42 protein-coding genes (2 of these 42 running past the window's edge) are annotated in these 57,671 nt (G+C 44.4%); 8 read left to right on the plus strand and 34 right to left on the minus strand.

Translation table 11 applies throughout. The features are described 5' to 3' along the window. The 14 genes from GC097_RS02265 to GC097_RS02330 form a co-directional block, all read right to left on the minus strand. On the minus strand, window positions 1-2,653 hold the 5' portion of the coding sequence (locus GC097_RS02265) for an alpha-L-arabinofuranosidase family protein (protein ID WP_171681713.1). Its footprint begins 1,940 nt before the window's first position; 2,653 of the gene's 4,593 nt are visible here — the first part of the coding sequence; the start codon lies at window positions 2,651-2,653; its stop codon lies off the left edge, out of view. A 99-nt stretch (window positions 2,654-2,752) separates the two neighbouring features. Beyond that, the gene (locus GC097_RS02270; protein ID WP_171681714.1) at window positions 2,753-8,743 is read right to left on the minus strand and encodes an Ig-like domain-containing protein; all 5,991 of its coding nucleotides are present in this window, start codon (window positions 8,741-8,743) and stop codon (window positions 2,753-2,755) included. 181 nt (window positions 8,744-8,924) lie between these two features. Continuing rightward, window positions 8,925-9,758, minus strand: a complete 834-nt coding sequence (locus tag GC097_RS02275) for a carbohydrate ABC transporter permease (protein WP_171681715.1) — start codon at window positions 9,756-9,758, stop codon at window positions 8,925-8,927. Continuing rightward, the gene (locus GC097_RS02280; protein ID WP_312875596.1) at window positions 9,755-10,726 is read right to left on the minus strand and encodes a carbohydrate ABC transporter permease; all 972 of its coding nucleotides are present in this window, start codon (window positions 10,724-10,726) and stop codon (window positions 9,755-9,757) included. The genes GC097_RS02275 and GC097_RS02280 overlap by 4 nt, the downstream gene beginning before the upstream one ends. Window positions 10,727-10,800: 74 nt before the next feature. Beyond that, window positions 10,801-12,243 (minus strand): ABC transporter substrate-binding protein, encoded by a 1,443-nt coding sequence (locus tag GC097_RS02285; protein ID WP_246293883.1) that lies wholly within the window; start codon window positions 12,241-12,243, stop codon window positions 10,801-10,803. A 144-nt stretch (window positions 12,244-12,387) separates the two neighbouring features. After that, window positions 12,388-14,190: a cache domain-containing sensor histidine kinase gene (locus tag GC097_RS02290; protein WP_171681716.1), complete on the minus strand. Its 1,803-nt coding sequence runs from the start codon at window positions 14,188-14,190 to the stop codon at window positions 12,388-12,390. Window positions 14,191-14,239: 49 nt separating this feature from the next. Continuing rightward, entirely contained in the window at window positions 14,240-15,856 is a 1,617-nt protein-coding gene (locus tag GC097_RS02295) for a response regulator (protein WP_171681717.1), read from the minus strand. 265 nt (window positions 15,857-16,121) lie between these two features. Continuing rightward, the gene (locus GC097_RS02300) at window positions 16,122-16,436 is read right to left on the minus strand and encodes a DMT family transporter (protein ID WP_281364224.1); all 315 of its coding nucleotides are present in this window, start codon (window positions 16,434-16,436) and stop codon (window positions 16,122-16,124) included. Further along, the gene (locus GC097_RS02305; protein ID WP_171681718.1) at window positions 16,436-16,777 is read right to left on the minus strand and encodes a DMT family transporter; all 342 of its coding nucleotides are present in this window, start codon (window positions 16,775-16,777) and stop codon (window positions 16,436-16,438) included. Before GC097_RS02305 ends, GC097_RS02300 begins: the two co-directional genes overlap by 1 nt. A gap of 21 nt (window positions 16,778-16,798) precedes the next feature. After that, complete coding sequence (locus tag GC097_RS02310) at window positions 16,799-17,377, minus strand: TetR/AcrR family transcriptional regulator (RefSeq protein ID WP_171681719.1); 579 nt, start codon at window positions 17,375-17,377, stop codon at window positions 16,799-16,801. A 142-nt stretch (window positions 17,378-17,519) separates the two neighbouring features. Next, on the minus strand, window positions 17,520-18,116 hold the full coding sequence (locus GC097_RS02315; protein ID WP_171681720.1) for a manganese efflux pump: 597 nt from the start codon (window positions 18,114-18,116) through the stop codon (window positions 17,520-17,522). Between the two features lie 75 nt (window positions 18,117-18,191). Further along, a complete protein-coding gene (locus GC097_RS02320) occupies window positions 18,192-18,911 on the minus strand; it encodes an MOSC domain-containing protein (protein WP_171681721.1) in 720 nt (239 codons plus the stop codon). Window positions 18,912-19,045: 134 nt separating this feature from the next. Next, window positions 19,046-22,075, minus strand: a complete 3,030-nt coding sequence (locus GC097_RS02325) for a sialidase domain-containing protein (protein ID WP_171681722.1) — start codon at window positions 22,073-22,075, stop codon at window positions 19,046-19,048. 285 nt (window positions 22,076-22,360) lie between these two features. Further along, complete coding sequence (locus GC097_RS02330; protein WP_171681723.1) at window positions 22,361-23,812, minus strand: putative glycoside hydrolase; 1,452 nt, start codon at window positions 23,810-23,812, stop codon at window positions 22,361-22,363. 157 nt (window positions 23,813-23,969) lie between these two features. On the opposite strand from GC097_RS02330, the gene GC097_RS02335 reads away from it, so the two are divergent. Further along, window positions 23,970-24,500 carry a hypothetical protein gene (locus GC097_RS02335; RefSeq protein WP_171681724.1) on the plus strand — a complete coding sequence of 177 codons (531 nt, stop codon included), beginning with the start codon at window positions 23,970-23,972 and terminating at the stop codon, window positions 24,498-24,500. Window positions 24,501-24,568: 68 nt separating this feature from the next. Here GC097_RS02335 and GC097_RS02340 read toward each other — a convergent pair whose 3' ends face one another. From GC097_RS02340 to GC097_RS02380, 9 genes are all read right to left on the minus strand, one after another. Continuing rightward, window positions 24,569-25,204 carry an FMN-dependent NADH-azoreductase gene (locus GC097_RS02340; RefSeq protein ID WP_171681725.1) on the minus strand — a complete coding sequence of 212 codons (636 nt, stop codon included), beginning with the start codon at window positions 25,202-25,204 and terminating at the stop codon, window positions 24,569-24,571. A gap of 182 nt (window positions 25,205-25,386) precedes the next feature. Beyond that, window positions 25,387-29,307, minus strand: coding sequence for a PA14 domain-containing protein (locus GC097_RS02345; protein ID WP_171681726.1), 3,921 nt, complete (start codon window positions 29,305-29,307; stop codon window positions 25,387-25,389). A 281-nt stretch (window positions 29,308-29,588) separates the two neighbouring features. Next, window positions 29,589-30,236 (minus strand): MBL fold metallo-hydrolase, encoded by a 648-nt coding sequence (locus tag GC097_RS02350; RefSeq protein WP_171681727.1) that lies wholly within the window; start codon window positions 30,234-30,236, stop codon window positions 29,589-29,591. Window positions 30,237-30,360: 124 nt separating this feature from the next. Continuing rightward, window positions 30,361-31,173, minus strand: a complete 813-nt coding sequence (locus GC097_RS02355; protein ID WP_171681728.1) for a phosphotransferase family protein — start codon at window positions 31,171-31,173, stop codon at window positions 30,361-30,363. A gap of 49 nt (window positions 31,174-31,222) precedes the next feature. Further along, window positions 31,223-31,723: an LURP-one-related/scramblase family protein gene (locus GC097_RS02360; RefSeq protein WP_171681729.1), complete on the minus strand. Its 501-nt coding sequence runs from the start codon at window positions 31,721-31,723 to the stop codon at window positions 31,223-31,225. Between the two features lie 2 nt (window positions 31,724-31,725). After that, complete coding sequence (locus GC097_RS02365; protein WP_171681730.1) at window positions 31,726-32,706, minus strand: NAD(P)-dependent alcohol dehydrogenase; 981 nt, start codon at window positions 32,704-32,706, stop codon at window positions 31,726-31,728. 12 nt (window positions 32,707-32,718) lie between these two features. Beyond that, complete coding sequence (locus tag GC097_RS02370) at window positions 32,719-33,393, minus strand: DUF4386 domain-containing protein (protein WP_171681731.1); 675 nt, start codon at window positions 33,391-33,393, stop codon at window positions 32,719-32,721. A 50-nt stretch (window positions 33,394-33,443) separates the two neighbouring features. Next, on the minus strand, window positions 33,444-34,349 hold the full coding sequence (locus GC097_RS02375; protein WP_171681732.1) for an NUDIX hydrolase: 906 nt from the start codon (window positions 34,347-34,349) through the stop codon (window positions 33,444-33,446). Between the two features lie 143 nt (window positions 34,350-34,492). Then, a complete protein-coding gene (locus GC097_RS02380; protein ID WP_171681733.1) occupies window positions 34,493-34,855 on the minus strand; it encodes a cupin domain-containing protein in 363 nt (120 codons plus the stop codon). A gap of 443 nt (window positions 34,856-35,298) precedes the next feature. On the opposite strand from GC097_RS02380, the gene GC097_RS02385 reads away from it, so the two are divergent. From GC097_RS02385 to GC097_RS02395, 3 genes are all read left to right on the plus strand, one after another. Further along, window positions 35,299-35,520, plus strand: coding sequence for a PspC domain-containing protein (locus GC097_RS02385; RefSeq protein WP_171681734.1), 222 nt, complete (start codon window positions 35,299-35,301; stop codon window positions 35,518-35,520). A gap of 167 nt (window positions 35,521-35,687) precedes the next feature. Then, complete coding sequence (gene shc / locus GC097_RS02390; RefSeq protein ID WP_171681735.1) at window positions 35,688-37,616, plus strand: squalene--hopene cyclase; 1,929 nt, start codon at window positions 35,688-35,690, stop codon at window positions 37,614-37,616. Window positions 37,617-37,681: 65 nt separating this feature from the next. Beyond that, on the plus strand, window positions 37,682-38,164 hold the full coding sequence (locus GC097_RS02395; protein WP_171681736.1) for a hypothetical protein: 483 nt from the start codon (window positions 37,682-37,684) through the stop codon (window positions 38,162-38,164). Between the two features lie 52 nt (window positions 38,165-38,216). On the opposite strand, the gene GC097_RS02400 is transcribed toward GC097_RS02395, so the two are convergent. The 6 genes from GC097_RS02400 to GC097_RS02425 all read right to left on the minus strand — a co-directional run bounded on the left by GC097_RS02400 (window position 38,217) and on the right by GC097_RS02425 (window position 46,222). Further along, window positions 38,217-39,497, minus strand: a complete 1,281-nt coding sequence (locus GC097_RS02400) for an L-cysteine desulfidase family protein (RefSeq protein WP_171681737.1) — start codon at window positions 39,495-39,497, stop codon at window positions 38,217-38,219. A 78-nt stretch (window positions 39,498-39,575) separates the two neighbouring features. Next, window positions 39,576-40,799, minus strand: a complete 1,224-nt coding sequence (locus tag GC097_RS02405; RefSeq protein ID WP_171681738.1) for an MFS transporter — start codon at window positions 40,797-40,799, stop codon at window positions 39,576-39,578. A gap of 121 nt (window positions 40,800-40,920) precedes the next feature. Beyond that, the gene (locus GC097_RS02410; RefSeq protein ID WP_171681739.1) at window positions 40,921-41,508 is read right to left on the minus strand and encodes a GNAT family N-acetyltransferase; all 588 of its coding nucleotides are present in this window, start codon (window positions 41,506-41,508) and stop codon (window positions 40,921-40,923) included. Between the two features lie 157 nt (window positions 41,509-41,665). Beyond that, window positions 41,666-44,698, minus strand: a complete 3,033-nt coding sequence (locus GC097_RS02415; protein WP_171681740.1) for a family 43 glycosylhydrolase — start codon at window positions 44,696-44,698, stop codon at window positions 41,666-41,668. 264 nt (window positions 44,699-44,962) lie between these two features. After that, on the minus strand, window positions 44,963-45,445 hold the full coding sequence (locus tag GC097_RS02420; RefSeq protein ID WP_171681741.1) for a CcdC protein domain-containing protein: 483 nt from the start codon (window positions 45,443-45,445) through the stop codon (window positions 44,963-44,965). A gap of 123 nt (window positions 45,446-45,568) precedes the next feature. Beyond that, complete coding sequence (locus tag GC097_RS02425) at window positions 45,569-46,222, minus strand: M48 family metallopeptidase (protein ID WP_171681742.1); 654 nt, start codon at window positions 46,220-46,222, stop codon at window positions 45,569-45,571. Window positions 46,223-46,380: 158 nt separating this feature from the next. Between GC097_RS02425 and GC097_RS02430 the strand changes: the two genes are divergently transcribed. Next, complete coding sequence (locus GC097_RS02430) at window positions 46,381-47,031, plus strand: DUF1796 family putative cysteine peptidase (RefSeq protein WP_171681743.1); 651 nt, start codon at window positions 46,381-46,383, stop codon at window positions 47,029-47,031. 102 nt (window positions 47,032-47,133) lie between these two features. Here GC097_RS02430 and GC097_RS02435 read toward each other — a convergent pair whose 3' ends face one another. From GC097_RS02435 to GC097_RS02450, 4 genes are all read right to left on the minus strand, one after another. After that, window positions 47,134-48,171 (minus strand): asparaginase, encoded by a 1,038-nt coding sequence (locus GC097_RS02435; protein ID WP_246293884.1) that lies wholly within the window; start codon window positions 48,169-48,171, stop codon window positions 47,134-47,136. A 4-nt stretch (window positions 48,172-48,175) separates the two neighbouring features. Continuing rightward, window positions 48,176-49,882 (minus strand): ABC transporter substrate-binding protein, encoded by a 1,707-nt coding sequence (locus GC097_RS02440; protein WP_171681744.1) that lies wholly within the window; start codon window positions 49,880-49,882, stop codon window positions 48,176-48,178. A gap of 100 nt (window positions 49,883-49,982) precedes the next feature. Beyond that, the gene (locus GC097_RS02445; protein WP_171681745.1) at window positions 49,983-50,918 is read right to left on the minus strand and encodes a carbohydrate ABC transporter permease; all 936 of its coding nucleotides are present in this window, start codon (window positions 50,916-50,918) and stop codon (window positions 49,983-49,985) included. A gap of 12 nt (window positions 50,919-50,930) precedes the next feature. Continuing rightward, window positions 50,931-51,836 carry an ABC transporter permease gene (locus tag GC097_RS02450; protein WP_171681746.1) on the minus strand — a complete coding sequence of 302 codons (906 nt, stop codon included), beginning with the start codon at window positions 51,834-51,836 and terminating at the stop codon, window positions 50,931-50,933. 167 nt (window positions 51,837-52,003) lie between these two features. Here GC097_RS02450 and GC097_RS02455 point away from each other — a divergent pair, with 167 nt between their 5' ends. Next, window positions 52,004-53,749, plus strand: coding sequence for a sensor histidine kinase (locus tag GC097_RS02455; RefSeq protein ID WP_171681747.1), 1,746 nt, complete (start codon window positions 52,004-52,006; stop codon window positions 53,747-53,749). Then, window positions 53,746-55,209, plus strand: coding sequence for a response regulator (locus tag GC097_RS02460; protein ID WP_171681748.1), 1,464 nt, complete (start codon window positions 53,746-53,748; stop codon window positions 55,207-55,209). The genes GC097_RS02455 and GC097_RS02460 overlap by 4 nt, the downstream gene beginning before the upstream one ends. Before the next feature lie 376 nt (window positions 55,210-55,585). Here the strand turns inward: GC097_RS02460 and GC097_RS02465 are convergent, their stop codons facing one another. Beyond that, complete coding sequence (locus GC097_RS02465; protein WP_171681749.1) at window positions 55,586-56,149, minus strand: TetR/AcrR family transcriptional regulator; 564 nt, start codon at window positions 56,147-56,149, stop codon at window positions 55,586-55,588. A 236-nt stretch (window positions 56,150-56,385) separates the two neighbouring features. Between GC097_RS02465 and GC097_RS02470 the strand changes: the two genes are divergently transcribed. Further along, window positions 56,386-57,671, plus strand: partial view of an MFS transporter gene (locus GC097_RS02470; RefSeq protein ID WP_171681750.1) — the 5' portion only. It continues 205 nt past the right edge of the window; only the first 1,286 of its 1,491 coding nucleotides appear in the window; its start codon is at window positions 56,386-56,388; the stop codon falls past the right edge of the window.

Raw genomic sequence — 57,671 nt, forward strand, 5'->3', positions numbered from 1 at the left:
AAGAATCCGCTACCGTAGTACCGCTGCCTTCGTTAAATTTGTACCAGAGCATCAAGTCAGTCCCTGGTGCAGGTCCCGGAGTGACGGTTACATTGGCTTTTGCTTTTATGGTTGTGCCCGCAACGGTACCATCCACCGTGAATGTCCCCGCTTGCGCATACTTCGCTGCTTCTGGCACGTCCCATGTCACTTGTAGATAATCAGTGCTCTTATCCGAAAAATTAGTCTTCACAATACTTGGAAGGAACGGCGCTACCGTTGCTCTAGTTGTGACATTAACGGGGTCAATACTTGTTATGGTCGGAGTATCAATAACCGTTACAATAGCCATTGCTTTTTCAGATGTACTTGGAACTACACCATTTACAATAAACACATTCCCTATCGTTGAGAATTTGCTTTTATCAATAGGATCCCAAGTAACAGCTACTTTCGTTGTACTGCCATTCTTCAGAATCGCGGTCACGGAAGTCGGCAGTTTTGGTGATTTATTGACTACAGCATCCAGTGTGATACATGGAATACTTAGAATATCCAACGGGTTATCGCCTGTTGTGTGCAGCCGCAATACTGTCACCGAATATTTGGACAAACTATAATCGAACTGCGTTGCAACATTGGAGATCGTCTTCGTTTTTGGCGATACTTTGGTTGGATTAGCTAACGAGTTCTCATCGGTTAGAGCGTTTGCTGCAAGTTCTGTGGCCGTCCCTTCCGATGCCAAGTTGGCAGCATTGATTCCACTCAAATTAATGCGTGTATTCAAAGCTGAATTGGAGTTATTGACCAGTTTCACAACAATGTCCCCATTAATAAGGTCTTTGCTTACAACAGAGTATACGCCTTGCTGCGCACCTGAATTTGTTTTCGTTAATGTACTCGGCAAAATGTAAGAACTTTTGCTTGTATTGCTGCTGAACAGCTTCTGTACCTGGTAAGACGTCGTACCATACACCTGTGAGTTATTAAAGAAGATGAGATCAGGCCACCATTGTGTGTACGTATTCCCTCCAGCACTTCCTAGCTTAGCAAAAGTTGGCGCATAAGAGGCGAATTTAACAACATCTCCGTTACGCTCTAATCCCGTCATGTAAGCTGCTTCGGCAAGTGCTCCCTTCATCGAGTTGCCTGTGTTGCCATCTCCATTGTTAGCCGATCCCGCATCGTTCTTAACGGCATATTCGCCAACAAACACCTGTTTGGAATTGCGATCATAACTATCGTACCGATTTGTATTGTTTAACATAAAGGAGGCATTCGTGTAATAATGCTCATCCATGACTTCAGCTCTGCCCTTCCCTTTGCCTGGATCATTAATCCAATTCCAGCCTGCGGCAACGTCAGCACTTCCACCTGTTGAAAAAATGAGGTTCATATACGGATATTTCGCTTTGATTGCATCATAGAACAATGGATATCGGTCGTAATAGTCCTGCCCCCAATGTTCGTTGCCGAGACTCATATACTTCAGATTGAACGGTGCAGGGTGACCGGCAGCAGCACGCTTAGCCCCCCATTCTGTCGTTATATCTCCATTGGCATATTCGATTAAATCAAGAGCATCCTGAATAAACGGTTGAATTTGATTTAAAGGAGTGTTCGGACCGCCCACCAAAAACTGCTCCACCATGCCGACATTGACTACCGGCAGCGGCTCCGAGCCCAGATCTTCTGCCATCAAGAAATATTCATAGAAGCCTAGACCGCCCGATTGATTTTGGGTAGGCGCAGCTCCTTTCTCGCCACGGTTGGCCGTCGACCAGAAATTGATGTTATTCGGTCTCTCCGCTACATCGCCAATCGTGTTTTTCCAATTGTACGCATTGGCCATATTTTTACCGCCAACGATCGCGCCGCCTGGAAATCTTAAAAACTTAGGATTCATGTCGGCAAGCATCTGAACAAGATCTGCCCTAAGACCGCCGGGACGATTTTTCCATGTTTTTTGAGGGAAAAGCGACACCATGTCAAAATCAATTTTGCCGACATTTTTCGTCTTAATGAACAGCTTTGCATTCACCGCTGAATCGCTGGCCTGTATAGTTGCCGTCAGTTTTTTCCATGTGCCCGTAATTTCCGAACCCGCGATTTCAACCTGGCCGTAGGATTGAGTCCCATTCGGATCCATGACGCTTACCGTCAATGGCTCAGTTAACTTATCGCTGCTTCGCACATAGACGGAAAAATCGTAACTGTCTCCTTTCTTTATAGCCATACCATCGTATCCGTCATTTGAGAATCCAACGCCGTTGCCAGGTGCAGTCACATTTAATTGCAGATAGGTTGGGTTTTTCGCATTTAGAGGATTTGTTTTCAGCGCCGTTATAGTACCTGTTCCTGTGCCGGTTTGTACTAATTTCCAAGCAAACAGCGGGGCGGCAGTTGAGTTGGCCGTGCTACCGGTAGCAGACAAGAATTCGAAAGAACGGTTCTCAACAAGCTCGGCATACAGGCCCCCATCCCCGGCGTAGTTAATATCCTCCAAAAATATCCCATTTAAGTTTGGACTGATTGTAGCTCCCCGCTGCGCCGCATTAACATCCAGCTGGTAATCGACAGGATCGGCTGCCAAAGCTGTTCCTGAAGAGGCGATAAAGGGAACCGCAATCACGACGGACATGAAAGCCGAACATACTTTCGAAAAAAGTTTCACTATACATCACCTTTCTGTTTTCGTTCGAATCGCCATACTTCCTATACCAAAGAAAAGGGGAAGACGGCTGACAGTCCACCGTCTCCCACTATCAAGCAATTAGTTTTCCAACATCCAATCGTCGATAATCATTCTGGCAACATATGCCAAGACTTGAATATCAATTGTGCCTGTGTTGTAAATATCCGCTTTTTCAATTTGATTCCAGTTTGCGTCTGTTGATTTCGTACCGTAGTACTTGGCAATGATGGACAGGTCTTTAATGGAGATTTTCGTCTCGCCAGGAACCAGTGTAATGAATTGTGTCGCGAATGTTTGCAGGGCCGCCTGCAACGCATCTTTCGCTGCATCCACTTGTGGTTGTCTGGAAGATGATTTGTCCAGTACGTCTTTAGCGCTTGTAATAGCAGCTAGCAATGTCGCTTTGGAACCAAGCTCGTACTTGCCGAGTTTGTCGCCTTCAATCGCTGCATCATACTTGCTTTGCGCACTGGCAACGGTTTCGGCTAGTTCCGTTTTGTTCACTGTACCAGGCTCTGGATCCGTTTCGATAATAACGGAGTTGCTGAATGTTGTTACGGCTGCATTCAGAGCGCTTAATGCGTTTGCTACTTCCGTTTGTGTCGATGCAGCATTATTGCTTACTGCGATTGCGTTGTTAATCGCTGTTAACAAGGTTGCTTTCGATCCGGCCGGATATTGTCCGACTTGCGTACCTTCGCTCGCATTGTCATGCTTCGTTTGTGCAGCAGCAATTGCAGCATTCAACTCTGCTTTATTGACAACGTTAATTTGAATGTTGAGCGATACGCCAGGTACTTGCGTTGCTGAACCTTCGTTAGAGACATTGAAGTCAATTAACGATACGGTTGTGATCCCTGGCTCAGCACCGGCTTTCGTTTTGGCATGCAGCGTTAACAAGTCACCCGGTTTACTTATCGCATTGTTCGCACCAATACTGGACAAGATGATGCGAATTTCGCCTTTTTGAGCCTTAACAGCTGTACCCAAGACGCTGAAATTGTCTCTCAGGGTGCTAAGCGCACTGTTCGCTAATGAGACGACATTACCATTCGAAACCGTATCGAATTCCAGCTTGGTAGGGTCGTATTTCACAATGACATCCATTGTTGTGAAGCTGGATTGCAGGTTGCTCACACCCATAGTCAAATCAAACGGTTGTGCTTGATTCACAGCTTCAGGACCAATTAATGTCGATGTAGTTACAATCGGATTGCTTACGGTTACATTGGCAACTGCCTTGATCGTTGTGCCCGCAACCGTACCATTCACACTAAACGTACCGGCCGCAGCATACTGCGCAGGGGCAATTGCATCCCAAATTACATCTAGTGATGCTGTAGTCGAATCGTTATAATTCACGGTTACAACAGCTGGCATTTGTGGCGCTGTTCCAGCGGTAGTTGATACATCAACAGGATTAATGCTTGTTATAACGGCTTGTGCCGCTACGACGGTTACGTTGGCTACTGGTTTAATCGTAGTGCCCGCAACTGTACCATTCACACTAAACGTACCGACTGCAGCATACTTCACTGGATCAATCGCAGCCCATGTTACATTGACAGGAGACGTTGTCGTATCGTTATATGTCGCATTTACGGTATTCGGCAATACTGGCGCTACTCCAGGATTCGTCGTTACATTTACTGGAGCAAAACTAGTAATTGCTTTAGCGGTTACCGTTAATGTCAGTTTTGCTACAATATTTGTCCCAGTAACAGTACCATTAAGGGTAACTGTGCCTGCGGCAGCATATTGCTCCGGAGCTATGCTCCATACGACACTGACAGGTCCGGATGTACCGTTATCGTATTGCGCTGTTACCGTTTGCGGTAATACCGGCGCTACACCAGCGACTGTGGAACTGGTTGAATTTGCAATGGATGTAATCGTTCTTGGATAGACAGTCACATTTACTTTGGCCAATACGGAAGTGCCCGCCACATGACCCAGTATGGTGAATGTTCCCGGTGAGTTCAATAAATTCGGATCATAAGCATCCCATGTTACTTTAATGTTGATATTATCCATGGAACCATCGTTATAATAAGCTTCGATGATCGATGGCAGCACTAGCGGTTTGCCGGCTGTGATCGAAATATTCTCATCCTGAATGCTGTTAATCGTTACATCGTTTGTTACCCGTACAAAGACAGTAGCTTCAGCCTCAATATTGGTTCCGTCCACTGTACCTTTTACTGTAAAACTTCCGGGAGTTGCCACTTGACTTGGCGTTACGGCATCCCAGATTACACTTCCAGCGGCCGTCGAGCCATCTTCGAAAACTTTGGTCACGGTTGGCGGCAGGACAGGCAGCACATCATGCAGTGTGCTTACTTTTACAGGTTTAACACTTGATGTTGGCGTTGTGTAAACCTTCCATTCCAAAATCCCCGTCCACTGCGTTCCTCTTGTGATCGTCATGCGCAATTTTGTTGTCGTGATTGGCGAGAAGGTTGTTGTATTGTACTTATTGAGCGCAACGCCATTGCCAACTGCGTTCGGAACATCTACGTAATCTGTGCCGTTCCAATATTGCAGCTTACTATCAGTAGGTGCCAGAATACCGCCGTTATCTGTCCACCAATACACATCGGATTTCGAGATGTTCACCGGTGTTCCCCACGTGTATTCCACCCACTGTGTTTTAGGGCTGCTGTTCCAGTTTCCGTAAGCACCGCCTGTTTTATCGGTTGAGCTAGTCGGATCATAACCGTCATTGATCGCATTCAGATTTTCCCAAGTCGAAACAAAGGAAGTTGACGGCGTAGCCGTTAAGGCCACATTCACCGCATTCGGAAGAGGATCAACCGTAACTGCGATATCTACAATTGTAGACAATTCACCATCTGTAGCTGTGAGTGTTAACACATAGTTCCCTGGTCTGTTAAACGTAGCAATCGTATTGCCGGCTGCATCTTTGGTGAAGACCGCTTGGCCGCCTTGGACTCCGCTTTTCAGGGACCAACTGGTATCCAGCGTACCGAATGGCAGTCCGTCGTCCGACATATTTACCAGCAATTTCGCTTTTAAAGGAATTTTCGCTGTCGTATCCTGTTGAACAGTCACCACCGGTGGCGTATTGACAGCATCCGGAGCTTTCACGCCTGTATTGAATACTTGGAGTTCCTTCACGCCAACATTGGACCCAGGCTTAGGAGTCATCATAACTCTTATCTTCTGCGCAGTAATCGCAGGGAACTGGACATGATTATAGTTTGCCAGTGTTGGAGATTTGTATTGTTTAGGAACCGCTTTCCAAGACGAAGTTGATTCATCGTAGTATTGAACCGTATACATAGATGGTTCTCTGTAGAAAGTTTGCGGTTTATCATTGTAATAGTAGATCTTGATATCATCGAATGTTTTCGGTGATCCAAAGTCAGCTTGCAGCCAATCTTGCGCGTTTGTCGACCCTCTTGAACCCCAAATTGGCGGGTTCGCGGTGAAAGAACCGGAAGTAAAGAAGTTGCCACTTATTGTAAATCCTGTTTTAGCATTGGATGGTGATGTTTGAGGATGCGTATAAGAAGCTGTCATTGTTGAATTCAAAGCCAAGTTTGCAGCATTGCCAGTTTCCGGCGTTAAATCCACACCAGCCTTCTGGAACAAATCAGCAGCCCTGTTATACGTATTCAAATCAACTTCCATAGCACTTTTCATTTGCGTATTGCTGTTCTGTACGGCTACAGTTGCCCCGCTGCCGTCTAAGACCTTTACGACACCTGAAGCCGAATTCCATTCCAAATGAGCCAGCTTATCCGTTCTAAGAACTAGCGAACCATTCACATACATCGAATATCCTTCTTGAACATTCGGATAATACGTTTTCCCATCTCCTGGTTTATCCCAGACGATCGTGATGTCATTGCCATGATAACGGAGGTTGTTCACCGTAAAGTGATCCCAACCGATGTCAATCGGCCATAATTCAACCGTTGAATCTGTACGAGGCACAAGTCCGATAATATCCTCGATAACGGAATAATTGTAATTGCCAAGGATATTGTGGTGAATCCCGGATCTTCCGCCAATTTGCTTCGTCGTTGGGTTCCAGTTGTACCAATACTCATTGTTGTCCAAATAGTTAATATTGCCTTGATAAGCGGTTGACCATCCAAGCCAGTACATCAACTTCTTGTACATATCCGCTGTTATGTAAGGCTGGTTCGGATATTTCCTGAGCACTTCCGTAAAGAGTCTAATATTTCCTGAAGCATTCAAATTGGCAAAGTTATTGGAACCGCCAACCCCTGCCGCTACGGAAAGAGCTTTATCCTTCTGATTTGCCGTATAGAATGGGAATACAGGGAATTCATCTTTATCTGCCCAATAGCGGAGTGACTCCAAATACTTAGGATCGTCTTTAGGTACAAGTCCGTCCATTTGGAAGGCGTAGTAATTGTTAGCTTCCTTCCAAGGAATAAATGTATTTGTTAATAAGTCCTTCTGTAAAAACATTTTTGATGATTCGTCCCACATAATGGATAAGAAGTCCGTCTTCAGCTTATTTGCAAAAGCGAACATTTCATTGGCCTTCGCTGTATTGCCGACTAACTGGTAGGCTTTTGCGGAAGCCATGGCATTCCCATAAACGAAAGCGCTTTCAGTTCGGTTTTGATTGATGTTCCCTCTTTTTTCATAATAGTGAAAAGCATTGCCATCCGCATCGTTCCCTGTCAGGGAGCCCCAATCATAATTAATGACGCCGTCTTTGTTCGTATCAAACCGATCTAGTTGACCTTTCGCATCTTTCTCAGCATACCGCGCTAAGTTATTCAAAATTTTCGGCTGACCGCCATGGACTTCATACGTTTGGAAAGCGGAATCCCCAATGTATTGGGAATAGCTGTTATTCCAGTTGGACGGTTTCCCCGGATTATCTGTAAACAGACTGTCCCTCGAAGTTTCGCCGGCTGACACCCAATCGCCATACGAATATATCGGGCTTCTGAAATATTTGAGATCCTGCATATGCATTGGTTGCGTCAATACGATGGCATTATTATAGCCTAAAGCTCCTTCTACAGAGATCGGGAACTGGTAATCATTCCCTGGAATGTTGGCATCGAGGAAGTTAAACCGGCTTAACCACCATCTGTAATAAATAATCTTCTTAATATTTTCGTCCGCAACATCCATATATGGAACGTTGTCTGCCCACCATTTGTTATACTCGCGCATCTGAGTTAGGTAAGCGGTATTGGCATCATAGTCTTTATAGCGGTTGTAATCGACGAGCGAATCCGGTATTTCATTCGTAATGAAACCCATTTGGAATTTAAGCGTAATCTTTTGATTTGGCGCCAAAGTGATGGACCTGGTTAAAATGCCATTGCTGGCTTTCATTCCTGTTCCACTGAACCGTGGATACACTTTGGTCAAATTATTTCTCACATCAAACGTACCTGTAAGCTCAGTGCCATCTTCTGAAGCTGTTTTGGCAAATGGAGAATCTGCCGTTAGGTCGAATGTTTTGGACGTTGTCCCTGTATTCGTAATCGTTACATTGTCGATAGCGACGTTGTTGTCTGTGATGAATTTGGTTTCTTCCAGCGTGTAACCGGTCGCATTATAGAACGCTGACCAATAACTTGGCGTTTGAATTCTTTTCGTCGCATCCTGCGTGAAGGTCACGCCGGGAATCTGAATGGAGTAACCCTTTTGATTCAGCAAATCAAAATAAGCGATATTGTTGCCAAAACCGATGACTGTGGCAGCGTTCGTATACATATACAAAGCTTTGCCCCGTGACATCAAATAGGTTCCTGTAGGATCATTCCCTTTCCTGGTAAGGATGCGATCCATCCAGTACGAAGTGCCTCCTGCTGCAAGATCGGCTTGATACATATCCATCATCATGCTTCTGCCGGCATCGAAAGTGGCCGGTTCAGGCGGGACCACCACATTCCCGGCTGTATTCGTGAACACAGGCATCCCAGGATCATTATTGTGCACAAAATTAGGATCTGCTGCAAAAACAGTTGTGCTAAATCCTGACACTAACGAGAACACCAAAGTTGTCGTCAAAATTTTCCTGCCAATTGATTTTTTGAACTTACTCATTTGTTACCTCCTATTGAGTGCTGAGTTATCTGGCCATTTCTTACCCCTTATTAAATGCTGCGCTATGAACATCTTCCTAGCGGAATGAACCGCCTGTTGCAGATACAGGGAACATTCCGCTAATTTTGACCACCCCCTTAAGGTAGTTAAATGGCTATCAACCGGCACAAGGCAATAACGATTACCCTTTTACGCCTGTCATCGCGATGCCTTCTACCAAGTGTTTTTGCGCAATGAGGAATAAGACTAAGGACGGCAGTACAACGACGCTTGTCGCTGCCATCATATAATTCCACTGCGCAGAGTACGTACCTTGGAACAAAGTCAATCCAAGCATTAACGTGTAGTTTTTCTCTGATGTTATAAAAACGAGCGGGCCCAAATAATCGTTCCAACTCGCAAGAAACGTTAACAAACCGACTACAATCATTGATTGTTTGCCAATCGGTAAAATAATTTTCCAATAGGTTAACAAATGGCCCGCTCCATCAATCTTCGCCGCTTCATCCATCTCTTTTGGAATCGACATAAAAAATTGTCGAAGCAAGAAGATGTTAAACACGCCGCCGCCAAACCATGCAGGTGCTATTAACGGTACGAATGTGTCCGTTAGATTTAACATTTTCCAACCGATGAAATGTGGAATCATAACAACGAAGAACGGCAGCATCAATCCGGTTAAAATCACTCCAAAAACACGGTCTCTGCCCATCCAGTTAATTCTGGAAAAACTATATGCACAGAGCGAACTGCTTAATAACACACCGACAATGGATAATCCTGTAACAATCGTGCTATTGAGAAAATATTGAGGGAACGGGTGGCTGCTGAGAGCCGTTTTGAAATTCTCCCAATACATCGAACTTGGAAAAAAGATCGGAGGATTTTTAAAAACCTCCCCCATATCAACGACTGCCGTTCTTACCATCCAATAGAAGGGAAAGAGGCAAATCACACTGCCGATGATTAAGATCCCGTAAACAAAAGCTAACTTTAGTGTCTGCTTTTTTTTCATTTGCGGTCTTCCTGCCCTTCGTAGTACACAAGCGATTTTGAAAATTTAAAGAAAATCCAAGTGAACAATAATATGATCAAAAACAGGAGAACTGCGCTCGCGCTTGAAGTTCCGAAGTTAGAGAATTGAAACCCTTCTCTAAATAAGTACAGCACATATAAATAGCTTGCTTTATTCGGTCCTCCTTGTGTCATGACATACGGTTGGACGAATGTTTGAAATGCGTTAATGAACCCGATTACCGTATTGAAAAATATGATGGAAGAGCTCATCGGAACTGTAATGTAAAACAACTTTTGAATACTGTTTCCACCATCCACTTCCAAGGCTTCATAAAGATGAGAAGGGATATTCTGAAGACCGGCTAGAAAAATAACGATCATGTTGCCTGTAGTCCATAAGCTGACTAGGATTAATGTAGGGATAACGGTGGCGTCCGAAGACAGCCACAAGGAAGTTGGCAAATGTAACGTGTTAAGTACATAGTTGACAATACCGAAATTCGGCTGCAATAACCAAAGCCAAATGATAGAGGATGCCGCGAGCGGAATAATAACAGGCAAATAAAAAATGGCACGAAAAATGGTTCGTCCTCTTATTTTCATGTTTAACAAAATGGCAATGAAAAATGAGAATACAATGCCGGCCGGCACACTGACCATAACATAATAAAAGGTAGCCTTGACTGCCGGATAATAGAAAGCATCTTTGCCTGAAAGTAAATGCATGTAATTATCGAACCCGACCCATTTGGGAGCAGATACAATATTATACTTCGTAAAACTGAGGTAAACCGTGTACAATATTGGCCCAATTACAAATATGAGAAATCCTAAAAGGACAGGTGAAGCGAACAAAAGTCCGCTTATCAGTTCACGTACAGCTCGTTTCTTGACCATTTTTGTTGATGAGGTAATGACTTGATTTTGTTCAACACCAATCTCCATCGCGATCTCTCCTGCACTCATTTATCTGATTAGCCGACAACACCAGATTTGCCGGCTAATCATGTATCTCACGCTTTGCTATCCGTTAACGTTGATTAGTTAGAACCAAATCTGCCCTTAATCTCCGGTTGAACTTTCGGGGCAAGATCTTTCAGCGCTTTTTCTGCGGTTGATTTACCCAACCAAACCGGATCAAGTGCCGAGAACGTCATATCCGTCACTTTACCGAAGTTCATCAAATAATAACCAGGACTTGCCACGCCATTATTCAATAAGTTGTTCATAAATGCATCTTTGAAACCTTCCGGATGCGCAGGATTATTTTCAGCCCATTGTGAAACCAATGCAGGATCCGTGTACCATTTTTTCATCGTTGGCATCCACAAACCGTCTTTATACAAATCAATGGCACCCGCTGGATCCGCTAAAAATTTGGTCAGCATCCATGTTTCTTCCAAATGTTTGGTGGATTTATAAATGACGCTGGCACCGCTAATTCCCATGGCAATGCTTTGTTTCATCTTCGGCAATGCGCCAATGCCATAGTTGACTTTTGCTGCTCCAAGATCAAGGTTAATCCATTGTCCATGCATGCTCATCGCTACAATTTTGGATTGCAGGGCAACAGCCTGGGATGGAATCGATTTCATTTGCGTAGGTGACGGAGCAACATGATATTTAGTAATTAAATCAGCGAGTCTTTGAACAGCTTCAACCGCTTCCGGTTGGTCGAGCGCGAATGTTTTCCCGTCTTTCGAAATGATATCGCCGCCATTATTGACGACTTGAGCCATAATCGGTCCCCACCAGCTTTCGAAGGAAACGCCGAATTGTTTGATGTTATTCGCGTCAAAATTCGGGTCAGCCGCATTTTTGCCATTTTTATCAAGTGTTAATTTCTGAGCTGCAGCGACAAATTGATCCCAAGTCCACGCATTTTCAGCTTTTGCTGGAGGTACGTCCACTTTTGCCTCGGCAAACAAATCTTTATTGTAGAAAATGGCAAACGACTCTGCTGCCGTACTTATCGCATACGTATAATTAGGTTTTGTGCCGTTGAACCATATGTAATCGAGGAAATCTGATTTTTTTAATTCTTTATCCGTTGCAAACAGATCGTTGATGTTAACAAACTTCTCTTCATTTTGCCACGCTTCCCCTAATTCCGAGTGCATATAACCGGCATCCGGTGCTTCATTACCAGCTACCATAGCCGTAATTTTCGCATCATAATCCGATTCCGGAATGAACACAGGATCAACAGTAATCCATGGGTATTTCTGTGTAAATTTTTTCGTTGCATTCTCGATCGCCGTCTTTTCTTGAGGACTGCCCCAATAGGTGTACTTTAATTTGACGGGGTCTTTCTTCGCCTCAGGCGACGCTGCCGCTTCTTTGCTTGCTTGAGGCAAAGTTGTTGCCGCTGGTGATGGTGATGTCGGCGCCTCTTTGGTACTGGTTGTACAGCCTGTGAGAGTAATCATGGATGCGAATAAAACAACGAGAGAGCGTTTCATCATTCTTTTTTTCTGTTGCAATTTGTTTTCCTCCCTTATCACTCTAAGTTCTTCATAAGGTTTCACTTATGTAATTACAATATATCGAATGCGCTTACATCTTGATATTCGAAAGTTTTTGGTTTAGTGGATTATTCTTATATTTTCATCAGAAATGTCTCTACACTAAAAAATATCCACATCGCTCTCAAAAATGCGATAAGGAAACACAATATGAACGCTCATGCCAACGCCAACTTGCGAGTCAAAAGAGATACCGTACTCCTGACCAAACAAAAGCTTTATACGTTTATCAATATTGCTCATCCCTACACGCTCCGAATCGTTCTCCATCATCTTTTTCATTTGTGCGCTACTAATTCCCTTTCCGTTATCCTGCACAGTAAAATGCACGGTCGTTTCATTTTTCCTGCCGATAATTCGGATCATCCCGCCTTTTTCCAGTGAGTCAAATCCGTGAATAATTGAATTTTCGATAATCGGCTGAAGAAAAAGCTTAGGTACCGTACAATTATTTAAGTCTGGGTCCATATCATAGTGAACGCCAAATATGCCCTCATAGCGAGTGCTCATAATATGCAAATAACCTTTCAACCATTTCATATCTTCTAAAAGGGAGACGACTTCTTTTTTATTATGCACGGTATATTCCAGCATCGTGGATAAACTAATAATCATCCGGCTAATGTCATCCTGATTTTTGTCTATCGCCATCCAGTTGATAATATTTAACGTATTGTAAAGAAAATGAGGATTGAGCTGCAGGTTCAAGGCCATAATTTCCGCCTCTTTTTCCCGCAATTTCACCTCATAATTCTCAGTAATCAATTGTTGTATTTTTTCATTCATTTGATTAAATTTACTGAAGAGAAATCCGAACTCTTTATCCGAAAGTTCCGGCATTTTGGTTGTAAACTTCCCAAAGCCAATCAAGTGAGTAGCAACCAACAATTTCTTGATCGGATTCGTTAACCATCCGGATAGCAGATAGGCGATAATAATCGATAAAACCATTAGAAATATGCTTAGATACAATGTATACGTCCGTAAATTCGACAAATTCACAATTAATTGGTCATACGGCACGAAGGCAGCCGTAATCCAGCCGGTTGTTTGCATCCGGTCAAAACAGACCAGCATTTTTTTCCCACCAACCATGCTGATCAGCGAACCGCTATTTTGCAATGCGGCGTCTTTGAACCACTTTGAATCTATGTACGATTTGATATGATTGGATTGCGATGGCGAGATGACTCTTCCTTCCCTAGACAGCACATAGGTATATGCCCCTGTAACAGGAAGACTGTCGGCAAACACACTATGAAACAAGTCAGCCTTCACATTTATTAAAAGGACAGGTCTTTCAATGCTTTCTTCCATATAATGGATGGAACCATTTTGGAAATACGTGCTGTTAATCGTACGGGCAGCAGCAAACAAACTGTATTCGTCGTTCTTCAATATTTCCCCGCTTTTCACGATTTCGGACACTTCGTAATTGGGTATCCAAACGAGTCCGCCCTGTGACAGCTTTGCTTTATTGTAAATACTGGAATCAAGCACTTTTTCTTGTGAAATGGAAACATTGGTACTTCCGAAAGTGAAATAACTTGTTAATAGATTTGCGGAATAAATATCCCCGTTCTCAATAAAATATTGATTTAAAATATCCTTAATTCGCTTATCGCTTTGGATTAATTGAATGTCATCCTCTTTTTTCATAGCCTTCAAGAGTGAATACAATTCGACATTGGAAATCGTGGATAATGTACTTTCTTGTAATTTGTAAAGCTTATTATCAATGATTTGATTATCTTTTTTGACAATTTCATAGATATGTTTACTTGCATTTTCCAGAATGATTTGAGAACTTGTGCTGTAAAATTTTAAACCGATCACGATTGATGGAACCGTAATAAGCAGAATATAGGAAATCGTTAATTTATCCCTGAACCTGAGCTTATTCATGAATCTGCCTAAGAATTTAACGCTTGGCCTCACTGTGCATCAACTCGCTTTATGATTTATTCACACTGGACATGTTCAAAGCAATTCTTCGGTATTCCTCCGGTGTTACGCCGAATTCCTTTTTAAATACCCGATTGAAATATTTGGTATCTTTAAATCCGATTCTTTTGGATATTTCATAAATTTTGAAATCCGATTCTTCCAGAAACTCCTTACCTTTTCTTAATCGTGTCCGAAGCAAGTATTGGCTGAACGAAATTCCCGTGTTAACTTTGAAATAATGACTAAAATAACTCGTATTAAAATAAAACTTGCTCGCCACTGACTCCAAAAACAGATCTTCTGCGTAATTTTCCTCAATATATTGCAAACATGTCTTGATGATCATTTCTTTTTTCCAATTTCTAGTATTTAAAATATTATCGATCATTTCGTTTAACAGCTCGCTTACGGTATTTCGCATGCTTGAAAAGAAAGAACTTTTTTTCATCGTATCTTCGAATTTTTTTAATAGCTCTTTGTAATAATCTTCTAGCATCACATCTTTAAAATGATGAATCAGGTGCAAGATCATGCGCAGCATAAACTCTTTAAAAGCATCAGGCAATGGAAGCCCCTTGCTAATCTGTTTGTCGAAAATTGCATGAATCAAGCGAACGGCTTTCTCTTTATCCGATTCTCGAACAGCATCTTGCAGTTCTTCCTCTTCCCGATATTTCGTAAGAACACGATCGCTTGCTGCCGGGATAATATCTTCCAGTGAAATAATAATAGCGCTTCCAAGGAAAAACTGATAAGATAATGCTTTTTTGGCATCTTCAAATGACTGATTGATTTGTTTTAAGACGTCCTCACATTCGCTTCCGAGCGCCATCGTCAATTCCAAATCGCATTTTTTCATACTTCGGATGCATGCTTGCATGTTATCGAGAGTTTCTGTTGAACGAATATCGACTGTATGGGTTGAGACTACCGTAACAAGAATGGTTCTTTTATCCTCTAAAAAAAAGGAAACCGACCGGGATAAAGGCCCCAGGGATTGTTCCACTTTTTCCTTAACCATTTGTCTCGTCTGGGATTCATCGGTCCTTGAGCTTGATTTAGCAGCATTGATTTCAGTCAGCAAAACGGTGCCTTTTCCGATAATAGAAGGAAGCAGCTTCTCCACCTCAGCTAAACGGTTTCCCTCCAAATGTCCTGCTATCCATTGATTCATCAAGTGATCGTTGTAAATGGGGAGCGTTTGATTCAGCTTAGTGATTGTGTATTGATTTTCTTGCAGTTGGGTTTGATTCGCCAGCATCGCTTTTTCGATCTTATCCAAGGTATGATCCATGGTTGTAACATCCACAGGTTTGAGCAAATATTCACATACACCTAGACTTATAGCCTTTTGGGCGTATTCAAATTGTCTGTAGCCGCTAAGAATAACGAGAATTGGCGGTTTATCATAAGATTCAAGTCGTTCAAGAAGCTGTAACCCATCCATTTGGGGCATGCGGATATCGCTAAAAACAATGTCGATTCGATTGTCTGCCATAATCGTAAGCGCATCGTTCCCGTTTTTGGCTTTAAACACTTGATAATTCGGTTTTAATTTACTGATCAGGTTCGCAAGTCCATCCCTATGCCTGGGTTCATCATCTACAATTAAAAGATTGTACATTGAACTACCCCCCTTTATTTATTTAATCCCATAGGAAATCTCTAAAATAAGGCCCACAAGCAACAATTTCACCAAAAAGGCGACACTTCCTGCTAATAAATTTTCTTTCGACAAAGGTTCCTTTGATTATTCAAAAAGTTACAAAAAACTGTTTTTATAGTGTTCGTATAAACCCATTAGGAGAGTATTATTTGTAAATATATGTAAAAGAAAAAACCTCTCCAACGTGGAGAGGTTCAATTCAAAAGAGAAAGATTTTATGTGGTTAAGCCATTAATTTTAAACCAACTGCAGCGCCCAATACCATCATGATGAACATAATTCGTTTCCAATCCTTGGATTCGCCATAGAACAGCATCCCCACAATGGCTCCGCCCACCGTGCCGATCCCTGTCCAAACCGCGTAAGAAGTACCCATCGGCAAGCTTTTCATCGCCAGGCTCAAGAGCCCGAAACTCATAATGATGCCTACGATAAATATACTGAACGAACGGAAGTTTTTTGCCTTATTAATTTGATTCATACCCACAACGCCTACGACTTCAAAGATCCCGGCAAACATGAGAAAAATCCAACCCATCAGACTGCAGCTCCCTTCGTATTATGCTCTTTCGTCACGAATTTTAATCCAAAAACGCCGGATAAAAGAAGAAGAATGAGGCATACTTTAAGAATCCTGAACGGTTCTCCGAACAGCAGCATTTCCACTAATACAGTGCCTGCTGTCCCCATGCCGGTAAAGACGGCGTACACGGTCCCCACAGGCAGTTTGGTCGATGCACTAATTACCAGATGAAATGAAATATACATCGCAATGATTGTGCCTATCCACATCCATGCCGTACTCGAATGTTTTAAACCTGTGACCCACAAAACTTCAAAAAAAGCGCCAATAAATATATAAACCCAATTACGATTCATGTGTATGGTCCTCCTGCTGATTTACTTTTTGATGCCGCGCCAATAGATGAACCAGGAAGCCTCAATCCTTTTGAGTGATCGTTCAGCTCCGCCGAACAGCAATTCTACAAACATGCCGTCGAGCACAGCGAGAAAAGCAATTGTCGCTATATCACTTTTAACTTCAGGACTAATGTTCCCTGCTTCAATCGCTTGATCGAAGACCGGAATTAACATGGCTTCCAGCGTATCTAAATAACGATAACCTTCTTTGACAATGATGTCATAGAGATGCGAAGGCGGGAAAAAGGCCACCCGCAAGAAAAACTTGGTGTTATCATCTTTTTCGTAGCAATCCTGATATTGGATAAGAAAGTCATAAAGAAGCTGATCAATGGCTAGATCTTTATAGCGATCAAAATAATCTACAGCAAACCTTAATTCTTTATCCAGCGCATCGCCGAGCAGAGCAAGGAAAAGTTCATCTTTCCCTTTGAAATGCGTATATATGGACTGCTTCTTAATACCGACTTCAGCTGCGATATCCGCCAGCGACGCACCTTCATATCCGTTCTTGGCAAACTGTCTCAAGGCAACCTCTTTAATTCTCGTTGCGGTCATGTTCATCATCCTTCCGAACGTTCGTCAGGATGATTGTATCACGTTCTCGCGCCTAGAGCAACTGATCGCAAACAAAAAAACAACCCTCTCTCGTCCTCAGACGGAAAAGGTTGTTTTGGCTTTACTTTCTCGAATATGCAAATTACACAAACATTTCGTACAATCCTATGCAAATTAAAAGAACGCCGCCAAGCAAATTGAACCATTTGCCAATCAACGTCTTCGCAATTTGCTGTCCGGCACGTACGCCAATATCGACGGTCAGCAGGGAAAACAAACCAATGAATAACGTCGTCATGATCGGAGATAGTCCCGTCACCCCGGCTCCAAAACCTCCAACAACACAGTTAAGCGCTAGCGCAACTCCAAGTGTCAGCGACTCTTTCCATGAAATCACTTTATTATTGTCTTTGTCAGCTTTATTAGGACTATGAATGTATGAGGTAATCCCATTTTCATTTTGAATTTTAGAGTTGCTTTTATAATCGGATATAACGGCATAAATCCCAATAAGGATGATTAAAGCTCCTCCGCCCCAGTTTGCATAATTGCTTGGAACATATTGTGAAATCACCATACCTAAAGTGATGGACAGATAAGCAGCAATCATTGAAAGAATGGCAATAACTAAGTTTGAAATAAAGGGAACACGCGTAGATCGTGCGCCAAATGAAACGCCGATACCCAAATTATCCAAATTCGCCGCAAGCGCAATTCCGATCATTGAAATCCAGTGCATATCACTACCTCCTCCGTATCTAGATGATAAGATATGCACACTGAGCCCAAAAGTTTCGTTCTTCGTTCTCCTCCTTTAACGGCTTTCCAGATAAACTTTGTCACCGACATGAATCTTCCCCGTTCTTTTCACGGAGGCGTAGACACCGAATTTTAAATCAGCTTCTTCGTTTACTTTTTTCAAAAGAGACACGTCACGTTCAAGCGTATTAGGATCGATAGTAATCAGCGAACAGCGTTCACACGGCGAGTCGACTTGAAACTCTGCGTCGCCAACTGTCAATCGCTTGCCTATCCAGTCTTTTTCGTGGATGTTGTCGTCATTTAATGCGACTATGAAGTTTGCTCTGAAACGAAGTGGATCTAACTGTTTCCCCCAAATCGCCTCCATTTTTCGTAAACTTCCATCTGTGATAATCAAGACTGAAGCACTATCGACTGACATCAAATCCGGGTTTTCGGGGTTAGGCGCTTTATAGCTTGCCATAGAGATTTCTTTTTTGGAGTATGTTTGAATTTCCGCTAACAGCTCCTCATTCCAGCCCAAGGTTCGTCCATCCGGAGTTAGAACATTGATTCTATCGTCGACAAGTGTTGCCTTGTAAGTGAGCATCTTAGGTATCGCTCTGGCTGTGAAAAAGCTATCCCAACCTTTCTTTGTCCCATCAAAAAAAGCACAAAAACGGTCCCCGTATAAGCCATACGACTCAATCGTAACAGCTTTCAAATCTTCTCCCGCAAAAGATTTAACAGGAAACCGATGAATTGTTTTTATTTCACCAATAAGTTCTGTCATCGTTTGACCCCATCTCCTTCTTACATACCTTACCAAACTTTTGCTCTCTTATTAATTTACCCGGGATTGCGGAGAAAGTAAAACAGGAGCGCTCAGCGAAATTGTTTCGCCAAACGATCCTGTTTATTCTTCATTTATTCTAAAATTTTGCTGGCAACGGCCGCTAGATCGTTAATGTCGATGCTTCCATTATGATCCAGGTCGTACTGTTTCACTTGCTCCCAATCCGGACTTGAAGAATCTTTGCCGTAGTGGGCTGCGATAATGGCAAGATCCCCTATGCTAACTTTGCCATCATTGTTGAAATCCCCTGGGATGCCTGGAGCTGCCGGTGTTACTTCAACACTCAACGAAGAAGGAACTGCACTTGTTTCAGCACCGTGCTCATCGCCCATCGTTGCATCAACAACTGATATTACAGCGTTCACAGTCTGCTGAGTATCTTTAGATTTAAAAGTCATCTCCAGCACCTGTGCATGTCCGGTTACGGCGTGCTCAGGTCCTTCGCTGGCAACGATAAACCGCAATTTGCCAGGCGTTTGATTTACACTTGCAACTACATCAACACCAGGAATCAATGATTTCGCTGACACGAAATCGAAGGCACCCTCATCGAAGCTCAAAGAAATATCCTGCGCGAACACGTTCTGTGTCAGGCCGCTTAACTCAAAGCGGACAGCGAACTCCTTGCCTGCTTGAACAACGCTTTCTCCGGTTAAATGCGTTGCGGCATTGTCCTCCCCAGCTTCAGACAGCGTTTTGATCGTGCCTGTGAATTTGTTCTCATCCGCTTGTTTCGAAAGCGTATTCCCATAAGAGTTATAAATATTTAAGTCCGAAGCAAAAGCGGCTTCAATGGGGTAGGAACCTGCAGCAAGCTCAGGAAACGAGCCTTCAAAGACGAATTCGGTACCTGCCGAACTTTGGCTCACTAATTGGAAATTAACATTTTTGCCTCCGATTGTTCCTGTCAAAGCTCTGTTCCCGCTCAGCATAACGTAGCTGTTGAATACGGTTTTTATTCTCAGCTTATCGCCTGATGCATAGCCGTTTGGCTTTAATGCTTCAAGGGCGATGGACGAAAGCTTTGGCGCAGGATTGGTAGCTTGGCGCTGCCATTTCAAATATTCGACATTGAATTTGATATAGCTCATGTTCGTATTGTCCGTTCCCTCGTAGAAAAGCCCTATCTCACCATTCGATAAGTTAGCAAGGCTGGAATACGCATAGGTACCGTCTTTAACCAATTGCGAATATTTCCAATCGAACGTATAGCGTGTTCTTCCATTTGGGTATGTTCCGTTTTCATTGATTAGCCCAACGCGGACTGTACCGTTAATGCGGCTGGACGAATTGCCGGGAGAGGCGAAAATAACGGCGTCTTTGCCATCAATCTTGCCGTTGTAGCGAATGGCCGTCATTTGACAATATGCGGCAATAAGCGCATTTTCCGTAACGACTGTCGCATCCCAGGTTTCGCCGCCATCGAAGCTCGTCGCTATTTGGGCATAGCCGGAGTAATTTCGAATGAATAGCTTAAGCTGCCCGTCCGGCATTTCGACAACTTGCGATTCCGTCAGCTCATGGGCTGAATTCGTAAAATCTTTCTCATGAATGATGACGCCGCCGCCAACATCGCGTCCTTCATTCGGAGATTTGCCGCGATGCCAAGTTTGGCCATGATCATCGCTGTAAATGACTGCGCTTGCCTGTTTGTTGTTATCGTTCAAGAAATAAACGGGAAATACGAGTCTGTCTTTATGAATTCCTTGCGTTAACTGAATGCCCGATCCAGGGCCCGTACCAAGGAAAATCATCCACTCTTCTTTCGTCTCGCCGTTCAAATCGATGGGACCGGTCCACGTCGCCCCCTCATCATCGCTGTAGTACAGCTCAAGATATGAGGTTTTATAAGCTTTCAACGGTGAGTTTTGGCCAAAAACATTATCGATTTTAACTCCGTTCAAATACAGATTCCGTTTCATATCAACCGTATAGTTGGTTACCGCTCCAGCGGCATCGTAGACCTTGCCTTCTTCTCTTATCGTATATTCCTTAGCGGAAGAGTCGGTAAGGAACATATATGATTTGCCATTTATTGTTTTAAATCCGGTGCCTTTATAAGCATTAGTGCCAAATCCGCCCCCAAGCCCTCCGCCATGAGGGAAGCCGTCAACGAGCGAAAATATTCTCCCTGTGCTTTGGTCCTGCATGAGCGACATATCGATATTCGATGCTTGATTGGGATAATCGTTGACGACGATTCCGTTCGTTTCCCACGTTGTGCCTTGATCGAAGCTTCTTCTTACGACAGCGTCAATATTGTTGGGAGAATCTGCCGCGCTGGCATTTCGGCGGTCGATGCCCGCAATCAATGTTCCTTTCTTCGTTTGAAGCAGCGCGGGAATCCGGTAGTAGCTGGAATTCATGAAACCGGGAGTGAATACGTTGAGTGGCGCCGTTATTTTCGCACCATCCGGAATTGGATTAACGATGGGCACCGTATTGGTGACCCCGGTTATACTGACCAACTCTTGATCGGCAAGAGGTTTGCTGTACACTTCAGCAAAGTCAATATCCCCAGTAAAAGGGTATTGGTTGGAGCCGGCCGGTCTTTCCGTAAGTCCTAATTTTGCGCTGTTCGGAGCATAGATATTGTTCAGAAATTTGCGGGCAGACGTTGTATCCTGTTTGACCATTACGCCATCCAGGAAGTATTTGTATCCTTTGGCTTTATCCATGACCATTGCCACGGTATGAACTTCATTTTCCTTAAGAACGAGAGCATCTGTTTTGACATGCGTGTTGACTTGCGTTTGTCCAGGCTCTGCATAGCGGTTCTCGCTGCCGATGGCGGTTGGCGAAATATAGAGATGGAAATGTCCATTAGCCGTCGTATTGTTGCTCAGCGAGAACAAAGACATAATGCTTGATCCTGGCGTATAGCGAAATCTTACAATGATCGTTCCTTCGTCCAATACCTTCAGCGCGTCTACTTTATCGTTCAAATTGGTTGAGCTGCCGCTGGCGATATGTTGATTATCCATTCTAAGAACCAAACTTGGATCCGCAGCCGCTGCCACAGTCGCCTCGCTGGCCATCATATTGGCGGGAAGCAAAAAAAGCAGCATTGTCACAATAAGAAATAGAGTCCATTTTCTCAAGCGATACATCTCCTCTGTCATTAGTTAATCGCCAATGATATTGGCTGCGAAAACGAGATCTGCGATGTCGATAGTTCTATTACCGTCAGAATCGTACTTTCGCATTTTTGATACACTCTGTATCTACACAAACAAATCTGTCCCTCCCCCTTCCACATATTTTATTGTAAAACTTATATTCTCACTTCGATATCCCTTACATTTTACTTTGTATAGTCGTAACTTGACTTCTTTCCAAACGCCAAAAGTCCCCCCGGCCCACTCGGCTGGAGGGATTGCTCTTTCCTAGGGCATATAAGTTACACCTTCTGAGTAGGAATTGTTAGCATTCCAGATGAGGTATTCATGCACATTGGCATCTTTTAAGGCTCTAATTTGGGCGTCTACCTCTGCCTTCCCATATGGAATATAATTGCCGGCGCCTAACCAGCTTGCGGTAAAATCTTGAATCCATGGACGTGATATCGGAGGCGTCTGGAGGAGAGCAAACTTTTCTTTTTCCGCTTTCATGTATGCCGTAACAAGCTGATATGGCTCTTTATCCGGCTTAGCAATCCCGAAATAACCATTGGACCAGTGACTTGGATAAATCATAGACGAAATGACATCAACCGAACTGGCAATACGGTTAAAATTCTGGCCGATACCCGGAGCTTCCGGCAATGTAGCAGAATATCCGAAGATATCAACGGAAACATGCACACCATACGGTTTTAATTGTTCTTTGGCATAAGCCACAAAATCGCTGACAGCATCAACACGAAGCTGTGTCATGCGCGCTTTATCGCTGAAATCCGGCGCTTGAGGCGCTGCTTTTTTTAAACTGGACACACTTTTTTGCGCTTCCTCCATCGTTTTTTTATTTTCGTCGGTTTGCGTTGAATTGTAAGTAGTAGTAGCATCCGTCACTTTTATCTGTAAGGCAGACAATTCGTCTTGATATTTCTTAGAAGCTTCGATATAGGCATTTTCTTCTTGTATAAATTTCGCAGGTTTTCTATCTTTGTAATCCCCCATGGAATACTTCAAAACTTGGTCCCTGCTTTCAAAACCTTCCGGAAATCGAACATAGTCGAACTGGATTTCTTTAAATCCTAGTTCTGCAGCTAGTTTGGCTGCTTCTACGTTATGATCCCATGATTCCTTAAGGAACGGGTTGATAAACCCGTCACCGTTCGCATTGCGCCAAGTGCTGCTGCCATCAATAAATGAAAGATCAGGACGTTTTTTCGCCAACACCGTATCTTTAAACGAAACAATTCGAGCGATCGGATAAATGTTATGCTGCTCAAGTGTTTTCATAAGCGATTGCGGATCTTTGATATAAGGCTGACCAAATTCAGCAAGTTTTCCCTCCGGCTTAAATGTGAGGTAACCGTCATCATCCTTGATATCAATCACCATGGCATTGAGGTCGGTTTGATCAACAAGTGAAAGCAGCTTCGCCATTCGTTGGCCGCCGGCTGACCAGCCGGTTACATAAATCCCGCGTACGGCATCCGGATAGCTGAAGTGTACCGGAGGATCGAATGCGGGCGTGATACTTGGCAGAGGTGAAGGTGAAGGTGTAGCTACAATTGGTGAGACGGAGGGTGATGGGGTGGTTGTCATCTCTGGCACAGCGGCAGTTGGTTGTACGGACGGGTCTGGCGTGTTCAAAGCGACATTGGCTGACGTACAGGCTGACAACGAGAGTATGAAAATAAGCAACATACATATACGGCCGTTTTTATTCACGCTGTTCTCCCCTTTTCCCAAATAACTCATCATTTCTATGCCTTAGTAACTGGAATATTCGTGAAGGGAATAAACTATGCTGGCAAAACTTATTTTATTTCGTTATTCCATCCATTTTCCAAATAATGTATAATAGTTTCGAAAGGGTGATCAAGTATTGATAGTTAAAATGAGGCAAGAAACTTTCGAAGCATTAGCGGATGGAGCAATCGAGGTGGCTTGTGTAGATCCGATCATTAAAGCTTATAAGGACATTCTGACGCGAGGCGGTGACTTCAAATCAGGTCTTTTCAAGGAGCTTTCGCGGGGACAACAAGCATTGTTCGTATTTCGGGCCTATTACAATCACGCACTGAAATCTGTTGCCGACTTTTACTGGTGGAGTGCCTATTTTATTGCACAACCAGAGCGATGGGCAGGGCTCAAAAACGGATTGCATTTCTTCGGCGATCATGCAGCGTTACATGTATTAGAAAGTATGGAAAAGATTCTTCATCAAAGAAATCACGCCATGTGCTTAGAGAATTTCAAGGTATCGTTCAATGATTTGAACAATGACCCGGAATTGATGACTTCTATAACTCCGTTGTATGATGACCTTTGCCAAACCTCATTGAAAACACATCAAATCATCGGTTCATTTATTCGGAACAATCCACATGATTTTGTTCATATTGAAATGGATTAAGGCCGTATTATCGTAAAAAAAGACCGCTCAAGCCATATGGCCTGATGCGGTCTTTTTGCCGACCCATCTTAGAAGCGTTTTGCAACTTCTTTCGCATTTGCAATTGCGTTCGCTTTAATTTCTTGGGCTTTAGCTGGCATAGCGGCCATACCTTCAACAAAAATGCCTTCGAAGCTAGGTACGCCAGTGAATTGCATAACTTTTTTCAAGTAGCTGTGTCCGCTCTCGAAGCCTGCAGCAGGACCTTCGGAGTATACGCCGCCGGACGCTTGAATGTGGAGCGCTTTTTTGGTTGTAAGCAAGCCTACAGGACCTTGCTCTGTGTATTTGAACGTTTTGCCGGCTGAGCAAATCGCATCAATGTATGCTTTCATAACTGGCGGGAACGAGAAGTTCCACATTGGAGAAACGTATACATACTTGTCAGCGGCAACGTATTGGTCAACAATTTCACCCAGACGGGCAACTTTTGCCTGCTCATCAGCTGTTAGCGTGCTGAAATCAGCGCCGGATTGCAGTTTTCCCCAACCGCTGAATACATCGGCATCAATTTGCGGAATGTTCAATTTGAATAAATCAAGATGGATAACTTCGTCACCAGGATTTGCTTCGCGATATGCATCGACGAATTCTTTGCCGACCGCTAAGCTGTATGAAGTTTGGTGGTCATTAGGATTTGCAGTAATATAAAGTACAGTTGCCATGATCTCACTCTCACATTCTGTAATTTTATTTGTTACAATTTTTATTATAACTTATTTTTAATAAGTTGCAAGCTAAAAGTAATTAATCTACTTTTCAGATAATTATAAACCAATAGTAAGTGACGATAAAAAGACCCAGCCTTCGGCTGGGTCCTTGTCTAGACTCGTATGTTGGAGCGTCACTACTGACTCAAAACCTTTTGCGCTATCATCGCAAGGTCTACAATATCCACCTTGCCATCGCCATTCAAGTCGGCTGTTCTTGCAACGTTCCAGTCCGGACTGCTGCTGTCCTTGCCATAGTGACTGGCAATCATCGCGACATCGCCAATGGAGAATTTACCGTCATGGTTCAGATCTCCGTCTGAGACAATACCCTTAATGCTCACAGCAAGCTCAGCCGCTGAAGCTTCTGACTCCACGCCACCCTCATCGGCGATGACTGCTTTGATCACCGAGATTTTACCCGAAGTATTCGGAGAACCTTTCGCAATAAATTTGAGGTTAACAAATGGGATCTCTTGCTTGCTTGGAAGCTCTTTGCCAATGTTCGCCAGTAGTATGCGCACTCGGCCTTTATGATCATCGACGTATTTTAGAACGACGATCCCGTCTGCAGCTGATTGAACCTCCTGAAGCTCGAATAAATCAGCTCCATAGTTCAACGTAATATCAGAAGCATACACGGTGTTTGTTACATTCGACACCCCTAGTTTTACGGTAAATGTCGAACCCTCCATTACGCTGCTTGCGCCTTCCAATGTCATTTGAGCGTTCGGTATGTCCTCATCTTCCGTTTCTGTCACACGGATATTATCAAAAGTTGCATTAGCCTTGTATGTGCGAACTCCGATAGCACCTTCTGTAAAGGTACTGTCTACGGCACTTGCCACAAGCATGTTATTGACATAAACATCAATTTTGGGCCCCGCGGCCACAACTTTCAATCGATAAACTGTATCTACGCTGATCGACGGGACAGCGTTATTGGCCAACTCGGTCCAATTATTATCCAGCCTGCCTAACTGCACTCGTCCAGCGAGCGTAATGCCTGCATAGTATCCCTGCAGGTTATCTGTTCCGATTGTCGGATTGCTAACTCTGAAAATAACGCCTGCATTGGCTAAATCGGGGCTGGCACTCATCGAAACATCCGCTTCATACGTGAAGTTTTGGAAATGGGTATCATTAGCAACTGCTTTATAACCTTCCCCGTTGATCACCGTGAAAGCACCGCTGGCAGCACTCCACACGCCGCCATAAGTCGTCCAACCATCAGCATTTCTATCGTCAAAGTTATCTAGAAAATGCAGAGGCTTGTTGATTTTAGCGCGAAATTGCTTGACGGCTGCATCTAAAGAAGTGATTGCTTCCTTAACTCCATCCGCAGTGGTTTGAGTATTATCATATACAGCTTGAGCATCTGCGATAGCTGCAGAGAAATGATCGATGACTACTTGCTTATATTGCCCCGGTCCATCGCCTACTATTGCTTGGTCACGCATTTGCGCTGAGGCATGAATGCTATTCAACAGATCGGATCTATTGCTGTTCCCGATTAAATCTCTGTGCGCTGCGGCAACGCGTGCGAAGTCAACCTTTTCCACCTTGCGGTCATAACTTAGTAATCCGTTGATTTCGTACTCGACATCTGAAATTTGTGTGTAAACAGCCGCACTAAGTCCGGGTTTGTCTTTCAACTTTTTAAGCGTTTGAATATAACTGATATATTTGTCTGTTAACTCTTCCTTACTGTTCATTAATAATTCAGCATAAACGGTCAAGGGACTGAATTCATGCCCAGGCACGCGAAGACCTAAGCCTCCGTATTCACCAAGCGTGGCTGCCCTGTACTCCGAAGGAGTGGGAGAATCCGGTGCAGGATACCTGTGCCAATCCAGGAAATGACCGGCTTTCGACTCGTTATCTCCGCCTCCCGCGTCATACCATCCAGTGACACCGTTAATAAGACGGGTCGGATCCGCTTTTAAAGCATGTGCGATGGCCTCTCTCGTATAATTCCCTCCATTGTCGAATTGACCCCATCCTTCATTAAAGACAATATATACCACAATGGAAGGTGAATTTTGCAATTGTTTGATCATCTCATCGAATTCTTTGTAAAATTGCTGCTGCGCCGCAACTTCCCTACTGGTTCCGCTAGGCATGTCCTGCCACACAAGAAGCCCCAGTTTGTCCGCCCAGTAATACCAACGGGCCGGTTCAATCTTAATATGTTTGCGGATCATGTTCATATCCATACGTTTTTCAGCTTCAATGTCAAATTTCAGTGCTGCGTCTGTTGGCGCCGTATAGAGGCCGTCCGGCCAGTATCCCTGATCCAAAGTTCCCATCTGAAAGACGAATTTCCCATTCAACAAAGGCCGCTGGATGCCGTCAACTTTCCCTAGTTTTATTTCTCTCATTCCGAAATAGCTGTCTATTTTATCAACGATCTTTCCCCCGTCTTTCAAGGATACTTGTAGATCGTAGAGGAACGGATCATCCGGTGTCCACCATCTCGCATCCGGAACAGGAAGCAGTAATTCCGCACCGGGATTTCCGCTAATGCGGCCAACTTCAACGCCATTTTTTAGAGCTACGGCTTCTACTGTTTTACCTGCTCCATTGACCGTATCGACGGATAGCTTCAATTGGCCATTCCAAATATCAGGTACCATATCCATCCGCTCAATGCTCGCGGCAGCGACCGGCTCGAGCCACACCGTTTGCCAGATGCCAGACACGGACGTATACCAAATGCCTCCCGGCTGTACGACCGTTTGCTTCCCTTTGATTTGATCCCCTTTCGTATCCGTATAATCGACGACATGAACGATCAACTCATTCTCTCCGGACTGTAATTGATCTGTAATATCAAAGCTGAATGCAGTGTATCCGCCTTTATGAGTTCCGACTTTTGTTCCGTTCACATACACGTCCGTTTCATAATCAACGGCACCAAAATTCAATTTCACATGCTGTCCATTCCAATTTTGAGGCACCGTGAAGCTTCGTTTATACCACATGAGCTGTTCTTGACGCTGAATGCCCGATAATTTAGATTCTACTGCAAAAGGTACAGTTATGTACTCTTTCAGCTTTTGACCGGTTGGAAGCGCATCCCCCTGTTTGGCAGACTGGAATTCCCATTTTCCATTCAGGTTTAGCCATTGATCACGAACCATCTGCGGCCGTGGATATTCCGGCAGAGGATTGTTCTCATCTACATCGTTTGCCCACGGGGTTTCGATCTGATAGGTGGAATCATTTTTAATGGCAAGATAGAAATCTTTCACAGGCTTGCTGCTTCCAGCGTACATAAGGGCGCCGCCACCTGTATATCCGATATTCGCCATAGGGGCATCTTGGTAATACATCGGATACTCAAACTCAATTTGGACCGTCTTCGGGTCGCCGGATTTCAATGCCGCCGATTTAATCGGCCAATTCTTCCCTAACACATTGGCTGAGAGCTGCTCCCGCGCGTTGCTCCCCAGCTCCGCTAATGCCTCCGCAAATGTAAATTCTGCATGCAGCCCGTCGGGTAAAACCGAACCAGAGACAGGCCCGTTATTTTCAAAATCGGCAGGTAAAGTGAACGCTTCCGCCGGCACGATTTGCTTCGGTACGCTTTGGCTCCCCCAACGTAAAAACAAGTTCGAACCGCCGGTATTCTGGAAATATTCAATTTTTATGTCATATTTCTGACCTGCAGCCAATAAAATCGGATTGCTCGTTTGTTCCTTATCCCAATCGTCCACCCAATGGTCGATGACTAGCTTGTTGTCAATCCACAGTCTGAATCCGTTATCGCCTATCATCCAAAACGTATAATTTTCAGAGAATCCCGGTGTGATCTGTCCTGTCCATCTTACATTTACATGATCTGTCTGACCGACCAGCGTCTTGAAAGTGCCTTCCAACGAACTAAAATTAATGTACGGATCAACGACCGTCGTTATTAATTGTTCAAATTTAAACTCACTTGGTCCCGAGTTCTTATAATACTCCGCCTTCAATCCATAATTAGTCCCGTTAGGTATGGATTCTGCTGCGTGGCTGATAGATAGGTTATACGGAAAAAGAATGCAGATAAGCATAGAAAAGATAAGCAGTTGCACAAACCTTTTAGTCATTTTCAATTGTATAACTCTCCTCTTTTTTTATTACTCGCAGATTTGTTGTTTTCTAACCGAGCCTCCCTCCGCACAAAAATGAAACGAGTGTATCACAAGCATATATGTCCTTCTATTCTTTTGTATTTACGTTTATCAGCCTTTTTTTGTTGTTTTTTGCCATTGTTTTTCAAATGCGGTCCCCACGCCATTTCTATAAAAAAAATAGCAGGGTCAAGGTTCGAAACCTTTGACCCTGCTATCTATTACCTTTTCATTAACTCATCCAACTGCTCCGCCGGCTGAAAAACCGTATCGCCGTGACATACTTCCAGTCGCTTTGGATTGAGCTGCTTGACAATTGCGCTGCTGCGCAGCGCTTCCTCAGGGTCTGGTGTAAACCGCGCCATGAAGAGCTTTCCTTTTTTAGAGTTGAATAAATCTCCAGTAAGCAAGACATCGTCTTTTTCATGATAATAGACGACATGCCCCGGTGAATGACCTGGCGTGAAGTACGGCGTAAGTCCGCCGATCGGTGAAAGCCGCCCGTCCTCGTCCTCCGGCAAGGGTTGCAAGACACCTTTAGCGACTTGAGCGACAGCTTTGCTTCTGCCCGGATAAGGGGTCCTCCCTTCTACAAAAGGGATTTCTTTTCGATGAGCAAATACAGGTACAGAATGAACTTGCAGGATTCGCTTCAGTGTACCGACATGATCACCATGTCCGTGCGTTAGTACAATTTGTTTCAGCGGTCCAAGTTCATTGATGAGTCGCAAGATGCTTTTAGCCATCCATGGAACACCCGCATCGACGAGCGTAACGCCATCGTGATCCACGACTGCCCAAACATGCACAGGGATAATCATCCATGTTCTCACGCTCCAAATATGCTCAGAAATTTGTTTGATTGACATCTCATCGATCTCCTTTTTACAGTTACGCCTGAAGAACGCTTGAATACCGCAGGCCAATACGTAAATGACCCAAGAACGGATAGCGTTCTTGATGCGTTCTTCCCGGATTACGAGCATTTCACATTCATTTTAAAAGCAAACGCTCTCTGATGAAAGAAAGCAACGCCTCTTTCTCTTCATCGGGAATCCATTCCGTTAATCTTGCTGCGGCAACAGGCAGCAGCCACTGGTCGATTTCTTCGAATAGAAGGTTAGTACAAGTAAGATAGTGGTCTAGATACTCATCCCCCATATTGTCCCTCATTTGAGAAAGAGCTTCCTTGAAGTGACTAGGAATGCCCTCAGGCAGAGTGCCATAACGAAATAAGAGCAGCGTACGCGCGACATCCCCGGCGGGATGGCCAATCATTCCATTCATCCAATCGATGATCCATTGCTGTTCGTCGACCATCGCATTATCCGGGTGAAAATCTCCATGACAAAGTGCGCGACCGTTCGGCAGCTTTTCCAAATGCTCTATAATCGCCATTTGTTCAGAGTCCGAAAGGAGTTTAGCTTGTTGAATATTATGTTCCAACATTTCTTTTTGTAGGCGTATTTGGTTGCTTAGATCGGTTGTATATATTTCATGTGTATGTATGAGGACATGCAGCTCAGCCAGAATTTTGGCATAACGCTTTAACTCAAGGGGGTTCTGAACAGTCTTATGAATAAGCGAACTGCCTTTTATATATTGAAATAGGATGCCGATTCGATCTTCAACTTCAACCAGCTCATAAACTTTAGGAGCAGGAATGCCAAGAGAAGCTATAAGCGTATTTACCTTATATTCATACATGATGGCTTTCTTCGGAAATCCGGAACGATAAAGCTTCAACACCTTCTCATCATTATGTTCGAATATTTCTGCCGTCCTGCCCTCACCTATCTGCTTCACTCGCTATTCCCCTTTCGAAGTCTCATCTGCCTGTCCGCTCGCACTCCTTCTAGGTTGCGTTATTTGCGGCAGAGCGCTGCCTTTTCTGAATCGCATGCATGCCCATAATGACGGCCGCGAGCTCGTAAGAATCCAAATCTTGACTATGATTGCTCAGTCGAAAAGCGCCTGAAGAAAACCAGCCGTTCACTTGTTCAAAATGAGCAACAAGCGCCCCGGAATCGTCAGTTACCTCATACTCCTTCGAAAATGCGGGGGAAATGATCTCGAAGCTGCCTCTTCTCTCCGTTTCATAGGTGAATTTCTTAGTGAAAAAAGCAAATCTGCTTCTTAAGACACCTAACTCCTCCCCATTGGCACCGGTAACCTCCCATCTGTTCGAGAAAAATGGAAAACCACCTTTGCACAGCAGTTCGCTTTTGGGCCCATATACATCGATTGCAGATCCAAAAGCACTTTTTAAATCGAGATGACCGATTTCTTCTTCCTGTTCGTTCAGTATTTCTGTCACGCCGGCATTAAAAAAATTATCCCGAAAATAAAGTTTCACAGTCAATCGCCTCCCTGTTCAACAACAATAACAACTTTTCCCTGCGGATGGCCATCTCCCAAATACTGTAGGGCATCTGCCACTTCATTTAGCGCATAACGCCTATCGATAACGGGTACGACTTTGTCAGCTTCGAAAAGTTCTTTGATGATATTTAAATCTTCTTTGTTTGGTTTGTGAATGAGAATCCCCATTTTCACCTTACTAATTCGTGAAATCCAAGGTCCCAACAGCAGAAGCTGAAAGATTCTGGCCATAGAACCTCCAACCATGACATAAGCACCTTGAGGACTTAATGCCCGCTTATAATCGAATAGCGATCGGGTTCCGACAACATCTAGAATGAGATCATAGCGCTGCCCATTTTGGGTGAAATCAATTTGAGTGTAATCAATGACATGGTCCAAGCCAATCGACTTCAGCATATTCAGCTTATTCGTGCTGTCCACGCCAGTTACTTCTCCCCCGAAGGATTTGGCCATTTGCACGGCGAACGTACCTACGCCTCCGCCCGCACCGTTGATTAGAATTTTTTGTCCTTTTTGGATCTTTCCTTGAGCACGAAGCCCTTGCAAGGCGAGGACTGCCGCTTGCGGGATAGCCGCCGCCTCGTCGAATGTCATACCGGAAGACTTCAACGTTAACGCATCTTCGCGGGCACATACATATTCTGCAAACCCGCCCCAACCGCATCCGGAAATGTCCCCGAACACCTCATCGCCAGGACGAAACTGTTTGACATGTTTGCCCACCGCTTCAACTCGTCCCGCCACGTCAGCTCCAAGTATGTTGTATTTGGGTTTGAGGAGCCCTCCAAGACGAACCAAGAACGGAATACCTCTCAGGAGATCCCAGTCCCATGAATTTACGGAGGCTGCGTGGATTTGAACGAGCACTTCATTAGCCTTGGGAGTCGGTTTTTCAACCTCTTTAAGCTTAAGAACGTCTTTGGTTCCGTATTTGGTATAGACAACCGCCTTCATAAAGAATGCTCCTTACTGTTTTGGTTCCATAGTAGAGGTGTTAAATCCTTTTATTATGAGCCATATCGGAAATAGGAGTTCAAATAAGGCTCCCGGAAGAAATAAAATCATTCCTGAACTGTAACCGAAAAGCTCTAATAAACCGCTGGTTAACAACGATGCGTAACCAATAAGCCCCAAGACGGAGAGCAAGCGTGGAATGAGTTTGGATTGCAACAGGAAATAGCAAAACAACAGACTATATAAACCAAGAACGATCATCGCCAACTGAAAGGCATAATAGTTCCCTTTGATGACTAACATGCCTACCGCTTGATAATAGGAATCAGCAGGTGCTCCTGTATCTATATATGCCTGACTGAATTGGATTAGTAATAGCGGGGAGATTGCACCAATGATAAGGATCACAGCCTCAATTACTCTGAAGGCAACGTAGCCAAGAGCAATCTTTTCATTATATTTTTTTAGGATTGGAAACAGGAATACGGCAATACCGACAACGGCAACGGAATTCACTAGTTCAAGGAGCACTCCTGTTATCATTTGCGTTCGATTCGGATAAACATGAAGTAGATAGTTTGGCTCATTTAGAATGGAGTCCATTAATCCTTTGCCTAGCATATACGTTACCGTTGCAACTAGAAACAATACTCCCGCCATTCTTGCAGATTTTAGGTTTGCATTCATTTTTAACCTCCAACTATCAATATCAAGTTATCACGCACGTTATTTTCAAGTTATACATATCGCCAATTCGGGTTAAATCTGAACAGCTTTGCCGGCCTGTGCCCTGCATCTTTCGTAAACTGATTCGTTTCCTCAACCATGTTCGCTATTTTTCTTCTAAATGCAGCAGAAAGCAGCTCTTTCCCCAGCGTAACCTCATAAACTTGTTGAAGTTCTGACAATGTAAAAAGTTCCGGCATCAAGTTGAAAGCTATATCCGTGTACTCAACCTTATTCCTAAGTCTCTCAACGGCATATTGGATCATTTCCGCATGATCGAATGCAATGCCATCTGAAACGAGAACCTCGCGTGCAACCTTTACGGCTTTTCCTGCATACTTTTCAATGACTCTAATAACGCCCTCCAGAATGTCCTTATCGTTTGACAGCGTAATTTTCACCGTCTTTTCAAATACAAAATCCTTCTCCAGCATCGTTTTCTTCTCTTCTACGACACTGTATCTAACGTTAAACCACCTCGCCTCGTCCGCATCATCCCCCGCCTTCACTTCTAGCGATTTGGAATCAACAAGTGCCATGTACGAACAACTGACTACTCTCGTTCGCGGATCCCTTCTGACATCTCCCCATGTGTAAAGCTGTTCCATATAGACTTCATCAATATTCGTTTCGCTTTTCAGCTCTCGCAATGCGGCTTCATCCACACTCTCGTCATTCGTTACAAATCCCCCAGGCAAAGCCCATTGCCCGATGTATGGATGAACCCCTCTTTTGACCAGAAGCAGTTTCAATGACTTTTCCGGCAATTTTCTATAGTTTTCTTTCTCTTCGTTAGTGACAGTGAAAATTAACATATCTACGGTAACAGAGGGTCTTTCGTACATACTGACATCATACCTCTGTAAAAACTCGGCTTCCGTTAGTCCATCCTTATCTTTTAGCAGCTCTTTATCCATGTAGATCACCTAGTTTGATTAAAATGTTATTGTTACAAACAAAATGTTATTATCACAATGTTATAATCATTAAAACCCCAAATCCATTAATTGTCAATGGTTTTTTGACTCACCTTCAAGACAACCACTTTAAATCGTAATCGTCATTTAACTTCGTTCGATTCCTCAACAAACACCGTATTCGCTTCCGTATGCTCGAAGCATAAATTCACTGTTCGCACCTCGGAGCGAGTTCGATGCAAAACGCCAGCAGGGATGGTCACATACTCATTGGGAGCCAATACAATTGATTTCTTGTCATGCAGCTCAATAATCAGCTCTCCTTCCAGAACGAGGAACAGCTCATCGGAATCGGGATGGAAATGCCACGGGTAAGTACCGGTAAACACGGCCAGCCTTAAACAACTTTCATTGACCGTTCCGATAATGAAGTTCTGATAGTTTGCTGTTAAATGTTGATGCAGAGATGTCAGATTTCCTTTGAGAATAGATTCATTTGCATACATTCTACGACCTCCTAAGTAGTTATTAAGTGAAGTAAATTTTACAACCGTAAAAGAAATATGTTGTAAAATAGTTGCAAAAAGGCAGCACCAGCGCCAGTTATGATATGGATAAAAAGGGAAATATTATAAATTTCATTATATCTGTCTACGAATATATTTGGAAGGCAGGTGCATAAAAAATGACAGGAAAGACCTATCCTGCGGCTAGGTCCTTGTCTATACCTTCTCATCAAGCTTCGGACACAGCGGCCGTTATCTTCGCGAAAAGCGTGTGTCTCTTTGCTAACGCTTGCCTTAGGTTGTGGACCAGCCCCGTCTTTAGTCCGGCTTCAAAAACCGCCATTGGTCCGTTTTCGCACAACCATACAGAAGCTACAATAAAGACATAGAACGAAACAGTGCAAATTCAACCTTGTTGCAAAATAGAGAGGAGCCAATCACTCATGAACAAATTATTCCGTTCGAGAACAGACAGTAAACTAACAGGACTTTGCGGAGGACTAGCAGAATGGCTTGGATTCAATGCCACCCTGATTCGCTTGTTGGTCATCATCGCCGCATTAAGCAGCTTTGGAACCGTCGTGCTTATCTATATCATCGGGTGCATGCTTGTTCCAAAAACTCCGCTTCATCACTATGACGTCACCTCCCCTTTTCACAATTGAACTTAGTGCCAAGAAAAAATAAAAGCCACCAGTTGGAAATTAACAACTGGCGGCTTTTATTGTTTTCCCGGAAAAGCTGGATGCAGTTTTTTATCTTAAAAACATGCAAGGCTCATATCATGTAAAGATCCATCTAATTTTGCTTGGAAGCGGCAGGAGGATTGCGTATGCCTATAATGAGCGATGTGAATGACGAAATTCTCCGCATGACCCACTTGCTCGAGAAACTGCAGCAGGAAGACGGTTCATGGCGATTTTGCTTTGAAAATAGTCTGTTAACCGATGCCTACCTGATTATCGTCCTTCGGACCCTGGAGATTCCCGAAGAAGAGTTGATCAAGCAACTTCACGATCGTATTGCAGCCCATCAGGAAGCGAATGGCGCCTGGAAGGTGTATCATGATGAAGCGGAGGGCAACTTGGATGCCACCGTGAATGCTTACTTTGCTTTACTATATTCGGGATACAGCCGGAAATCAGACGAACCGATGAAGAAAGCGGCTCGCTTCATTTCTTCGAAAGGCGGACTCTTAAGTGTAAAGACCGTCCTTACGAAAGTCTTTCTGGCACTCGCGGGGCAGTACGCATGGCCTTCCTCGCTGATGATTCCACTGGAGTTTCTTTTGCTGCCGCCTTCCGCTCCTATCAGCTTTTTTGACTTCTCCGGTTTCGCGCGCGTACATTTTGCGCCTATTCTCATCATGGCTGACCTCAAGTTCGTCAGGAAAAATGCCGCGACACCGGACCTATCCCATTTGTCTCAAAGCGATGACATGTCTTCACTATCGGCTTCCCAGCCAGAGAACCGCCCGGTGGCAGAAGATCCTGAATTGCTCCGCGGTTTTCAACAACTGTTAACTGAGCTTCATAGCGGTATCAAACAGTTGGGCAGCCTGCCGGGACAGCTCCACAAACGAGCTGTGAACGCTGCAGAAACTTATATGCTTGATCGCATAGAAGTGGACGGAACGCTTTACAGCTACTCGACGAGCACTCTTCTCATGATTATGGCGCTAACTTCACTCGGTTATGATAAGAAGCATCCTACGATTGCTGCTGCATTGAACGGACTCGCTTCGATGTTGTGGAACCTGGGCGGAAAAGTTCACCTCCAGAACTCCCCTTCCACGATCTGGGATACCGCACTGCTGGCCACAGCTATGCAGCAAGCCGGGGTTTCCAAGGAGCATCCAACCGTTAGAAAGGCCGTCCATTATTTGTTTGGCATGCAGCATACCAAGTTAGGAGATTGGAGTCTCCATGTATCTCATCCTGTTCCGGGCGGTTGGGGCTTTTCCGAGTCCAATACCATAAACCCTGATGTGGACGATGCGACGGCGGCTTTGCGCGCCATTCGCTCAACTACGCGGAGCAATCCTGCTCACCAAGATGCATGGAACCGCGGATTAAACTGGGTGATAGCCATGCAAAATAAAGACGGCGGATGGCCGGCTTTCGAAAGAGGTGTCACCAACAAGCTCCTCACCCTATTCCCGATTGACGGGGCTTCGGCAGCTGCCATCGATCCCTCCACAGCAGATTTGACAGGAAGGACGCTGGAGTTTCTTGGTACAACTGCAGGCTTTGACGTCAATCACGCCTTCGTCCGCAGAGGAGTTGATTGGCTGTTCTCGCATCAAGAAGAGGACGGTTCGTGGTACGGCCGTTGGGGAATATGTTACATATATGGCACTTGGGCCGCCTTGACTGGCCTGATGGCCATTCGCGCCGATCCCGATCATCCTGCTGTGAAGAAAGCAGCCGAGTGGCTGCTGAGCATCCAGAACGCAGACGGAGGCTGGGGTGAATCCTGCAGCAGCGATTATCTCAAGCGCTATGTACCGCTCGGTGCAAGTACGCCCTCCCAAACCGCTTGGGCGCTGGACGCTCTCATCGCGGTATCTGCAAAACCTTTGCCTGCTATCGAGCGGGGCATTCGTCAACTGCTTCTCCAGACGCACAAGGATGATTGGACGACGCGTTATCCGACCGGTTCCGGGCTGCCTGGCAGCTTTTATTCCCACTATCACAGTTACCGGTATATTTGGCCCTTCATCACGCTGAATCACTATAAGGAGAAATATGCGACCATGTAAAATGAACAATACACAGCACTCCTGCGTCAAAACAAGGGCAACTTGCTAAACGAAGGAGAACTCTCATGAAAAAATTTTTCAAATCCCTATTTCATTGGCCAACATTCCATGATCAGATGGAAACTTATTTGGAAGCAACCGTGTTAAAATGGAAAAAAAGGTTGAATCCCTTGACGAACAGAATCGGATTCGGCATCTACTTTTATAAAAATATCACCATTAACCTGAATCGACTGAACAAGGAGATATTAGAAATTGCTCAGGATAGTGTCAATCTGTCGCATTTTAGCAAATCTACATTTCCCAGCTTTATTTCGGTTGTTGACGGCATTCACACAAGGATGTTCACCAAACTGCCCAATCACGTCATAGCACAGATTACCGCATTGGTTACAAAGCTTCCTAGTTTTAAAGAGCTGCAGTCCATTTCCCATACCTATGGGTACAAATGTGAGCTTCGTTACAATCAAGGAAAAGTATTTTTCGGGTCGTTACAGATTCACTTTATTAAAATAGATCGACGGTGTACAGTTATGGCTATCGGTTAAAAGAATAAACAAGGAGCAGCTGCCGTGAGGCAAACTGCTCCTTTTCATCGTTCTATAAGTCTTTATTTAACATCATTTCGAGAATTAGTTTGTCAATCTCGGATGTTGCTTCATTCCCTATACGGCAAAAGTTATCGATCGTCTTCTCAGCGTCATTCTCGATAAAGCCGTTTGTCGAGGAAATGGTCTTCCCTTTAGAGGCGAGAAGCGCAGATTGTACCGCGGCACTTGTGCAGGTCGCAACTTTCATGGCGCACCCGCCTTTTGCACCATCGCACATCATCCCGGTCACATTGCCGAGCATGTTTTGGATCGCGGCTTTAATCTCCGTATTGCCTCCGCCAAGCAAATAAGTAATACCGCAGCTCGCACCTGTGCCGGATACAGTGACTCCGCATAATGCGGATAAACGTCCAAACTTGGATTTGATATGAATCGTGACTAAATGGCTCAAAGCTACGGCGCGAACGAGTTTTTCCTCCGAGGCACCAAGCCTTTCCGCAGCCGCTACAACGGGGTTTGTCGCTGCAATGCCCTGATTGCCGCTTCCTGAATTCGCCATGACAGGCATCGGCGAACCCGCCATGCGAGCATCCGATCCAGCTGCTGCAAGAGCCATGGCATGGGATATTAAATCGTCTGACAAAATTCCTATTTGCACATTTTCTTTAATTGTCTTGCCAACCTCGAGACCGTAGGCATTCGTTAAGCCGTCTAGTCCTGCCTTACGGTTCAATTCAATGCTCTGTTTGACCAGACTAAGCTCTTCAAGATCAACGGTATTTACGAATTCCACAATCGAATCAATCGTTAATTCGCCTCGCTCTTCATTCGAACTCTTAAAGCTCGCGTTAGCGCAGCCTCCGGTGTCAACGACTTTCCCGTCAACCTCTACTAACGTTATATTCGTATGATTATCCGTAATGACAACCTTAGCGTATCTTTGCTCTGCTTCAATAACGACCTCGATATATAATTTCCTTGGCGTATCTGCGAGATGGACGACAGAAACACCTTCTTCAACCATTTCCTGGGCCGCAGAAATATCCTCCGGCATTATATCAGCGAGAACTTCCAGCTGTTTCTCCGCATTTCCGGCAATTGCCCCTAACGCAGCTACAAAATCAATTCCTGTTAAGCCGGTACCGGGTATGCCAACTGCAAGAGCATTCTTGATGATGCCTGCGCTTGCATAAACCGTAATTTTGTTGATTTTCCCGCCAACATAGGTCCTAGCCTTCGCTGCAGCCAAAGCAATGGCTACCGGCTCCGTGCAGCCAAGCGCTATAACGAGTTCGTTTCTAAGGATGTTAATAAATGTCTCCGTCTTCATGATGTACCCCCTTAACACCGAAAGGTAGCAGGACCTTCTGAATAATCTATCCAATATACTACAGTTGTTAAACGTATATCAACTTGCCGTGTCCTGAGCAATTGGCTGCCGGACGTCCACTGACTTTCGTTTGGCAAAGAACAATGTCAATATCCCGCTTAAAATTGTAACTACAGCCAGTGTCAATAGAAATGTAGAGATGCCGAACCAATCTAAACATGCGCCGGTCGCAAGCAGAGCGACCTGAAACATGACACGATCAACCATTCCTCGGAAAGAGAAAAAACGGCCTTGGACTTCTTTCGGCACTTTGATCTGGAATAGGGTTGAGATCATCGGGAAGAAAAACGCGACAGCGCAGCCAAACAATACAAAAGAGCCGAGCACAGCATAGCTGCTCTCGCTAAAGGACATCCCAGCAAATGAGAGTGCAAATAATAACATGAACATCGTAGAACTGGTTACCAGATTCCGCATGCCAATTACCCGCTTCGCAAATAAACCTACAATCAAAATGCTAGTACCCTCTATGGAATAGATCCACCCCATCAATTCAGGCTTATGCTGGATTTGACTAAACTTCAGTACAAGCAGATTAAAGCCGCCAAGAAACAAGGTAATAATTCCGCTATTGATAAGTGCGATGAGAATAGACGGTTCTTGTCGTATGAGCGGAAACATCTCCGAAAACCGGATTTTTTCCTGCTTTTTAGAACCGGAGGAATCCGTCGCATTTGGAATCTTAAGCTGTGTAATAAGCATGACGAGGATGATGTAAAAAACAAGCGACAGCGCATAGACCGTATACAAATTCATTACGGATACCAAAATTCCTGCCACAGCAGTACCACCGATTCTAGCTACTGTAGTCACGTTAAAATTAATGCTGTTCGCTCTCATTAGATCAGAAGCAGGAACGACGGAAGGCAGCGCAGCTTGTACCGTAGGCATATAAACGGTCGCCGCTAATTGCATAATAATGACGGATAACAACATGATGGCAATGGATTGGTAGTGCAAGGCAGCAAACATACAGACCGGTGCCAGACAACGGACAAATCCTGAGATAAGCAATATTTTCTTCTTATCATAACGGTCTGCCCACACGCCGGCTTGCGGTGAAATGAGGACGCCAAGAAATAAACCGCACATCAGGATCAAGCTCTTGCCTAAATCAGACGGGACATGGCTCTGCATGAATTGCAAATTGGCAATGATGCTTGTCCAAATGCCTGCGCCTTGAATGGCTTCTCCAATCATCATAAAAATAAAAGTTCGATTTCGCAGCAGTGAAGAGTTCATTTCTTTTCTCCAGTCTTTATGTTAAACGCGTAGTTCCTCTATGTTAGCACGTATGTTCGTACATGCCAATACTCCAAAAGGTTGAGTGGAGAGTTTGATAATATAATCCCGCATTTCTCATTCAATTAAAGTTCTTACGAATCTTGTAATAATTGTAGGTCTCGTTTTCGATCTCAATAATACCTAGAAAATCAAAACGACATTTTTGAATTACTCTATTTGAAGGCATGTTATTTATAAGTGCTACCGCGTTAAGCTCTTCTACACTTGTGTACGCAAATAGATAGCTAATCAATCCTTGTACAGCTTGAGTCGTGTAACCCTTGCCCCTATGATCTTTTGAGATCGCATACATAATCTCTCTGTTCGGAGGAGGCAGCTCCTCTTTCATTCCCGTACATATCCAGCCAATAAATTCGCCTGTCACTTTCGATATAATTCCTAAGCGAAGACGCAGCTGCCCCACCTCTCTACCTTCAGAAACTGCGTCTAAAAACTGTTTGTTTTCTTTTAACTCGTAGTTTATAAACCAATCTTCTCTTTGAGCTTTAGGTACATTCCATCCCGGCAAAAATTCAGAGATGTCAGGTTGCCAGGTTAATTCATGAAATTCGTCCAGATCCTCCACTCTGTATTCCCTCAAAATGATATCTTTGCATTCAATCGTAAAATCATTATCTTTTGAAGCAGATTGATTTTCTTTTTTCATTGTTATTCTCCTTGACTGTAAAATCTAATGAATCCATCTCCTCATCATATCAAACAAATTAAAAACAAAGCTGGTAATGAATAATTATGGTTAATTTATCCTGCTAAATACCGAAAAGGAGCCGCCTCAAGGCAAGCTCCTCCACGAACATTTTTCGTTATTGCAAAATAGCACTTGCGATAATCGCCAAATCGGCAATATCAATGACGCCATCATGGTTGAGATCGGCTTTTTGGACCAAATTCCAGTCCGGGCTCGTTGTATTTTTGCCATAAGCGGCCGCAGCGATTGCAATATCACCGATGGTCACTTTACCGTCTGCATTGATGTCTCCCAACAGGGATGTATTCACTGAATTTTTAAATGCTTGCAACGCTTGATTCAAAATACTTGCTGCTTGATCGATTTCTGCCTGGCTGCTGGCATTCGCGGATGCTGCAATGGCTGTATCGATCGCTGCTTGCAAGACCGCTTTGGAACCGATTGGGTATTGTCCTGGCACGCTGCCTTCCACCGCTCCATTCACAGCAGCCTGCGCTTGTGCAATTAACGTATTCAATGCCTCTTTGTTCAAGTCATTCGCGCCAGTGATTTGTATGTGATGCGTGACGGCTTCCAAGGAACTTTCCACACCCAAGGAATTGGCAACTTTGCCTTGAGCAAGTGTCAGACTTGAAAGAGCCGTTTCTTTGACCGCTTTCCATGTTAATTTAAGCAATCCGCCATCCGTTGTCACGGCATGATTTGCTCCTAGACTTGCAAGCAAAATGCGGACTTGACCTGGGACATCTTTCTTCACGTCGACGACCACTAGTCCGTCTTTCAGCGACTGTGCCGATACGAAATTAATCGTATTAGGGTCATAGCTGAATGTTAAATCTTGAGCATAGATAGCACCGTTTGCGCTGCTCGATACATGGTTTAATCCGTAATTCAATTCGAAGTTGTTCCCTGAAGGTATTTGAGACACACCCGTTAGCGTTCCGGATAATGATGTCGGTTCAATCGAATTTGGAACATCTGCTTTATACATCGTTAAATAATCCAAATTCACATTTCCGATACAACCTTCATCAATCCGATAGGAGATTACATTTTTGCCTGCTTTTAAGGCCAAACGTTCCGAAGCTGTAAACCATTCATCCCAAGAGATAGCGGTTTTATCAGGCGCGATCGTTTTGACATGCTTGCCATTGACATATACATTGATTTTGGCTCTTGCCGGCAATTGTACCGTTGGATTATTGGTAGATTCCCCATTCACTTGCTCTCCGTAAGCATATCTCACGCCAACGATATAATCGCCTTCTTCAGCTGCTTGGACAACAAAATTTGCTTCAGCTCCTGCTTTTTTGGGCAAGTGAATGTAGCCTGTTCCTTGATAATTCAAATGGCTGCTTTCTTTTGCTATATCACCTAAAAGAATCGTATCTTCCGCTTGATACATCTCGCCTTGACCTAAATCGCCGGAAGGCAGATCTTGCCATTCATTCGGAGAAACCGGTACGCCAAAGTTCGGAGTGCCATCTTCGTTCCAACCGAATTTTTTAATATTGACTTGCCGCCACCAGTTGCGTCCCGTATCTTTATAAACGCGTGAATGATAGATCATCCAGTCTTCTTTGCCATCGACCGATTTTACAAAGCCTGCTCTTGCAGGACCGGATACATCACCGGTAGAAACGAAAACATTATTTTTGCGAGTCCAAGAACTTGGATTCAGGAAGTTCCCATCTGTGTTCATATAATAAGATAAACGATAGCCATTGGATGCATAATCGCCTTCCGACATGGTAATAAATACTTTTCCATCCCTTTGTAAAACGCGAGGACCTTCTCCACCGTCTCCCGGCAAGAAAGAGCGATCCGCTGTAATGGTATAAGGGTTATCCATAGGCGCAATGGCCGGACCAATTGGTTCCCCGGAGCCTAGCGTACCCCAAACGGCATAGAGTTTCCCCTTATTTTCAAATACCGTAAAATCATTTGCCTGTTTATACACGCCATTTTCTCCTGCATATAAGGCGCCCTTATCGATATAAGCCCCTTGAGGATCATCCGTTACGGATTCTAAGACTGTAGCCATATGCTTATACCCGTAGGCTTGCAGGTCAGCGCAGTAATAAATATACCATTTGCCGTCAAAGAAGAAGATTTCCGGAGCAAAAATACGCGTCTGAGTGCCTTGTGAATCAAAAACTTGAATCTTTTCACCTTGGTCTGTCAATGTACGGGATTTGGAAACATAAACCTTATTGTTAGAGTCTAAGTTACTCGAAGAGACAAAGTAGTAAAAGCCGTCTTTGTAGGTTACAAACGGATCCTGCCCTTGATACAGCGGATTGTTAAATTTATTGGAAACGGATGAACTTGTAACACCCATTTCTTTCATAAAATCGGATCGCGAAACGGATACAGCTTCAATCCCTTTCATTAATACATCCACTTTATCGCGATCATTCATTACTTTGCCATCAATCGTGTTCAGCAATTCCTCGGCCGTAATTTTTACCGTATGCAAATTGTTTAATGTACTTTCCGTAACTTTATTCGCAAAGTTTTCTGTTAAATAATCCAGCTTTTGAATTTCTGCGGTCAATTCGCCTTTTTTGGTTGCAATCGAGCGATCTGCCGGCAAATATAGGGCTGATTCAGGCACGATTTCTCTTTTCTGGTTTGCGCTTTCCCATTCCATACGAAGCCAAGTACCGCCCCAGCCTTGCAAATATTCAACTTTGATGTCGTAATGCTTGCCCGCTTCCAGAGATATTGGCGTACTAACTTGCGGTTTCTCCCAAACTTGCTGCCAAAAATCAATAATCAGCTGCCCATTAATCCATAGTCTGAACCCATCATCGCCTACCATATGGAAGGTATAATCTTCTGTGTATTTTGGAACGATAGTACCTGTAAAACGTGCCGTATTATAATCCGGTGTTCCTGACAATTGATTGAAAATGCTTTCAAAAGAATCCCCGTTTAAGTTTCCAACAGCCCGCGATCCTCGGAAATCATCGAATTTGAATACCGTAATATCTGTCCGATTATTAGGGTTTGGCACACATTTAAAGAAATCGCCCATTAGTCCGTGGCCATCCATCGTCGGGTCCGCAGCGTGAGCATTCATAGGCAAATTGAGTGAACACGCAAATAAAATGATTGCCATAACAATTCCTATCACTTTTTTCATCGGTTATCTCCTATTCTCTATTCATTCTATTCCGTGCGCAATCTAATACCGCTCATCTTATTGGATAACAAACTCGCTGCCTTTTTTGGCAGATAACGCTTCCTCCTTCCCCTTACCTCTGCGTGATTTCAACTTAACATATTTTTAAAATTTTATATTTGTAATATCCCGATCTTTTTTACAATTATCATTCCTTTTTAGTCAGGCACGCAAAAAAGAAAAGGAGCTAAGCATAAGCCGCTTAGCTCCTCTTACATTCAACTATTAAGCATTCAGATCAACTAGTTTCGAAGAAGTGACGCTTCTGAATTTAATAAAACTAACAATCCGCCAAGTCGCGATGTAGCCAAAGGTCACCAGGTTGCACATAAAGCTGAGCGTGCTGGGATCGATTGATTTTATTGTCGCAATCGCCAGGAAACGCAGGGCGAATATTACAATCAGCAGTACAAAGACCGTTCTGTTGCGCTTAATAAACGTATTGCCATTGTCTCTCACTTCGAAGTTAGTCGTTATAATAAGCGGAATCGAGACAACCATACCGATCAACAAAGCAATGATCACTTGATCTTCACGAATATGCAGCGTCGGATCGAATAATTGCGTAAGCGAAGTAGAAATATATAAGATAGGCAGCAGCAAAGTTATTCCCGATTTTTTTAGCGGCTTATGCATGCCGCTTAATTGTCCGCGCAGGATGAAAAAGAAAATGATAGCTGAAATCATTAGCGATGCTGTTGAGTTCATAGTTTGAACACTCCCTTAAAGGATTTAATACATTTATTATCACCTTTAAGGGAGTTTTTCAAAAGTGAATCAAGTCATCGGTTCAAGGTGACAAACGTCATAAATCGCACAGCTATCCAACATTTACAGTGTCATCGCAAGCCCGTATTTTGCCAGAAACTCTTCTTTCACTTTGTAATCCGGCATAATGCTCCCTACGCGTCTCCAAAAAGAGCGATCATGATTCATATGTGTAAGATGACAGAGTTCATGGATAATGACATAATCTATAACGTCAATCGGCGCCATCGCTAAGCGATAATTAAAGGTTAGTTTCTTATCCGAGGAGCAGCTTCCCCACTTCGTTGCGGACTCCTCGACCTCAAACGATTTTGGTTTTACTTTCAATTGTGTTTGATAAATTTTAATTCGTTCGCCTATGACCTTCTTGCAGCTTGAGAAATAGAACTTCTTGAGACGCATTTTCAATTCTTCCTCACTAAGTCCCTCAGTTTCAATTAACTCATGGAGAAAATAATATTTGCCGAGATGAAGGAATTTGCCTTGATCTTGATATTCCCTTAGCTTAGGCATTTCCCGCGATTTCGCGATGAGATTTAATCTCTCCACGATCCGCTTCCCATGTTGTTTCACGGCGCTTATAACAGCCTCTTGGCTTGTGCCATTAGGAGCTTTAACGGTAATGAACCCCATTGCATCTATCTCAATCGATAATTTTTTTCTAACTCCATATTGTACATCAAATGCTATCGTCGCATTTTCAAATTCGATTTTCATATGAATATCGACCCTTTCACTTTCCCTGTCGTATTCAACATTTTATCATAAAAAATAATTTGTGCGCCCCTTTGTCGTCCTCCTAATCAAGTTGTCCAATCAAATGATAGCAATCCCACATCTTGTATAGAAAGATCACTACAGAGGAGGGAACTCTATTGAAATTACAGGAAATTAAAGGCTCCTATGACGAAATAGTCAGTTTAGGCAGTGCTTGTAATCCATCGATACATTTAAAGCGTTTACATTTACGAACATTTTCCGGACCGCTTGATTGGCATGTCTCTCTATCCCTTTCAGATGTAAGTCGATTATTGAAGAATTCGTTCAAGGACTTTATGGTTCTCAAAAATATGTGTTTAATCGATGGATCTGCTCATGTTCTAGAGGATGGTGTCCCTATTCAATCTGTAAAGTCGCACTTTGTAAAAGATAATTATTACAATATTCTTTCCGTTCATGATTTTCCAATTGTACCCAATCAACACTGGACAATGACCTACTCCTCGTACAGAGATAAAATGAATCGTCGAATCGATCGATTTATCGAGAAGATGACAACCAGCCAAAACATTTTGTTTGTGAGATGGAACGCCAGCTACGAGCAAGCAGTCGAATTGCAAGCAGTTTTATCTGAAATCGTAACTGGCCAGTTTGTCATTCTTATCCTCAAGCCGGCAGAAGGTACCCAAGTGGTTTCTCTTTTGGATTGGGGAATAGACAGAGTCTGTTCCCTAGAAGTTCCTAATGATCCTAATCGGAATGCAACATGGGATTATGTTTTGAATGGAATACAGTTAGCAAAATAGCCACAATCACATAAATAACGGACCCCAAAGTCGCTACTCGACAAGTTGTCAGCTCAATTACACGCTGAAAACATGAATAGCTTCTTTGAGGTCCGTTAGATTTTATTCCTGATCCGTGGTTAGATCGAATACCGCCTTGCTGTATCCAACGATCCGGTTGGCGTCGTTGCTGATCTTCACCTGAGAAATCCGGTACAAGTCGTCTATCGTCGCGCGGTTCGTGTAATCGATCTGTTCCAGAATCGAAGCGACAATGAGCGGCCACTCCTCCTCGGAACCGTCCAGCACCTTCAAAGCGAAAGCCAGGCGTTCGTTCTTCAAACCGAAGCAGTAAACGCCTTTCGCGCCTCCCTTTGCGACGATATTCGCATCCCTCAGTAGGACGGAGCATATAAAATCTGTGCCTGCAATCATTTCACTGTGCTCGCTCATCAGTGCGGTCAGTTTCTCAACGGCGGACCTGATAGGCGCATCCACAATCAAATCTGAGCAAGCCAGCTTCAGGTAAGCTCTAGCTAATCCGTCAAGCGGAAGGGCGAAGACGGGAAATCCGCACCCATCCGTCCCGATCGGAATATCCGCTTCCGGTACCTCGGATAGCGAAGCAAGTGTGCGCAAGATCTGCCTTTGGACGGGATGTCCGGGGTCGCAATAGGAGACGATGTCATAGCCTCCCCCTTTACACAGGGCCAATATCCCGGAATGCTTGCCGGAGCAGTTATGATACACCCGCCGCTTCGGCCGGTCATGCCGTAAGACGTCATCCCTGGCGTCTGCGTTTAAGGGATACGTCGAAGCGCAGAGCAGGCTCTCTTCGCATATGCCACTTTTGTGCAGCATAGATTCGATGGCTGCTATATGGAACGGTTCACCCCGGTGCGATCCGGCGATAACCGCCGTCTCCTTGCCGGTAAACCCATACAGCTTCTCGATGCCATGCTGGAGTACCGGAATCGCCTGAAACGGTTTAGCCGCCGAACGCAAGTACGTCATATGAAGCGGATTGCCGGCCGCATACCGAATGCTTCCTGTGTCGTCGACACCGCAAATATGGCCGGCATGCGTGCATTCGAGCACTTTACCGCGGTATTCTTCCACTAAAATGCGCTGCATCTTCCGATTTCCTTTCTCGACCTGCATGCATTTATTTTTTATATCCTTTGTCGTACGCATCCTGATAGATCTTAATAAATTGATCCATGCCGGAATCTTTGAGCCCCTTCAAGTAGGCATCCCAATCTTTGTCAATGCTTTTGGCCCCCATGATGAACTGCAGCATGGACTGTTTCACGTAATCCGTAATAATCGGCTTTAATTGCTTGACTTGATTCGCTTGTTCGTTGGTCAAGAAAATGTCCGTCGGAAACTCTTCTTTGGGTTGATGCCCTTCATACAATTCCTTCGTGGCTTTGTACAAGCGGGTCTCCAAGCCGTCCATGGTGTAGATGTCCTGGCTTGCCGCATAGGCCGTTTCGCGATATTCGGACGAGCGTAAGTTCGGTCCCATTTGATTCCAATGGTCGTTCTGTACTTGACCTACCCCGTAAGAGGTTTCTTTCACTTTGAACTTGGCTGCGGTTCCACGTGTATTTTTATCGTTCGCGTCCGCCTTCACCCAATTGCGGCCTTCTTCCCCGAAGTTGGACAACGTTGTGCCCTCATCCGAGTAGAGATAGTCAGCTAAGCGGATGGCGGCTTCCGGATTTTTGTTTTTATTCGTAATGGCAAATACGGAATTCCCGATACCGATGTAGTGAGCTGTGTATGAGACGCCATCCGGTCCTGTAAGCGGCGCAATCGGGTCATAGTCTTTGTGGCGTGTTGCGGTTGGCGACGCATCGGTGAATTCGCCAAACCAGCCTGCCGGAATCGCCCCGGCAATTGCCGTGTCTGGACTATTCCCTTTTTGAGAAAGCGCATCCGACTTTTGCGTAAACGCTTCCTTATCGATCAAGCCTTCCGAATACAGTTTATTCAAATATTGCAAACCTTTTTTGAAGCCTGGCTGGTCAACGGCCGTTCCAAGCTTGCCGCCATTTAACACGAAATAATTATTATCGGCATTAAAATAGACGAACGCATTCATGACGAAGGTTTCAATATCCGTATGCCAGCCCGTAGGCGAACCCGTGAACGCAATTTCATCCGCTTTGCCGTTGCCGTTCGGATCTTTCTCCTTAAAAGCTTTCAACATGTTATAGAAATCGTCGGTCGTCTTTGGAGCGCTAAGCCCAAGCTTTTGCAGCCATTTCGTGTTCACCCACATTTTGGCTGAAAATTGGCAGTGATAGCATTCATTTACGGAAGGAATTGCATAGATGTTGCCATCCGGCGCCGTGATCGCCTTTTCCAAATAGGAAATATCCTTGAACGCTTTCTTAATATTCGGCGCATATTGATCGATCAACTTGTTTAGTGGGAGCAGGACGCCTTGTTGACCGTATAACAGCTGCTCTTCTTTCGTTAGATCCCCTGACATGAATATATCAGGATAGTCGCCACTTGCGAGCAGTAACTGCTTCTTCTCCTTCAAAGCCGCTGTTTCTCCCGGCACAAGCTGCCAGTTCAAGTGAACGTTCGTTTTCTCTTCCAAATATTTGGTAAACCAGTTCGTATTCAAATCTGCAATATTAGCCGATTGCGGCGCGAAAGCACTCATTGTAATTTTATTTTTGGCGATGGGAAAGCCCGTTGCATTCACGTTGCTCCCTCCGTCTGCACTTCCTCCCCCTTTAGGGCTAGCGCTGCCATTCGGATCATCGCTGCCCGATGTGCAGCCGACTACAAACGTAGTAATGAATACGATCAGGGCTACCGATTTCCATGTTCTTCTGGTACTTAGATTCCCCATACTCAAAACCCTCCTTGTTTGTGTTCGCCAATCCAACCCATGGGGGCAAACCTGAGCTGTTCCGCTGCCTCGCATCCCGCCTTTCATTCCGGTTCCGAATTTAGCCTTTCAGTGAACCAATCAACAATCCCTTCACAAAATGCTTTTGCACAAATGGATACAAAATAAGAACAGGCGCGCTTGCGACGACAATCAACGAATATTTCAGCAGCTCCTTCAAGCCCTGTCGCTCCGCAAGCTCCCTGACATCTTTAACCATCGTAGGGTCAATCGAGTTTAGGATGAGTATGTTCCGTAAAATAAGCTGCAGCGGATACAATTTAGCGCTTTTCAAAAAAATTAAAGCTTCAAAGTACGAGTTCCAATAGCCGATCGCATACATAAGCACGAGAACAGCAATGATGGGTTTGGACAGCGGGATGACGATCTGCATCAAAAACTTGAAATCGCTGCATCCATCCAAATGTGCGGCCTCTGTCAGTTCCGATGGAATCGATGTCTGGAAGAACGTCCTTGCCAGAATGACTTGCCAGACGGAAATTGCGCCAGGAATAATCATCGCCCATCTCGTATCGAGCATGCCCAGTCCTTTAACGGTCAAATAATAAGGAATCAATCCTCCGCTGAACAGCATCGTAAAAACGAATAAGGCCGTTATCACATTGCGTCCGTAAAAGTTTTTTCGAGAAAGCGGGTAAGCCGCCGTAATCGTCAATGAAACGCTTAGCAGCGTGCCGAAGAACAGATAGAACAACGAATTTCCATACCCTGTCAGAATCTGCGGATTTTGAAACACCGCTTTATAGCCACGAAGCGTAGGCTCAACCGGGAGCAGCCAAACTTTTCCCGAGATTACAGCTGACGATGAACTAAAGGATGAGCTGACAATATAAATAAGCGGATAAGCTACGATGACTAAGCAAATGACCAAAAACAAGTAGACGAAGAATAAGTACACGCGGTCTATTCGGCTTTCGAGCACGCGGGTAGGCGATGTACGTCTTTCTAGCGACAATGTCTGTTCAGCATTAACCATAGGTTCGACCTCCTACCACAAACTCGTTTCAGAATTTTTCCTGGCCACATAATTTACACCGATAAGCAGCAGCAAATTGACAACGGCATTAAAGAGTCCAACCGCTGCGGAGAAACTGAAATTTGCTCCGACTAAGCCCATTTTGTAAACATAAGTGGAAATGACTTCGGATGCCCCAACGTTAATGGCATTTTGCATCAAGTACACCTTCTCAAACCCAACGTTCATGATTTGTCCTGCATTCAGAATGAGCAAAATGACGGCCGTTGGCATGAGACTCGGCAAATCGATATGGATCATACGTTGGAAGCGCGATGCGCCGTCAACTTTAGCCGCCTCATATAGATGCGGATCTACCCCTGCCAGAGCGGCGATGTAAATGACCGAGGCATACCCCGTAAACTGCCAAACGTCGGAAAGCACATAGACCGTTTTGAAATACTCCGGCTTCGACATAATATTTTCCGCCGGAAATCCGAACTTATCAGCCAAGAGATGGACGAAGCCCAACTGCGGCGAAAGGAATAACATAATGATCGAAACCATGATCACGGTTGAAATAAAGTAGGGAGCGAAAGTGACGAGCTGTACCGTCCGCTTAAAAACACCGTTTTTCAATTCATTTAAGGCTAACGCAAGAATGATTGGCGCAGGAAAGCCGACAAGAAGCGAATAAAGGCTGAGCAACGCTGTATTTTTGATAATTCTCCAGAATATAGGCAGCTTGAAAAACTCGATAAAATGCTTAAAACCGATCCAATCGCTGCCCCATATTCCTTTCGTTACCATATAATTTTTAAACGCGATCTGCACGCCAGCCATCGGCACATATTTAAAAACAATTAAATAAAGGAGCGACGGCAAAATAATCAGATAGAGCTGCCAGTTTTTCTTTACCATCCGAAATGCTATACTCATGGTACTCCCCTCCACGCTGCATATACTTATCCACCAAAATTAAGCGCTTACAAGCTCTATCATAAAGGACTGGAAAACAAATTTATAGGGATCATTTTTAAGCTGAACTGTCCATTTATAAGGTGGTGGAACTTATTCCGAAGAAACCTGCTTTTAACTTCCAGAACTTGTCCATTGTTAAAAAAATGGCGATTGGCTACATCTTCATCATCTTCATTCCGATCATTTCGTTCGGCCTGTTCCTGTATAACCAGAACTACAACAGCTTTCTTGAAGAGTACGCGCAAGGCAGACAAAAAATAGTGAATCAAGTGCTAAACAACATAAATATTAGTACCGTGCACATTGAATCGGCGTATCAGCTATTCCAAAATAATTCGAATACGATCGCCTATTTAAGTGGGAACTACCGGACCGATTTTGAACAAGTATCCAATTTTTTGACCTATATCAGGCCCTTATTCTCTTATATTCTCTCATCGAATAGTATGATTGACGGTATGACCATTTATATGGAGCAGCAGAACGGCATGATTTTTCGTCCGGAAATGGCGAAGATGGACGAGTTTAAACTCGACGAGAGCATTCAGAAGCTACCGCTTGGCGTAGGTAAATGGGTAACGGTGAATAACGTGTCCGATCCGAACATCGACCTCCATTATGTGCACAAAATCGGCAACCGGAATTTCGAACAGGACATCGGTCTGCTTGATATTAAAGTCACTTCGAAGTTAATTAAACCTTTATTCGAATCGCTCAATTTGAATAGCAAAAGCAATTTATATGTGCTTGACCAAGACCGTCAGGTCGTATCCCGTATTGAGAAAATCCACTTAACCAAGGATGCGGAAAAAAGCATATTAGCCGATGCCTTCCAATCGAACGCTAAATATTTCTATCAAAATGTTACCGGGAATAAAATGCTGATTGAATCGTTTTATGCCGACAATATTAAGCTGCATTTTGTCATGATGGAGCAAGTTGACGATGTCTTTAGCGGGATCAAAAAGAATAAATATGTGCTTGTTTTGATCGTCGCTACCCTTCTATTGCTTCTTTCCGGGATGTATTATCTGATCGCCAGTTCGATAACGAAACGTATTTTGAAACTTTCCAAGCATATGCGGCAGGTCGATGAAAACTATTTCCCACTGTATCATGGAGAAATTAATAAAGACGAAGTCGGACATCTGACCTCCTCCTATAATGCGATGATTCGGCGGATGGACGAGTTGGTCAACACTGTTCACCGGTCGGAAATGCTCAGAAAAGAATCTGCTTATCAAATGATGCAAGCGCAAATTAAACCTCATTTCCTTTACAACACGCTGGAATCTATCCGCATGATTGCGGAATCCAACGATGATCCGGAAGCAGCTGAGATGTCCTATACGCTCGGCAAGCTATTCCGCTACAGTCTGTCGGGAACAAAAAGCGAAACTTATTTGCAGGAAGAACTGGAAAATGTCAAAGACTATATCAAAATCCAGCAAATCAGACTGGGCGACCGGATGCAGGTATCTTTCACAATTGACGCTGTTATCGATAACTTTGTTTGTCCTCATTATATTTTACAGCCTATCATTGAAAACAGTATTGTTCACGGCATCGCGAGTGTAAGAAAACAAGTCTCCCTCTCCATCCGCATCTGGGAAGATTACACCTTTATGTTCATTGCGGTTAGCGATACAGGCGCAGGCATGGAGGAAGATCGGCTTAAGCTCATTCAACGCGTGTTAAATGGCACTTTAGATCCGCAAGCTTTGCAGATCAGCGGCGGAGGTATCGGCATGATGAATGTAAACGAGCGCGTAAAAATGTTTTTTGGCGAAGGTTCGGGCATTCAAATGGAGAGTAAGCTTAACGAGGGAACGACATGTCTGCTCAAATTAAGTAAGGGGGCAACACAATGAAACTCATGGTTGTCGATGACGAGCCTATCATTTTGAACGGTATCATCCGCATGATTGAGAAAGCGAACACATCTTTTACCGAAATCGTTGGCGCTGCCGACGGCATTGATGCCCTGCACAAGCTTGCGCTCTTTCAACCCGATTTGATTCTTACGGACATTCATATGCCAGAAATGGACGGGCTCGCTCTTATTAAGGAAATACAAGTTCAAAACCTTTGTGACCGCTTCGTCATTATAACCGGCTATGGCGACTTTGCTTATGCCCGACAAGCGCTGCGCTACCATGTTATGGACTATCTTTTAAAACCGATCAATAAAGATGAGCTGCTCGGCACATTACGGAAAATCGAACAAACCATTCGTGTAGAACGTCAGCAGACCGAAGAGCATGACCTTTTGCTGCTCAAAGAACATATTCTTTACAATACGCCATGGGAGGACATGCCCCTCAAGCCGGAGCTGCTGCACACCATGCTTCCTGACCCGTATACGATGATTGTTGTCATTCAAGCGTACGGAGGTACTCCTCTGTTGACCGCCGAGCGCCTCGAAGCTATTTGTCATGCTCTCATAGGAATGAATAAGAAGGCCTACTCCCTGCAATCCCGATTTTTGCGGCAAGCCGTTCTCCTTGTAAATGGCAAGGATGGATTTACGGATGAAGAGCTTCAGCAGGCCTGCGGCGATCTTTATTATAGAACGGGCTTACAGAGCACGGGGTATCATATCGGAGTATGCGGAAATAAGAAGGATAAGGAAAGTTTGCGGGAACTGTACATTAAAGCGATGGCTGCTATGTTATGCAATCGGTACTTTTCCAAGGGCAACATGACCGTTTTCAGACAGGAGCCAGAAACCTTAGAACGGGATGCGGAGTTCGCACACGACTTGGATCGATCCATGGAGAATCAGCTTTCTTTCGAACAAATCGAAAAGGATATGCAGTACATCCATCTTCTTTTTTCAGGTGATGCTGACTGCCATAATCAACTTCGCGAGCAGTTTCTTCACTGCATAGGCACTCACTGCTCCGCTGCATTGGAAGATGCGCACGTATCCGCGATCTCCGGGCAGCTCCTTCCTTTTGAGCGCCGCCAAGATCACCAGGAACACCACCAACCGCACATCCAAGCTATCGATAAAATCATCACTTTTGTCGAACAAAATTACAAACTGGATTTATCTCTGGATTCAGTTGCCGATCATGTACACATGCATCCCAATTACATCTCCATGTTATTTCGTAAAGAAATAGGCCTTACCTTTCTTCACTACTTGCATACATTTCGACTTACCAAAGCCAAACAATTCATGCAAGATCACCCGGAATGGCCGATCAACACAATCGCAGAGCTCGTAGGCTACGAAAATCCGCGGCATTTTTTCAAAGTGTTTAAAAAGTTCGAAAACACCACGCCCGGTCAATTCCGGCTCGGGAATGGTACCGGCTCGACTTGAAATCCGCCTGTTGAGGGAACTCTATTCCCTTATTTCGGCGAAAAGCGGAATTTCGGGCTACCGAAGGGAACTACAGGATCTTATTTCACCTCAATGATGTCACTAGCTGTTCGGAACGGTGAAATAGCGGACCCTAGTATCCCCAACCTCGCCTAAAGGGCTGTTTCTAGCAAAATAGCGCCCTGTAGTTCCTCTTTCTTCCTGCTAGCTTATACCTCCCCATATCAAGAGCTGCTCCAAGACCTAACACATATAAGGGTAAGCTTTTTCGCTTACCCCACACCCCAAAACATATAAATTCTTTAAGAGACCGCACTAAGCATGGATGAAAACTACATAGGTTTAAAATCGGGCAAATGGAATATATATTCCAAATTTAGACTAAAACCGCTTTCCAAGACGCTTCGAGTGTTTGCTGAATTTGTATATCGGTTAACTCATATTTGTTAACATAAAAGCCTTTGACAATGGCCGTCACGATGCCGTGCATAATGGAATGGCATATGTGCACATCCATTTCCCGGATGACGCCGTTTTTTTGCCCTTCTCTGATCAGTGACAAAACGATTTCTCTGGACGTGCTGTCATCATCCATTTTACGCAGTTCTGGTTTGATGCAAGGCGAATAGGAATACGCATCGATAAACCGGAAATGCTTCGGGAATGCCATTGCAAACCGAATCCTGTTCGATTGCAAGCATTTATAGCGCTCATATAAACTTAACTCGGGGTCGTAACCCATCATCAAGTTCTCGCCAAGAAGTTTACGGGATACCCGGTATAGCTCATTCACCAGTTCTTCCTTATTGCTGAAGTAATTAAAGACGGTACCAGATCCGACACTCGCCCTCTTCATAATTTTGGCAAAAGTTACGGATTGCAGCCCCTCTTCGTCGATTAAATCCAACGTCGCGTTCAAAATATCGTCGCGTTTGCTCATTGTACACACCTCGTTAAACCCAACTTTAGTATGTGCAGCTGGGCTCGTCAAGTATTCCGAATATTTATTCTTCATTTTTTTGAATTTATGCGGCTATTTGCACGTTAAATAGCTGGATTTTCACGATTCCCACCTTCACATTGGAATGAATAATCCAAAAAAGTGTTGACTCCATTCCCTTCAGGAAGTATGATAACTTGGAATAAACATTCCAAACCTGAAAGGAAGATCTCCTGATGTCTTCATCCACGACAGAATTAACCGGACGCTCCATCTCCTCACGGATCGTTCTGGCCATCATACTTGCCTGCCAACTTATGATTATTTTGGACGGTTCGATTGTTATCACATCGCTGCCTGAAATCGGGCGCAGCCTGCACTTATCCGCAACAGACTTATCCTGGGTACAAAATGCTTACTCATTGACCTTCGGCGGACTTCTGCTGCTTGGCGCGCGAGCCGGAGATTTATTGGGCCGCAGACGCATCTTCATGATGGGTATCGGCTTATTCACGTTGGCTTCGTTGATCGCCGGTTTGGCCCATTCCGCAGAAAGCTTGTTAATCGCCCGCTCTATTCAAGGCTTAGCAGCCGCATTTGCTGCACCCGCTACACTTGCCTTACTCATGGTAAGCTTCCCGGAAGGCAAGGAGCGGATGCGTGCAATCTCCTTGTACAGCGCTGTCTCCGGCGCAGGCGGAAGCGTTGGTCTTGTGCTGGGCGGCATCTTAACCGACCTAATCTCTTGGCGCTGGGGGATGTTCATCAATGTCCCCATTGGCATCGTGATCATGCTGCTAGCTCCCCGCTATTTGATGGAAACACCGCGGCTCAAAGGCCGCTTCGATATTGTCGGCGCCGTGACCTCGACGCTTGGTATGACATCCATTGTGTACGGCTTTGTTCGTGCCGCCTCTTACGGCTGGAGCAATGATGGAACCATCGTGTCCTTCCTTGCCGGAGCCGTACTGCTCACCATGTTCATCCGTATCGAAAAGAGAGCCGAACAACCGATCACGCCACTCCGTTTATTCGCCAGCCGTGAACGTACCGGTGCGTATATAGCTCGACTGCTGTTTGTAGGCGGCATGTCTGCCATGTTCTTTTTTCTGACGCAATATTTGCAAGGCGTTACCGATTTTAATCCTCTCGTTGCTGGAATCGCGTTTATACCGATGTCCGGCGTAATGTTTGGAATGGTCTACGCAGTACCTGGTTTGATGTCCCGCTTTGGCAGCACCAAATTGCTGATCGGCGGTGTAATCATTGCCCTTGCAGGTATGACCTGGTTAAGCCGTATCACCCTGGACACGTCCTATTTTCCAAACATCGCGATTCCATTAGTCATTCTGGGCATCGGCGCCGGAGTTGTCTTTATTCCTCTCACATCATCAGGAATAGCCGGTGTTGAGCGCGGCGACTCAGGTGCGGCTTCCGGTCTGGTGAATGTCGCGCATCAAATGGGTGCTTCCTTGGGGCTTGCTATTCTGATTACCGTGTTCGGTTCTGCTAGCCGCTCCGC

Origin of the sequence: Paenibacillus planticolens (genome assembly GCF_013141725.1) — a bacterium.
Taxonomy (GTDB): Bacteria; Bacillota; Bacilli; order Paenibacillales; family NBRC-103111; genus Paenibacillus_E; species Paenibacillus_E planticolens.

Bases quoted from the DNA above. Each gene is read 5' to 3' on its own strand.
- GC097_RS02270 (WP_171681714.1), bottom strand. From the start codon at position 8,743: ATGAGTAAGTTCAAAAAATCAATTGGCAGGAAAATTTTGACGACAACT.
- GC097_RS02275 (WP_171681715.1), bottom strand. From the start codon at position 9,758: ATGAAAAAAAAGCAGACACTAAAGTTAGCTTTTGTTTACGGGATCTTA.
- GC097_RS02280 (WP_312875596.1), bottom strand. From the start codon at position 10,726: ATGAGTGCAGGAGAGATCGCGATGGAGATTGGTGTTGAACAAAATCAA.
- GC097_RS02290 (WP_171681716.1), bottom strand. From the start codon at position 14,190: ATGAATAAGCTCAGGTTCAGGGATAAATTAACGATTTCCTATATTCTG.
- GC097_RS02295 (WP_171681717.1), bottom strand. From the start codon at position 15,856: ATGTACAATCTTTTAATTGTAGATGATGAACCCAGGCATAGGGATGGA.
- GC097_RS02300 (WP_281364224.1), bottom strand. From the start codon at position 16,436: ATGGGTTGGATTTTTCTCATGTTTGCCGGGATCTTTGAAGTCGTAGGC.
- GC097_RS02305 (WP_171681718.1), bottom strand. From the start codon at position 16,777: ATGAATCGTAATTGGGTTTATATATTTATTGGCGCTTTTTTTGAAGTT.
- GC097_RS02310 (WP_171681719.1), bottom strand. From the start codon at position 17,377: ATGACCGCAACGAGAATTAAAGAGGTTGCCTTGAGACAGTTTGCCAAG.
- GC097_RS02315 (WP_171681720.1), bottom strand. From the start codon at position 18,116: ATGCACTGGATTTCAATGATCGGAATTGCGCTTGCGGCGAATTTGGAT.
- GC097_RS02320 (WP_171681721.1), bottom strand. From the start codon at position 18,911: ATGACAGAACTTATTGGTGAAATAAAAACAATTCATCGGTTTCCTGTT.
- GC097_RS02340 (WP_171681725.1), bottom strand. From the start codon at position 25,204: ATGGCAACTGTACTTTATATTACTGCAAATCCTAATGACCACCAAACT.
- GC097_RS02345 (WP_171681726.1), bottom strand. From the start codon at position 29,307: ATGCTTATCTGCATTCTTTTTCCGTATAACCTATCTATCAGCCACGCA.
- GC097_RS02350 (WP_171681727.1), bottom strand. From the start codon at position 30,236: ATGTCAATCAAACAAATTTCTGAGCATATTTGGAGCGTGAGAACATGG.
- GC097_RS02365 (WP_171681730.1), bottom strand. From the start codon at position 32,706: ATGAAGGCGGTTGTCTATACCAAATACGGAACCAAAGACGTTCTTAAG.
- GC097_RS02370 (WP_171681731.1), bottom strand. From the start codon at position 33,393: ATGAATGCAAACCTAAAATCTGCAAGAATGGCGGGAGTATTGTTTCTA.
- GC097_RS02375 (WP_171681732.1), bottom strand. From the start codon at position 34,349: ATGGATAAAGAGCTGCTAAAAGATAAGGATGGACTAACGGAAGCCGAG.
- GC097_RS02380 (WP_171681733.1), bottom strand. From the start codon at position 34,855: ATGTATGCAAATGAATCTATTCTCAAAGGAAATCTGACATCTCTGCAT.
- GC097_RS02385 (WP_171681734.1), top strand. From the start codon at position 35,299: ATGAACAAATTATTCCGTTCGAGAACAGACAGTAAACTAACAGGACTT.
- shc (WP_171681735.1), top strand. From the start codon at position 35,688: ATGCCTATAATGAGCGATGTGAATGACGAAATTCTCCGCATGACCCAC.
- GC097_RS02395 (WP_171681736.1), top strand. From the start codon at position 37,682: ATGAAAAAATTTTTCAAATCCCTATTTCATTGGCCAACATTCCATGAT.
- GC097_RS02400 (WP_171681737.1), bottom strand. From the start codon at position 39,497: ATGAAGACGGAGACATTTATTAACATCCTTAGAAACGAACTCGTTATA.
- GC097_RS02405 (WP_171681738.1), bottom strand. From the start codon at position 40,799: ATGAACTCTTCACTGCTGCGAAATCGAACTTTTATTTTTATGATGATT.
- GC097_RS02410 (WP_171681739.1), bottom strand. From the start codon at position 41,508: ATGAAAAAAGAAAATCAATCTGCTTCAAAAGATAATGATTTTACGATT.
- GC097_RS02415 (WP_171681740.1), bottom strand. From the start codon at position 44,698: ATGAAAAAAGTGATAGGAATTGTTATGGCAATCATTTTATTTGCGTGT.
- GC097_RS02420 (WP_171681741.1), bottom strand. From the start codon at position 45,445: ATGAACTCAACAGCATCGCTAATGATTTCAGCTATCATTTTCTTTTTC.
- GC097_RS02425 (WP_171681742.1), bottom strand. From the start codon at position 46,222: ATGAAAATCGAATTTGAAAATGCGACGATAGCATTTGATGTACAATAT.
- GC097_RS02435 (WP_246293884.1), bottom strand. From the start codon at position 48,171: ATGCAGGTCGAGAAAGGAAATCGGAAGATGCAGCGCATTTTAGTGGAA.
- GC097_RS02440 (WP_171681744.1), bottom strand. From the start codon at position 49,882: ATGGGGAATCTAAGTACCAGAAGAACATGGAAATCGGTAGCCCTGATC.
- GC097_RS02445 (WP_171681745.1), bottom strand. From the start codon at position 50,918: ATGGTTAATGCTGAACAGACATTGTCGCTAGAAAGACGTACATCGCCT.
- GC097_RS02450 (WP_171681746.1), bottom strand. From the start codon at position 51,836: ATGAGTATAGCATTTCGGATGGTAAAGAAAAACTGGCAGCTCTATCTG.
- GC097_RS02460 (WP_171681748.1), top strand. From the start codon at position 53,746: ATGAAACTCATGGTTGTCGATGACGAGCCTATCATTTTGAACGGTATC.
- GC097_RS02465 (WP_171681749.1), bottom strand. From the start codon at position 56,149: ATGAGCAAACGCGACGATATTTTGAACGCGACGTTGGATTTAATCGAC.